Source organism: Enterovibrio calviensis DSM 14347, assembly GCF_000621165.1.
GTDB classification, from domain to species: domain Bacteria; phylum Pseudomonadota; class Gammaproteobacteria; order Enterobacterales; family Vibrionaceae; genus Enterovibrio; species Enterovibrio calviensis.
The window spans coordinates 402,673-460,343 of sequence record NZ_JHZA01000007.1 but is presented as its reverse complement, the minus strand read 5'-3'; the positions used below and the strand labels follow the sequence as shown (position 1 = coordinate 460,343).

The window sequence follows — 57,671 nt, the reverse complement described above, 5'->3', positions numbered from 1 at the left end:
AAAAACGACCTTTGCTACGCAGGTGGAAGTGTCGATCCAAGGTGTTAATAGCGGTGAAGATAAAAAAGCCTATGCATTGAACGCGGGTACAGCGCTGAGTAACGGCTGGATCGACATGCAAATACCGTTTCCTGCATTCAATGATTTGACGTGGATCGGGTTGCAGTTTTCGGGCAATGGCACGGTGCTAGTGGCAGATGTTTACCTTGAGCAGGCTGAAGGCAATGGAGGTGGCTACGAGGGAGACTATAAGATTACTTCTTATGGCGCTGGCAGCATTTCAGACACCTTTAACCCTGATGGATACGGCTGTGCTGAAGATCATGGCTTTTGGGTGTTTAACGCTGGCGTGGTTAAACCGGGTGTCGAGTCTTGTTCGAACATAGGTACACCAACACCGATTTACCCTCAGCTTGTCCCAGATCTTGCAGATCAACCCGTTCCGACTCACAAATGGTGGGGGTCGGTATCTTTTCTTGGTGAAATGCGCATTGGCGATCCCGACAGTGCTGCGTACATCACTCCCGATCCCGTTAGCGCGCGCATTTCAGAACGTGGATTCAGAATGCTTGGCATTCCCAGCGGGTTAAGAGGTGCTGTTGATAAGTTTGAATACACAGTTCCAGCGCCGTTTGATGAAGTTTTTGATGGCATTACCATTGCCAACTCTCAGTTCACTGACATGGAAGGCTATCTAAAAGATCACAGCGATGGCGCGATGACGGTGGAATGGCGAAGCGGAACAACGCCAATCATGGAAGCCACTTTTGTGCATGGCTCACCGTACGTTTATGTCAAAGCGTATCAAGGCGACATCGTGTTGAAAACGCTGAAATCAAATGGCGGTGAAAAAGGCACATTTTCAGATTCAAACAACATGCTTGGTGTGTGGACGAATGTAGCTGGCAATCGCACGAACTTTCTTATTGTGGGCGAGGGTGCAACCACTTTCACTGAGAAAACGAGCAATAGAATTACCGTTATCAACAGCGCAAAAGAAGTGACTATTGCATTGTTACCGGGCACTGCTGTGCCAAGTAATGCTGTTAGCAATGAGTTTGCCGCGTTGGCACGTCAAGTTGTACGTGACGTAGAAATTGATTACGAAGTTAACCGCGCCAATAACCAAGTAACAGTCACGCACACCTATTTGGATAATAATGGCAATGCGATTGAAACCCTCGCAGGTTTACATCCTTTGCACTGGAAAAACAGTTCTGTCGCGACAACCAGTTATAAAATGCGCAGTGCGCGTGGCGTGATCAAATTCAGTCAAACCAATGGATTTTCTTACACCATGCCATTTGTTGGCGTACTCCCTTATCTGCCGAGTACGGTTGGCGATTTTGATACCAATACATTGAAAAGCTTAGTCACAGAATACGTAAATAAAGGCTCGAATGGGTGGAACCCATATACCGACACGTATTGGTCAGGCAAAAGCTATGGCAAAGCCGCCGAGGTGATTGCGATTGCGCGAAGCATAGGCATGACCACGGAAGCGAATACCCTAACAAGCTGGCTAAAAGCGGAATTGGAAGATTGGTTCAGCGCTGACACCAATGGTAGCTTAGACACCGTTAGATATTTCGTTTACGACGAAACATGGACAACCTTGCTGGGCGTTGAAGAATCATTTGGTACGCACCAACAGCTCAATGATCACCACTTTCATTACGGTTACTTTGTACGTGCCGCCGCAGAAATCTGCCGTACCGACAAAGCCTGGTGTGGTGCTGATCAATATGGCCCAATGGTCGAGCTGTTAATCCGTGATTATGCGGCGAGCAAAGGCGATGACATGTTCCCGTATCTTCGCAACTTCGATCCTGCCAACGGTTTTTCGTGGGCTTCGGGTCACGCCAACTTCGCCTTGGGCAATAATAATGAATCCACCTCTGAAGCGGCGAACTCTTATGGCGCGATTGTTCTTTATGGCCTGATCACGGGCGACGATGATCTGGTAGAAAAAGGCATGTATTTGCATGCTTCATCAAGCGCTGCGTATTGGGAGTACTGGAACAACCTTGACGGCTACCTTAACAAAGGGGCTGATTTCGATAACTTCCCATCGGGTTACGACAAAATCACTACCTCGATCATCTGGGGCACGGGCGGTGTATTCTCTACATGGTTTAGTGGCGCTTACGCGCATATCCTTGGAATTCAGGGACTGCCACTCAACCCGCTGGTTTTTCATGTTGGCTTGCACGCCGAATACATGAAAGATTACGTCGAACTGGGTTTGGCTGAGTCACGCAATAGGAAGCCATCTGGCTTGGTCGATGGACAATGGCGCGACATTTGGTGGAACCTGTGGGCGATGACAGATGCTGACGCCGCCATTGCAGATTATGAAACCGTCGGTTCAAACTACATTACCGAAGAAGGTGAGTCTAAAGCGCACACTTATCATTGGATTCACACATGGAAGGCGTTAGGGCATTTGATGACAGGGACAGGATCATTAACTGCTGATTCACCGACCGCCGTGGCGTTCAAAAATGGCAATCAAATGACTTACGTGGCGTATAACTTCCAAAATACCAGCCAACAAGTGCAATTCAGCGATGGCACGTCACTGACGGTGCCTGCCAATAGCTTTGGTATTAACACATCTGGCTCTTCGGGGAACTGATGCAAATCTAGACGATGACGACGAGATGTTGGCGACTCATTCAGCGAGATTATTCTCGCTGAATATACATTGTCAGGAACCCCAAATGTTATGCTGATTCGCTAGAATAGACAGATTGTCCATAAGAATAGGTGTCACATACTGTTCGGTCATCACCCAGTGTCATCAGCACAAACAGTTTGTCTTCGAGCGAGTGGGCGTGTTCCATTCGAAATTTCATCAGTTGCGTGGCATGTAGGTTAAGCACCACAAAGTCGGCTTCTTTACCTGATTCGAAGTTACCAATCGTATGATCGAGCGACAGTGCTTTTGCCCCTCCAAGCGTCGCTTGATAGAGCGATTTTATGGGGTGAAGCTTTTTGCCCTGAAGCTGCATCACTTTGTATGCCTCGCTCATGGTCTGAAGCAAAGAAAAGCTGGTACCGGCACCAACGTCAGTGCCCATGCCCACTTTGATGCCTTTGGCTTCCATTTCAGATAGCGGAAATAGGCCAGAACCTAGGAATAGGTTCGAGGTAGGACAGAAAGCAATGGCAGAGTCGGTTTCCTGTAATCGACGACATTCGCTATCACAAAGGTGGATGCCGTGCGCAAAGACTGAACGGCTTGAAAGCAGGTTGTGCTGATCGTAGACATCCAAATAGTTCTTACTGTCAGGAAACAGCGCTTGTACCCATTCGATTTCTTTGTGATTTTCGGATAGGTGAGTGTGCATATATACGTCGGGATACTCTTCGAGTAGCTTGCCAGCTAAATGCAATTGTTCAGAGGTGCTGGTGGGTGCAAAACGCGGTGTGACGGCATAAAGTAATCTGCCTTTATTATGCCATTTCTCGATCAGTGCTTTGCTGTCCGCATAGCCCGATTCCGGTGTATCGGTGAGATCTTCAGGGGCATTTCTGTCCATCAGGACTTTACCCGCGATCATGCGAAGGTTGCGCTTTTCCGCTTCTTGAAAAAACTCATCGACCGAGGCTTTATGCACTGTGCCAAACACCAGTGCTGTCGTTGTGCCGTTGCGAGCAAGCTCATCTAAAAACTGAATCGCCACTTCTCGTGCATATTGCGTATCGGCAAAGCGTTTCTCTTCGGGAAAAGTGTAGTTGTTTAGCCAATCAAGAAGTTGCTCGCCATAGGCGGCAATCATACCTGTTTGAGGGTAGTGAATATGGGTGTCGATAAAGCCTGGTGTGATCAATTTGTTTTCAAGCTCGATAACCTCAACGCTGGCATCTAGCGTGGGCAGCACATCACGTGCGTGTCCAACGTTAACAATGTGGCCGTCTGCGACAACTAATATGCCGTCTTCGAAATATTGATAGGAGTCGTCTAAACCCACGTCCGTTGGGTTGGTAAGACTGTGCAGTATGGCAGCGCGAAAGGCTTTCGCCGGATGCGTTTTTGGGTCACTCATTCCTTTATGCCCTTATTTTTTCTTTATTATTCTTATCGTTATCTTTTTGATCTAGCGCTTTCTCTTTATCGAGTTTAGGCAGCGTAGACAGAGTAGAGTCTTTTTCAGTCGGATTCTGTGGAGAGTGATCTCGTTTGCTGGATATGATTTCGCCTTGATAACACGCAATCAGTTCTCCTGCGACAGAAACGGCGATTTCTGTGGGGTGCTTGCCCTTAACTTCAGTAATGCCGATGGGGCAGATCATGGTGTTGATCGCGTCGTCATCAAACCCGCGTTCCTTCAGGCGATAATCAAAACGCTTACGCTTAGAGAGCGAGCCAATCAAACCAAAATAGCGGCTATCGCCGCGTTTTAAAATGGCGCGGCAAAGATCGAAATCCAACTGGTGGTTATGCGTTAACACCAAGTACATACTGTTGGATGGCAGCGCGGCAACTTCACCCACTGGGTCGTCAGAGAGACGCATTTCGATATTTTCTGGCATCGTTGAAGGAAACTGCTCTTCCCGTTCATCTATCCAAATCACTTTGAAAGGCAAGGTGGCGAGTACATGGACAAGTGCTTTCGCCACATGGCCTGCACCAAACAACGCCAGTACATGACGTTGTTGTCCAATCGGCTCGAAGCTTAACGTCACAACGCCACCGCAACATTGCCCGAGCCGTGCGCCTAGATTGAATCGCTCGACCTTCATGTCGCTGTCACCTTGCGTCAGCATCTCCTTTGCGGCTTTCATTGCCACATGTTCAAGGTGTCCGCCACCGATCGTGGCAATAACGTCATTGTCGGTAACCAACATTTTGGTTCCCGCCCCGCGTGGCACTGAGCCTCGGTCTTCCAACACTGTGACCATGACACACGGTATGCCTCGGTTCTCGAAGTCTGCCAGTGCTTGGATCCAATTGTCTTTAAACATCATCAATCTCCATGATCCTAGGCTCTCTACCTACAGTGACAACGAGGCAGGAGACTTGCCATTCCGTGCTTTCTTGATGGCGTTGTACACCTGCTCGGGGGTTGCTGGGGCTGGAAGGTGAGGAATTTCCCCCTCATCAGCCACACTCGCCACAGCATCGCGAATAGCACTCCAAACGGAAATGGCCAGCATGAACGGAGGTTCTCCGACAGCTTTAGAATGGAACACGGTGTCTTCGGCGTTGGTGCGGTTTTCGACCAAGTGCGTATTAAAGATCTCAGGTGTGTCTGCGACAGCGGGGATCTTGTAGCTGGCAGGGCCAGAGGTCATCAATTGGCCTTTGTCGTTCCATACTAACTCTTCAGTGGTTAGCCAACCCATGCCTTGAATAAAGCCGCCTTCCACCTGACCAATATCGATGGCGGGATTTAGCGATGCGCCAACGTCGTGCAGAATGTCAGCGCGCAAGACTTTGTATTCCCCTGTGAGCGTGTCGATGATGACTTCCGAACACGACACGCCGAACGCGAAGTAATAGAAAGGGCGCCCGCGCGCGTTTTCATGATCGTAGAAGATCTTCGGTGTGCGATAGAAGCCAGAGGCAGCCAGCGATATCTGGTTGAACCAACACAGCTCGGTGAAATCGGCGAACGTCATGGCTTGTTTGTCACCCATCGAGACAATGCCGTTACTGAACACCACCTCTTCGGGGGCGACATCAAAGTGGGTAGACGCAAAACTCACCATGCGTTCTTTAATGGTTAACGCTGCATTCTGTGCTGCTTTGCCGTTTAGGTCTGTGCCTGACGACGCGGCGGTGGGTGAGGTGTTCGGCACCTTTTCAGTGTTGGTTGCCGTGACTTGAATCGTGCTGACATCCACATTGAAGGTTTCCGCGACGATTTGGGCGACTTTGGTGTTCAGTCCTTGCCCCATTTCTGTACCGCCGTGGTTAAGTGAAATGCTGCCGTCGGTATACACGGTGACGAGCGCGCCAGCCTGATTGAGGAACGTAGCAGTAAAGGAAATACCGAACTTCACCGGTGTTAACGAGATGCCTTTTTTCAAAATCGGGCTGTTAGCATTGAACTCGGCAATGGCTTCTCGTCTTGCTTGGTAATCACAAGACAGTTCGAGATCCGATGTCATTTCGTGGATGAAGTTATCTTCCACTTTTTGGTAGTAGTGAGTTTCATCTCGTCCGTCGCTAGTACCATGACCATTGCTAGTCTCATTTCCATTCATATTGTTATCGTTGTTAACGTAGTAGTTGGCCTTGCGGATTTCCAACGGATCTTTGTTGAGGTGATAGGCAATGCTGTCCATAACATGTTCGATGGTCATCATGCCTTGAGGCCCACCAAAACCGCGATATGCAGTATTAGAAGCGGTATTGGTTTTCACACAGTGTCCGGTGACCGTTGCATTGTTCAAGTAGTAGGCATTGTCTGAGTGGAACATGGCGCGGTCGACAATGGAGCGTGATAAATCCGGTGAATGACCAGCATTACCTGAAACGACAATATCTATGCCTTGAATGACCCCTTGATCGTCAAAACCCACTTTATATTGATTAAAGAAAGGATGGCGCTTGCCCGTCATCATCATGTCTTCACGACGAGGAAGGCGGAATTTTACTGGCTGACCAGTTTGTGCTGCGAAAACTGCTGCAATACACGCGGGGCCTGCCGCTTGTGTTTCTTTGCCGCCAAAACCGCCGCCCATACGTCGCATATCAATCAATACCTTGTGCATCGGCACGGCAAGCACGGCTGCAACAAGCTTTTGCACTTCGGTTGGATTCTGGGTAGAGCAATAGACAATGACACCACCATCTTCGGTGGGAACAACGCTTGATACCTGTGTTTCTAAATAGAAGTGTTCTTGGCCGCCGATGTGCAGAGAGCCTTCTAATACATGCGGTGCATTAGCGATGGCAGTCGTTGAATCGCCGCGCTTTTGGGTGTGGCTATCTGTAACGAACAATTCTTGCGCTAAGGCTTCTTCGACATTGAGGGCTGCCGGCAGCAATTCATATTCGACAATGGCAGCTTCGGCGCCTTTTCGCGCGTTTTCGAGACTGTCAGCAGCGACGGCAATCACTGGTTGTCCGACATAAACCACTTTGCCGTCTGCCAGCATTGGGTCGCCTGGAAGGATTGGACCAATATCCAATTCGCCGGGAACATCTTTTGACGTCATCACACTGCGAACGCCTGCGACGTGATAGCAAGGAGACACATCGAGCTTGGTGATGTTGGCGTGAGCATGCGGGCTCATCAGCGCATAAACGTGAAGCTGATTGGGGAATTCGCCTCTGTCGTCTATGTAGATGGCTTCACCAGAAACCTGTTTCTCTGCACTCTCGTGTTTGACGGATTTCCCAACACCAGTGGTTAATCCCGCTTTTGCCTGTGCCGTCATTTCTTCGAGCGTCATTGATGGGGTCGTTTTACGAGACATAGTGAATCACCCTCGTTTCAATCGTGTTGCCATCTTTGGCATAAGTGAGTTCGGTATATAAGCGATAGAGCAAATTAGCGGCAGTTTCCGCGCGGTATTCTTTGGTGGCTCGAACATCCGATATTGGCGAGAAGTCATTCGCCAGTGCATTCATCGCAACTTGAATGGTAGCGAGTGAGAGTGGTTTACCGATCAATGCTTGTTCACAGAGCGTGGCACGAGCAGGAGTGGCAGACATGCCCCCAAAGGCAATTCGTGCCTCAGTGACGGTGTCACTTTCTTGATCGAAGGTTAAGCGAAATGCGCCACAGACCGCGGAGATATCATCATCAAAGCGTTTTGAAATCTTATACGCTTTGAACGCCTTATCTGGCGTTGGTTTAGGGATGTGAATCGTCTGTATGAACTCAGAAGGCTGCAGTGCCGTTACTTTGTAATCGTGAAAGAAATCTTCAAGTGCAATATCGCGGGTTGTGTTACCAAGCCTTAGCGTCATGCTTGCACCAAGCGCAATGAGTAACGGCGGCCCATCACCAATGGGGGATGCGTTAGCTATGTTGCCACCCACAGTGCCTTGGTTGCGAATTTGCAGAGACGCAAAACGTTGTAGTAATGCGCCAAAATCTGGGTAGTGTGGTTCAAGCGCTCGGTAGACATCAGTGAATGGGACATTAGCGCCGATGTTGATATGCGTCTCGCTTTCATTCACCGTCTTGATGTCATCTACATGGCCCAAGTAAACCAAGGTGTTAATGTCGCGATGGAACTGAGTGACTTCCAGCGCCAAATCCGTTCCTCCCGCCAACATTTTTGCATCGGGATGCGCTAACAGGATATCTGCGAGTTCATTGCTATTGGTCGGTGTGAAGGCAGTTTTTCCGTCAGCGTGATGTTCAAGGTCGGGTAGACCAATAGCATTGAGCCTATCGATGGTCTCTTTTTCATACTCGAAAAACTGATCGCGAATCGGTGTTTCTTGGCTAAGAGAAAGCGCTGCGTTCACAATAGGTCGATAACCCGTGCAGCGACAAAGATTGCCAGCCAGTGCTTCGTAAGTATCTTCTTTATCTGCATTCGGACTGTTTTTGGTTAGTGCAAACATCGACATGATAAAACCTGGCGTGCAGTAACCACATTGGCTGCCATGAAAATCCACCATGGCTTTCTGCACAGGGTGCAAGCCCGCTTGCGAACGAAGATCTTCCACCGTGATCAGTTGTTTTCCATGCAAAGCAGAGACAAAGGTTAGGCAAGAATTAACACTTCGGTATTCAAGCTTTCCATTGACGACTTCACCCAATACGACGGTACAGGCTCCACAATCGCCTGAACCACATCCTTCCTTCGTTCCTGTCTTTCTCACGTGTTCGCGAAGATAGTTCAGTACGGTGAGATTCGGCGATAAGTGCTGTTCTTCACACAAGGTTTGATTTAAGAGAAAACGGATCACACTGCCTCCATGACGTTCTGTCTCCATTGATTACAAACTAGTCATTTCTGACCGTTCGGTCAACTTTGTATTAACGGTGTGTTTACATATCGGCAATATCTTTAAAGTTAATTAAATCAATATCTAAGAGAATTTTAGACTGGTTTTCAATAGAAATGGCAAACAAAGATTGTATACAATCTGTGAGTTAGATCGTCAGTTAATCTCGAAAATGATAGGTGAGGTAGCCTTCGATACACAATAGAGGAAGGTAAAAATCGCTTAGATAGGTCGTAAAATTGTAACGTTGGGAGAAGACAAAGGAATCGAATTAGGAAGGAAAAAGAAAAGAGAAATATACCCATTGCCCGCTATACCCAAGTAACCTGAAGATGCTCGATTTCAGAGGCCTTCAGAGTGTTCAGTTCAAGGCAAATTCTTGTAGGAATAGTCATTCTATTTCACAGGGATTTAACGATGAAATGGACGCTCTGAGGGCCTCCCTTCGGGCGAGTTTACTGACGCCATGCTCGGTGTTGTCCCTTTTTGTTGGAGCTCACTACATTGGCAAAGGGACGCCTTGATCATAACTTAAGTCAAGCTCGCTGAATCCTGCATCTTCAGGTTGTTTGGGTATATACCGCGAGGCAATGGGTAAACAGCTAGGCTTTCTTTTTTAGTACGTTCGAGAAAACAGCGTGCAAGTCTTGTGTACTGATTTCATCATGGAGGTTGAGTTTCGATTTGATGTGATCAAGGTGTACTTTCATTAAAGCGACTGCTTTGTTTTTGTCTCGGGCCTCAATGGCATCAAGCAGTTGTGTGTGTTCATCATAAGAGCAGTTGTGCTGTTTGCTTGATTCATACAGTGCAATGATCAGCGAGCATTGGGACACCAAACTGCGCTGGAAACTCATTAATGGCAGGTTATCTGCCATGGCTGCCAACTCAATGTGAAATTCGCCAGACAGTCGAATGCTGCGCCCAGTGTCGTTCAATGCGATGGCTTCATGTTCTTCGGCAACCATAGCGCGACATTTCGCGATTTGTTCGCTGGTGGCATTTTCTGCAGCAAGTTCAATGATCGCCAACTCCATGACTTCGCGTGCTTTGAGAATTTGCATGGCTTCTTCCACCGACGGAGAAGCAACAATTGAGCCACGGTTAGGTCGCGTACTCACCACCTGTTCGACGGAAAGGCGAAGCAAGGCGCGTCGAATAATGGTGCGGCTGACGCCAAAAATTTCGCCCAATGCTTCTTCACTGAGCTTGGTGCCGGGTGGAAGACGTTGCTCGAGAATGGCATCAAAAATATGGCCGTATACGACGTCATCTTGCGTCATCTTAGGGGATGTTGATTTACTCTTTTTTGAGGTCGCTTTGAGAAGCCCTGTCATACCGTTACCCCTTTCACGACTCGTCGTTTCCTGCGAGTCTGCTGTCAACTAACGTTCTAAAAGCGAACGTAAAAAACTGAAGAATATGATTGTTTGATTTTGTATAAGAATAGTCGAAGTGATTGTACAACATCGACGCAAATATTGTATTGGTGAGGTTTATCTTTGCGGGGCGGGTTTTATTCGTCGGTCTTGTACATGGGGTGATACCCAAGCAACTTGAATCCTGCATCGTCAGGTTGCTTGGGTATATAGGTATTGAAATGTTGAGGTGATAAGGCTACGAGTTTAACGAATGATCAGTATTGAAGTGGGCGGCAATAATGCCTGCGATAGCGACTTCTTCGTCTGTGTCAGAAATGTCCCCCGACACGCCGACAGCACCAAGAAGAGTGGATTGTTCGTCGCGGATAAGCACGCCACCTGCTACGGGTACAAGGTTCCCATGTGCGAGCGTGGACACTGACGAGATAAAACTGGGTCTTGCTTGTGCATCGTCCGCAATTTTCCGAGAGGAGCAACCCAGCGCTAAAGCGCCCCATGCTTTTCCAATCGCGATTTCAGGCCGCATCATGCTTGAGCCATCTTGCCGTTGAAGAGAAATCAACGCGCCTCCTTTGTCTAAAATGGCAACAGTGAGGGGCGCAGTGTTTCGGTTTTGCGCGGCAAGAAATACCTGATTGGTAATATCTAGCGCGTTAGTCATCGTCAGATTTTCCATTGAGCTCTCCTAGATGTGAACGGAGGCAGCACATTGATGCTGCCGCCAATACGTGTTATTCGAGTTCGGCGTAGCAGGGTATGGTCAGGAAGTCGGCAAATTGGCGGTCGGTTGATAGGGCGAAGAACAACGCTGATGCATGATCAAATTTCCGATTATGATCGTTGTCTATGGATGCTTTCATCTCGTCCACTTCTTGGTCTAGCCAGGTTCTGAACATCTCTTTGGTGAACGGACGGCCATCATCAAGCGACACCTGATGTTTTAACCATTGCCAAATATTCGCGCGGGATATTTCCGCCGTAGCCGCGTCTTCCATCAAGCCATATATAGGCACACACCCTATGCCACGTAACCAAGACTCCATATAAAGCACTGCTATACGAATGTTCTTTCTCACGCCGTGTTCGTCTTTGGATCCAACACTCGGTTGTAACAGTTGAGTGCTATCGAAAGTGCCATCTGGGATGAAATGTCGCTGGTGGGTCGCACCGTTGAGGTACTCATCAAACACACCACGAGCAAGTGGCACCAAATGTGGATGAGCAACCCATGTTCCATCATGACCATTCGTCGCTTCACGGCGTTTGTCATCTATCACTTTCTGAGTCACTTGCGCCATTTCGTCAGGATCTTTAGCGGGGATAAATGCGGACATGCCGCCGATGGCGAGTGCGCCACGTCGGTGACAGGTTTGGATCAATCGTTTGCTGTACGCTTCAAGAAAAGGCTGATCCATACCAATGGCATGACGGTCAGGCAGAATGCGGCCGGTATGATTTTTGAGGGTTTTGATGTAGCTGAAAATATAATCCCAGCGACCACAGTTCATGCCGACAATGTGCTTGCGCATGGCATGTAGGATTTCATCCATTTGGAAAACGGCAGGGAGTGTTTCTAACAAAACCGTAGCGCGAATATTGCCGGTCTCGACGCTGAAATAATCCTCGGTAAAATCGAAAACCGCGTCCCACCATGCCGCTTCTTCCATTGATTCAAGTTTAGGCAGATAAAAGTACACGCCTTGGCCGTTGGCTTTTCGCTGTTGGTAGTTGTGAAAGAAATACAGGCCGAAATCCATCAGGCAGGCTGGCATAGGTTTGCCATCAAACAGTATGTGCGCTTCTTCTAGGTGCAAACCACGTGGGCGATGGATCAGCGTGGCGGGGGAATGCCCGAGTTCATAGCGCTTACCACTCTTTTTGTCAGTAAACGCAATGGTGCCAAGGTTCGCATCGCGAAGATTAATTTGACCATTCACCATGTTTTCCCATGTTGGCGACGTCGCATCCTCAAAACAGCACATAAATACATTCGCGCCAGAGTTGAGTGCATTGATCACCAACTTTCGGTCTATTGGTCCAGTGATTTCAACACGCCGATCAAGTAAGTCATCAGGTATTGATGACACTTTCCAATTCGGATCGTCGCGAATCGATGCGGTATCGGTTCGAAATTCCGGCAGTGTCCCCTCATCAAATAATCTCTGTTTGGCCTTTCGTGTCTCAAGCAGTGTTTGAAGTTCACTTGAAAATGCAGCAGTCAGTGACGCTAAAAAAGTGAGAGCCTTGAGGGTTAGGATCGTTTTGGCTTCTTCGCTAAATATTGGCCCTGTGACTTCTAACCTTGATGCTGGCTGACGGTGATGTTTTTGATGACTTTCCGTATGGTCTTTTGTGTCATTCATGGTCGGTATCCTTGCTTTAATGTATACAATAAATCTATTTTTGGTGTCATTATTTTGTTTTTATAGTGAACAATAAAAGCACATTGTTAATGCAATGTGAATAAGGTTCATGTGTTTTGATGAAGATTACACAAGTGATCAGACCTCTATCAGCGCTGGTGGTATGCGTGAGTTTGTGCAAATCCATCCCTAAAAGCGGTTTCAAGTTTGTTAAAAAATCCTTGCGGTTAAATATTAATCGATCTAAGAATACAATTAAGATGTAAATTGTATACAAAGGAGGTTTGTATGGGAAAGATGAGAGCAATTGATGCCGCTATTGAAGTGTTAAAGCGCGAAGGGGTTGTTAAAGCGTTTGGTGTTCCGGGCGCAGCCATTAACCCTTTTTACTCGGCATTGCAGAAAGCAGGTGGCATCGATCATGTCTTAGCCCGCCATGTTGAGGGGGCCTCACACATGGCGGAAGGTTATACGCGAGCCAATACGGGCAACATTGGTGTGTGCATTGGTACTTCAGGCCCAGCGGGTACAGACATGATCACCGGTTTGTATTCAGCTCAAGCAGATTCAATTCCTATTCTTTGTATCACTGGGCAAGCGCCACGAGCACGGCTTCACAAGGAAGACTTTCAAGCGGTGGATATTGAATCCATTGCCCGCCCCGTCACTAAATGGTGCTCAACCGTGATGGAACCCGCGCAAGTGCCGAGGGCGATACAGCATGCCTTTCAAGTGATGCGTTCTGGTCGGCCCGGTCCTGTTCTTATTGATCTGCCTTTGGATGTTCAATTGGCTGAGATTGAATTCGATATCGACAGCTATGAACCACTGGAACCTTACAAGCCAGTAATGACGCGTCACCAAGCTGAAATGGCGTTGACCATGCTCAATAACGCCGACCGTCCGCTGATTGTCTCTGGCGGGGGGGTAATTAATGCAAACGCTTCAGACCAATTGCAGGCTTTTGCGGAGATTGTCGGTGTACCGGTTATCCCTACGTTAATGGGGTGGGGAAGCATTGCTGATGATCATGAGCTCATGGCTGGCATGGTTGGGCTGCAAACGTCTCATCGCTATGGCAATGCCTCCATGCTAGCGTCCGATCTGGTGTTTGGTATCGGTAATCGCTGGGCGAATCGCCACACGGGATCCGTTGATGTGTATACAGAAGGTCGAAAGTTTGTGCATATCGATATAGAGCCTACGCAAATAGGCCGCGTTTTTTGCCCTGATCTTGGTGTCGTTTCAGATGCTTATGAAGCCCTCAACGTGTTAATTGACGTGGCGAAAGCGTGGAAGGGCGAAGGAAAATTGCGTGATAACAGCGCATGGGTGAGCGAGTGTCAGCAACGTAAAGCCACTATGCTGCGTAAAACCCATTACAACGAACAGCCCGTTAAACCGATGCGCGTGTATGAAGAGATGAACCGCGTGTTCGATCGCGATACTTGTTACGTCAGCACCATTGGCTTGTCACAAATCGCAGCGGCGCAATTTCTTCATGTTTACAAGCCACGTCATTGGATCAACTGCGGGCAAGCAGGGCCACTAGGTTGGACAGTACCTGCCGCATTGGGTGTGCGAGCGGCAGATCCAAATCGTCAGATTGTCGCCATATCGGGTGACTATGACTTCCAATTCATGATTGAAGAACTTGCCGTCGGGGCGCAATTTAAGCTGCCGTATATCCACGTATTGGTGAACAACTCCTACCTTGGCTTAATTCGTCAGGCTCAGCGTCAATTCGATATTGATTACTGTGTGCAGTTGGCTTTCGAAAATCAAAATGCCCCAGAGTTGGCGGATTACGGTGTCGATCATGTTGCTGTGGTGGAAGGTTTAGGTTGTAAGGCGCTAAGGGTTAGAGAGCCCGATCAAATTGCGTCGGCTCTTGAACAAGCCAAAGTGCTAATGGAGAAACATCAGGTGCCCGTGGTGGTTGAAATCATCTTGGAGAAAGTGACCAACATTTCGATGGGTGTCGAGATCAATGCCGTGAATGAGTTTGAATCGATAGCCGAATCAATAGCCGATGCTCCTACTGCGTTGGCGGCACAAAACCACGATTAGCTGTTGGCTTTTAAAAAGCCTGACCATCAAACCTGTCAATAAAGATTAATTAAAACAGCCAGACTATAAGGAGATAACGATGCCAAAACTCGCTGCCAACTTATCGATGCTATTTACCGAATTGCCATTCATTGAGCGTTTCAACGCCGCCGCTAAAAATGGCTTTGAAGGGGTGGAATATCTGTTTCCGTATGCCTTTGACGTCCAAGAACTGAAAGCCGAATTGGACAGAAACCAGCTGAAACAAGTGTTATTTAATCTTCCCTCAGGGGATTGGGAAAGAGGCGACCGTGGCATTGCGGCTGATCCTTCTCGTGTCGAAGAGTTTCGTGCAGGCGTGCCGACGGCGATTGCCTATGCAAAGGCACTTGAGTGCGAGCAAGTGAATTGCTTAGCGGGAGTGGTGCCACAAGGTGTGAGTCAGGAACTTGCCGAGGACACGTTGATTGAAAACCTCAAATTTGCTAATCGAGAGTTGCAGAATGCCGGAATCAGGCTGGTGATCGAAGCCATCAATACCCGTGATATCCCCGGCTTTGCACTGACAAACACCAAGCAGGCGCTGCGTATCTGTGATGCGGTAGGTAGCGACAACATTTCGCTGCAATACGACATCTACCACATGCAAATCATGGAAGGGGATATTGCGCCAACCCTGACATCCACTCTCAACCGTATAGGTCACATTCAAATTGCTGACAACCCTGGGCGGCATGAACCGGGAACGGGTGAACTGAACTACCACTTCCTGTTTAGCCATATCGACGATATTGGTTATCAAGGTTGGGTGGGCTGTGAGTACAAACCCGCGACGACGACGGAAGAAGGTCTGACATGGCTATCTGAACATCACCAGAATAAGGAGTAAAACGATGACGACAATTGCATTTATAGGGACAGGTATCATGGGCAAACCCATGGCTGAAAATCTGCAAAAAGCAGGTTATCAACTTCATCTCTCTGAACGTCGCTCTCCCGCTCCAACATCGCTTACCGAAGCTGGAGCCAAAACCTTTGCGAGTCATCGTGAAGCGATAAAAGACGCGGGATTTGTCATCATCATGGTGCCTGATACGCCGCAGGTTGAAGAAGTACTGTTCGGCGCAGAAGGGATAGCTTCAAGCCTTGATGCATCTCAAACCGTGATCGACATGAGTTCTATTTCTCCCATTGAAACCAAGCGATTTGCCAGCCAAGTACACGAAACTGGCGCGGCGTATTTAGATGCGCCCGTTTCCGGCGGAGAAGTGGGAGCCATTAATGCCACGCTCACCATCATGGTGGGTGGTGCTGAAACCGACTTCGAGAAAGCACTGCCTTTGTTCGGCGCTATGGGTCAGAACATCAACTTGGTGGGCGATTGTGGTGCGGGGCAGGTGTGTAAAGTCGCGAATCAAATCATTGTCGCGCTAAACATTGAAGCAGTGTCCGAAGCGCTGGTGTTTGCCTCCAAAGCGGGCGCTGATCCTGCACGCATTCGCACGTCATTGTTGGGCGGATTTGCCAATTCAAAAGTGCTCGAAGTTCACGGAGAGCGCATGGTCAATGGCACGTTTGATCCAGGGTTTCGTATTCGTCTTCATCAGAAGGATTTGAATCTCGCGCTAACGGGGGCGCAAGCGCTTGGTGTGGCGCTGCCTAATACGCAATCCGCGCAAGACTTATTCAGCTTATGTGCAGAACAGGGAGGGGAGGATTGGGACCATTCCGCATTAGTGAAAGCCATTGAATCGCTTTCAAACCACAATATTCGCGGAGACTAATTCCAGAGTTTTTTTGCTCATGCGCATTTAGCGCTGCATTACTTAGATTTGTTTTATCGGTCCTTTGCTTTTTGCCCGCTCTTTCACGACGGGCTTTTTTTTGCCTGTTGCGCCAAGAATTTCATCCATGCAACTGGATGGTTTGCTGTTGTTTCATTAGAGTTATACCCAAGTAACCTGAATCCTGTATCTTCAGGTTGCTTGGGTATATGAATAAACGTCAAATGAAACCACGGACGGGCAATGTCACGCATCAGGACAAAAAACCAAGACAAAATCATCGAAGTGGCCAGCCAGCTCTTTGCAGAAAAAGGCTATGCAGCGACGACTACCGCCGAAATTGCCCAGCGTGCAGAAATCCCCAAGCCTAACCTCTATTATTATTTCAACACCAAAGACAACCTTTACCGCGCCGTATTGGAAAGCGTTACCCAGCCTTTGTTGGCAGCCTCTTACCCAATAGAACAAGTCAATGATCCACGAGAAGCGCTGACGCAATATATACGCAGCAAACTGAGGATTTCCCGAGACCACGCCGCCGCATCAAAAACCTTTGCCGCCGAAGTGATGGCTGGTGCTCCGCATCTACCGAAAGACATAGCAGAAGCCTTGATGGATCAATCCAAAATGATCCTGACAAAATTCGAATACTGGATCGGCAAAGGCTGGATGGAACCCGTTCCGCCAAAACACCTCATGTTCATGCTTTGGTCTTCCACTCAAACCTATGCCGACTTTAACTGGCAGATTTGCCAAGTGAGCGGTCAATATGAGCTGGATGATAACGACTTTGAACAAGCAGCTGAGTTTTTGGTGAATTTAGTGCTCAAAGGGTGCGGTGTAAAGCATGCCGATTGATGGGAAGTTGCCTGACGACTAATGATTGTTCGGGCAGTCACTGTTATCACACTCGACATAATCCGATGCTAAATGTCCAATCCATCACGAATGAAATGATTCAAGCGCAACATTTTGCGCTTCTATTGCCATTCAGTTATGTTGCTTGGGTATATCAATAACCTAAGAACGAAAAATGAGCAGTAGAATATTTGTTTTAAGACATGGTGAGACTGAGTTTAATGCAGAGAAGAAGTTACAGGGTCACTGTAACTCGCCACTCACTGAAAAAGGTACGGCGCAAGCTCAGAGTGTTGGGGCTGTACTAAAAGCGTATTTGCAAGGAAGCCATGTCAGCGTTTATTCAAGTTCCCTAGGGCGAGCACTGCAAACTGCGCACATTGTGTGTGAGGAGATCGGCTACCCAAGTTCTGAAATCATCGAAGAGCCAAGGCTCAAAGAGTTCTCTTTGGGGGATTGGGAACAAAGAAGCATCCCAAGCTTGGTGTCTGAGAATCCTTATCTGTTGGAAAAAAGCGATTGGTATTTAAGCGCACCAAATGCAGAAACCTATGATGATGTGAAAGCGAGACTGAATGCTTGGTTGTCTGAGCTGCCTGAAGGTGAAGATGTGGTTGTGGTTAGCCACGGCTTAACAGGAATCGTACTTCGTGGTGTGTTGTTGGGCTTAACTTACGAGGAAGTCTGGCAGCAAGACTTGCCGCAAGATGCGTTTTTCATTGTTGAAAAAGGCTCGGTGACACGCGTTAACTGTACTGTTGCACAGCCTATCGTTTAACGAACTCTCCTGATTGCTGCTCTTTCTGAGCGTCCAGAATCTTCTTTTCTCTCTTTCATCACAAAACGTGTTGAGAGAGAGATGTAACCTTCCAGTCGTTTGAATGCCATTCGCTAATGTGACAGATTCCTATCAAGGGTAATCCACCCTGACTCATCGCTATTACTCATGGAGGAGCATCATGAAATGCTTGGTTGTTGTGTCACATCCCGTCAAGGAAAGCTTGTGTCAGTATTTGAGTGCACAGACTGTCGAACACCTTGTTTCAAAAGGCTATGACGTCGAAGTCATTGATCTGTACGAGCGTGGCTTTGAACCGGCGTTGACGGCTGCAGAGCGAAACAGTTATTACGCAGAACAATACGATAAAAGTGGCGTCGAGGATGACATTTCACTGCTTCTTGAAGCAGAGTGTTTGGTGTTGATTTTCCCAACGTGGTGGTTTGGTTTGCCCGCGATGTTGAAAGGTTGGATTGATAGAGTATGGGCACCGGGTTACGCCTATGATCATGATAAAGATCTTGGTGCGCTTAAACCACGCCTCCACAATCTCAAAGAGGTCAAGGTGGTGACGACCTTGGGTTCACCTTGGTGGGTTGATACGTTTGTGATGTGGAAGCCAGTGAAAAGAGTGCTCAAAATTGGTTTACTCGGCGCGTGTGCGCCTAAGTGTAAACTTAAGTTTTTGTCATTGTATGAAAGCGAAAAGGTGACGAAGTCACAGGTTGAAACTTTTGTTGAGAAGATAAAAGCTAACTTCTGAGTCCATCACTCCAACCTCGTCTTGGTTCAATCAACCTCTGTTATTTTCGCAACGCAGCATCAATAAACCGAAGCCCACGAACCGTTTGTTCTCCGACCTTATCAACGTGTCCACCTTCAAAAATATGGCTAGTGACGGGAATATCTAACTCATTGAACGTCGACACCATTTTTCTGAAATTATCGATGATGGGCTCACGGACGGATTCGCCTTCGTCAGTGCCGATTTCGGTGTAGATGGGCAATGTTTCTTTTCGCTGGGTATTGAGGAGTGGCGCTTTGTCTCTTGCTGTGGCTGACAGGTTGAATTGCTCAAGCGCTAACATGGCTTCGTTTATGTCTCGCGTGATGTAAGTAGGCGGGTTATCGCTATCCGGTGCAATAACGCGAAGAACGGTGAGGTAGGCGTGAATGAACCATTCACATTCTTCACCTTTGGCAAATAAGTCGAATTGATGGCTAAAGAACCCAGCATGTTCTTGATAGCGATGATCTCTCATCATCATTCCACCTGGGCTTAATGCTGCGCATGCTTGATACAGATCGGGGCGCATCATGATTGCATTGAGTGCGCCAAATCCTCCCATGGAATGACCGCAAATGGCGCGTTTTCCTTTTTTCGCTCGGTATCGGCTTTCGGTTTCTTCGATCACATCTTGCGTTAAATAGTCAAAGAAATTGCCGGAAATGGGGGAATTGAGATACCAAGAACCCAGTATCGATGTTGTGCCATCGACGGCCACAATGATCATCTCTTCAATTTCTCCGCTACCCACCAACCGATTCATGATGTGTTCAATACCGGGATTGTTTGGGGCAGAAGCAAACCAACTTCTTTGATCGCTATCCATGCCATGAAGCATGTAAACGATGGGATATTCACGTTGTGGATTGTCCGCATATGTTTGCGGGAGATAGACGATGATATGGCGTGACACATCTTCATTGGCAACATTGCCTACCAGTGATGCGGCCTTAAATGAAAATCGTTCTACCACGCCTTGATACGTTTTTTCGCTGTTGTGCTTTAGGGGCAAATCACGGGTCATGGTTTCGCTCTTAATGAAATGGAATGTCTTCATTTGAGCACAGTGATTAAAAATTACGAGGGTGAGAGGGGGATTCATGCGACTCAGTTGGCAGCAAGTCTAATGATTGAGCTTTATATCATTTGTTCTAATCAATCGATGCCATGCGTATCATGGCACGTATGGCATCAACCGGAATTTTTTGCGATATTCCCTACGCACACGCTGTCGATTTGAGGCGCAGCGTATTCAAAAATAACCTTGGGTCGGCAATCTTGTTCAGCATGGAGAGTGTGGGCAAGCAATCGTCATCGATGTAGTCGATATAGTCCGCTGCCGAATCGAAGATCAGAATGTCCAACGCCAAGCGATCCAATCCATATAGGCCGCGATGGATCATGTCTGCTGAAAACACCAACAGATCGCCCGCCGCTAACGGAATTTTTACGCCACCAGAGATGGGGTCATTACTCACTTTGCCATTCACTTCTTGGCGAACATTGTACTCTTCTTCATTGTCCCATCGCTTGTGCGTACCAGGGATGACTTCCATGCCGAGCTCGTCAAAAAGAGGAACACGAAGGTGCAGCACTTGCGTGTCTTGGATGACTCTCATCTGGTCTTCAATGTCATAGTCGTACTGACAGTCGCGATGCCAGAAATCCTTCTGTTCCGGATTGACAGGATTAAAGAATAGCTGCGTGTTCATGAACGCCGGGTTTTCCGGTATTACCGCATCCACCACGTTCATGACTTTTTTCGAGCTAATGAAATCGAAAAGCAGGGTTCTCTCTTTAGGGGAAAGATATTCGGTACCGGTAATCAAAGACGAGTTAAATGCTTCTTCTCGATAGAATTTTCTGTTGTCGTCTTTCCATGATTCATGGAATTTCAACACGACTTCTCGAAGCGATGAAATTTGCGCTTCATCGAAATAGTTTCGGATAACAAAGTAACCTTGCTCGTCGTAATTGTTACTTAATTGTTGGCTGTTTTCTAACACTGACTACCTTTACACACTTGGTTCCGTGACTGGCCACGGCGTTCTTTGGCGCATGATGCCAGAGAGCCGTGGTTCTACCAAGTGAAATGCAACGCATAGCGCAGTGTTCTCAATGCCATGTTTGACGGATGAGAGGGGTTGTTAAGGTCACCTTAGCTTTTCGGTAGGTGATACCGTGTGCTTCGGCCACCAGCGTCCGATTTAACTAAACACTGCAATTCAACCAATGCGGCTAAATGCCTTGTGGCGGTTGGCTTACTCACTTTCGCTACCTTGTGATATTGGCTGGTATTGATCCCGTCTTCGAAATCTCCATCTAACATGCGGTTGAGCACTTTCACCTGTTCAGTTGTCAGTTTTGTTTGGTCTATTTGTCGCCAATAGTTGGACTTATAGACGGTTTGGTCGATGCCTTTTAGCGCGTCGGAAAACGTATCTTCAAGTGTATTGAAGAACCATTCTAGCCATGCTGTGACGTCCATACCGCCTTTTTGCGTGCGCTCTAATATGTCGTAATAGCTTTTACGGTTTTCCAAGATCCCAACGGACATGGCATAGAAGCGAACCGATTGTTTCTCGGCTTGGGCTAGCGCGAGATCGGTTAATAGCCGCGTAATGCGTCCGTTACCATCATCGAGTGGGTGTAACGTGACAAACCACAAATGGGTGATGGCTGCGCGAAGCAGGGGATCAAACGCAGCATCGAGCTTGGTTGCATTAAACCATGCGATAAACTGCGTGAGTTCGTCCTCTAGCACCGCTCGCGACGGGGCTTCAAAGTGAACGATGGGGCGGTCAATTCGACCAGAAACCACCTGCATGGGCGCTTCTCCCCTTAATCGACCGCCAGTGACGGGGTTAAGGAGCGTGTAGCCTTCCGGGAACAGTCGGTCATGCCAATGCAAGATGCGCGTAAGCGTGAGTGGTGTGTCGAGATTTTCAACGGCATCAAGCATGATCTCTGCCAAGCCATCGGTTTGTTCGGTGGTGGGAAAGGGTTTGTCTTCACTCAAGCCGAGGCGATTAGCCAGAGACGATCGCACGGAGAATGCATTCAGCGTTTCACCTTCAATCGCGCTAGAGTGAACGATATTGGCCAGCAATGTGTCGAGCATGGTTTGTGTTTCATCATGCGACTGGCTGCTCATCTTCCCAAGTAGGATGCCTTGATTGAGGCGCACACTGCGCAACAGTGGCTCGATAACCGCATTATCCCACGTAAAAGAAGGCCAATCTTGTTGTTGCCAGATCCACATTTGCTGTTCCTGTGATTAGATAAATAGCCTTAATCTAATCACAGTATGATTTGAATGGGGTGTTTTTTCAAATCATCTTATGATGCTTATACCCAAACAACCTGATGGCCTCTGAAATCGAGCATTTTCAGGTTGCTTGGGGATAGTTAGGTGAGTGGCTATGAATAAGCGTCAAGGTGCCGGCAAAAGTGTGTTGAGAGAGTGCCAATGCTCACTCAAGATCCTCGGTGCAGTGCTCAGTCCAAGGAAGCAACTGCAAACGTGCAAACGGAATAGGGTCGCCTGTTTCAATACTCACGCCGTATTGTCCCGTTTCTAATCGAAGAAAAGCACGAGCGATCTCATTCAACAGTGCATGATTGTGAGTGAGCAGCACTTCAGCCCTGTTTGCTTCGGCGCGATAAAACGAGGCTTCAACGGCATCCGCTAATGAGCAATCTTCTTTACGAGTGATTTCCTTTTCAAACCCTTCAGATTGAACCAACAGTTCGTCTCGTTTTTCCATAAGCAACTGATGAAGGATCAGCAAATCTTGCTCGGACAGATCTGAGTCAGGGTGTGCGGACAATGCTTGGTTTTCAGTGTGGTTGTTTGTCATGTTTTTCATTAGAGGTTTGCTGCTACTCAATCCTGAATCGTATCGGATTATGGTGTCTGCTGCCACTTTGCCTGTTCAAGGTTATCTAATGGTGTGGAGCTATCACTTAAATCGCAAGCTAACGTGTTTGTAGAGGAATTTCGTTGAGAGGAGGCGAGTAGTAACTATGAAAGCCACATTTTGTCGCTTTCATAGTTACGTACGGTTTATGAGTCTTTCTTTATATTAAGGAGAACGTTACTCGTATATACACTCACTGCTAGCGTCATAGAACTGAGGCAACGTCCCTCCATTTCCGTCGCAACGTGTTTCTCTAACGAGCACGCTGCAAATGAGTTCACCGGTGCTTTTTTTATCAAACACGGCATGCATGAGGAAGGACTCAAAACCCATTGGATCGGTGACGTTATTGCAATATGGGGGAGAAAAGTAATTAGCTTGCTCATTTTGATACACAACGAAAGATAAGTCGTTCGTTAGCGTTGTTCCAAACGTTGTACGGTTATCCTTGCTGATACCTTCTCCTTTTGTGAAAGTTTCCCACTTAATTTCTTTATCAACGTCAAGCGCAGCAGTCAGTTCAGGTCCGCCAACAATCCCTTTGTCGCAATCGATATAAAATGTGCGGTCATAAATTGTTGCGGAGACACGAGAGTACTCTCCACAAATACTTTCTGGAGCATCTTCATCATTGTCTTTGATGGTGAGCGTACCGGATTTCTCATCGCTTCCGTCTTCTAGCAACGACGCTTTCAAGATGGCAACTTCGTCATCTTCACGTCTTACATCATTGTTGGTATCAATACTCACATCAAAGAGAGTGACACCAGCTGGCACACTGACATCGGTACCGTCAACGGTAAGTGTTACTTGAGTTGATGAGCCATCACTGAACAGAATACTCACGTCTCTGGAATAATCATTATCAAGCGTTGTGTCATTTATCAAAGAGATATTGGCCGTCGCTGATAGTCGGGTCTGGTTACTTAGGAAAACACGTACATTAGCGGATTTTCCTTCGTCAACGCTCGGGTTGTTAACTCGACGAACACTGGTTTCCTGTGCACTTGCGAAAATGGTGGGTTCATAACAGGTGTGTGTTTCTTGCGTGTTAGTTGCCATCGCATCTATTTTTGCCGGGAAGAGGCCCACTTGCTCATGTTCACCCGTGTTAGGGTCAATTCGAACCAAATGTGTGCTGTTGACGTTTCCGCCGACGTTCTGGTTTTTAGCTGCCACTAGAATTTGACCGTTTTGATCGAGTGTCGCAGCAGTTATCAAATTTATCTTATGTAACGATTTTAGCGTCATAGAGCCATTGGTAGGGTTTACCACGAATGTGCGTGTATTGGTCACATAAAGTAATTCATTGTCTTTAAAGACAAAGTCTCCCCAAGAAGAAAAGCCAGAGAAACGAACGTTGTTGCTGATTTGTTGTTCATTGGAAATAGCGGCGGTATCAGGATCGATGTTGAAAATCTCTGATGAACTCGAAGCGATCAGCTGGCCACTAGATGGATCAAACGTCATTCTAAGTGTGTCAGGGACTGCTCCCACAACGGTATGTAGCTGGCTATCGTGGTCATAGTAAGCAAGTTGATTGGTCAATGAACCTGAAGCGTGAAGCGGGAGTTTTTTAAAATCATCGGATGACACATAACTTTCTGCATCCTCAACATAGTATTTGGAGGGGCGGATGACACTAACATAGTAGGTTCGATTAAGAGTGGGTTCATAGGCCATGGCAGAACTACTAAATGCTGCCCGAGAATTGATAATTGCGCGTTCTTTGGCATCGGCATAGCCAGTTAATCGATCTGTTTCTTTAATATCAAGAAAAAAACCGACGTCGCCCCGACCACCATTGATCGAGTAGACGTTTCCTAAACACTCTGCGTTTACTGTTGGTGTCATAAGCGTGGCGAATGATAACGCGAACGATGACAAGATGAGCCTTTTTGACATTGAAATATCCTTCTTCGCATGTTTTTTATTTATTGTTTTGGCCACTAGCAACAAGGAAGGTCGAAACTCGCACGTTGGAAGCAAAAATGAACGTTAAATTAGTTGCACATCACTAGGAGAAACACGACTGTCATGGTGTTGCGTACGGCCGCGAGGATTATCTATGAAAGCGCATTCTTGGGATGTCTTTTATATGAAACTCTGGGTATATGGATATATCATAATATTCTAACCTATTAATTTGATCCGGTTGTTCTGTGCTGCTTGATACGCCTATATGCCTCTAGTTTATTGCCCCCAATCTTCTTTAACTTAATATAAATAAGGCGTTGAGCATTATTGTCTTAGGTCTTTTTCCTGTTTCTTTGGAGGAGGGATGTATTCTGTTCTGAGAAGGATCACGATAGAAGGCTCCACGTTATGGGGAGAGAAGTGAGCGATTGGGTGTTCGACCCATAGGCTGATTTTCTCAACAACAAGAAAATAGACGTGGGATTACCTGCGGAAACAACCTATTTGTCGACTGTAACAATGTCAATTTAACGCTCGGCTTTTCCCGCCAGCCTTTTTGCGGCTGCCCGATGCTTTATCATCAATTCTTGGGTGTCTACATCAATGAGATTAGCGTCTTTTACTCGCCACTCCCCGTTAACCATGACTCTGTCTGCACGATGTGCGCCACATAAAACAAGCGCTGCTAATGGGTCGTGACTGCCAGAGAACTGGATTTCATCGAGCTTAAACATGGCGATGTCCGCCAGCATACCTTTAGCAAGGGTGCCGATGTCATTGCGTCCGATATTTTTTGCGGAACCCTGTGTTGCCCAACGAAAGGCGTCAAGATGGCTGACGTTGGCTGAACCGTACCGAAGCCGCTGAATGTACGTGGCCATTCGTAATTCATTGACGAGGTTTGAGCCGTCGTTAGATGCTGAGCCGTCCACGCCTAACCCCACAGATGCCCCTGCGGCTTCTAATTCTAGATTTCTGCAAATGCCAGACGCCAGCATCATGTTGGAGCTTGGGCAGTGGCAAATGCCGATGCCAGATTTCCCTAGGCGTTTGATTTCTTCGTCATTGAAATGGATGCCATGCGCCAGCCAAGTGCGATCATGCAACCAACCGACATCTTCGAGATAGTCAACGGGGCGAAGGCCGAACTTTTCCAAACAAAAGTCTTCTTCGTCGATGGTTTCACAAAGATGGGTGTGCAGCATGACATTGTGTTGTTTGGCCACGCGTGCGGTTTCTTTCATTAATTCTGTAGTGACTGAAAAGGGTGAGCAAGGGGCGAGGGCGATTTGTGTCATGCCACCGAATTCAGGCTGGTGGTATTTATTTATCAACCTCAGGCTGTCATCAATGATGGCTTGCTCAGTTTGAATGGTGTGTCGTGGCGGCAGTCCACCTTGATCTTCGCCTAAGCTCATTGATCCGCGGGTTAATACGGTGCGCAGCCCGAGTTCGCGGGTTGCTTCAACTTGAATGTCGATAGCATGTTCGAGACCAACGGGGATCAAGTAGTGATGATCAGACGCTGTGGTGCAGCCAGATAGCAAAAGCTCTGCACTCGCGAGTTGTGTACCTAATCGCATCATCTCTTCATCAAGACCTGCCCAAACGGGATATAAGGCTTTGAGCCAATGAAAGAGTTCCTTGTCCAAGGCGTCGGGATACGCTCGGGTCAAGGTTTGATAAAAATGGTGATGGGCGTTCACCAAGCCTGGCAGCACGACATGGTCTTTGGCATCGACAATGTGATCGATAGGCATGGAAGGCGTGGCATCTTTCGCTATCAATTCAGCAATCGTGTTGCCATGTACGACAAGGCCGCCTGATGCGTCTTCATCAGTGCCAGTCCATATTGCGAGGGGGGACTTTATCCATGTTGTCGCCATGTCTGTTGATCCTTTGATGTGAAAATTGACGTTCATCTTGAAGCCGATGGTAGGTGACGGTTTAAAGACGGAAACGCCCCGAGCAAACGGGGCGATAGGTTTTGCATCACGTATTAATTTGACGGTTTCGAGCTGTCATCATTTGGAAGATCATTGTGTTCAGCAGACGCGCTAGCCATCGCCGGCTCTGCGGTGTCTTCGCTCAATGGCTGAGTGTATTCACTGTTCATCTCTTCCTCTTCCGCTTCTTTTTCGGCAGTGACATCTTCTCTCGACTTAGGCAGAACAAGGTTCAGCATCACGGCGACAATCGTACCTGTAGTAATCCCCGAGTGGAGAAGCTGTGCGACATCGTGGTGTAAATGTTGAAGCAACGAAGGTTTGATGGTGACGGCTAAACCTGCCGCGAGCGATACACATATAACCAATGCGTTACGGCGTGTATCGGCCGCTTTAACCAGCATGCGGATACCTGCGTACGCAATCATGCCGAACATGATAAAGCCGACACCACCCAGTACTGGCTTCGGCACTGATACGGCTAATGCACCAAATTTAGGGAATAAACCCGCAAGGATCAGCAGCGCACCTGTTGTGCCCACAACAAACCGGCTTGCAACACCCGTAATGCCGACAATGCCAACGTTTTGGCTGAATGACGCCAGTGGCATAGCACCAAATAATGAACCTACGGCACTCCCGATACCATCACCTAACAGGCCGCGTTTTAGATCTTTACCAGAAATGGTGCGATGACAGTTACTGGCGAGTGCAAGGAAATCTCCTGTCGCCTCGGCAATAACGACGATGTAAGCAAGGCACATTCCGACGATGGCAGGCCAAGAGAAAGTCAGTCCGAATTTGAGCGGCTCTGGTGTGGCAAACCAACTGGACTTATGGAGTTGATCCAAGTTGACCATGCCCATACTTAGTGCGACAAGGTAACCACCTGCAAGGCCAATCACGATGGCGGATGCTGCGACGCCGCCTTTGGCATAGGTGGACACTAAAAGGACAACCAGTAACGAAATAGCAGCAAGAAACAGTTTGGGCAGCGTGGCGAATTGATCACTACCGGCTGGCGCATCGCCAATCCAGTTCATGGCAACAGGTAAGATCGTTAAACCAATGAGGGTAACGACGACACCGCTGACAACGGGAGGAAATAGTTTTCTAATCTGCTCCATGAAGAAAGCCGAAACGATTACCATACAGGCGCCGACAAGGGCAGCCCCCATGATGCCTGAGACTCCGTCAGCTTTACCTATCCCGATGGCTATCCCTAAAAAAGCGAAGCTTGATCCCATGACCACGGGCAATCGAATACCCACAGGGCCGATGCCAATGCATTGCACGATGGTAAACGCGCCAGACACGAATAGTGCAGCGTTGATCAGCGTAACGATATCACCCGCGGGCAATCCAATGGCACCACCGACGATGAGAGGAACCGCAATGATGCCGCCAATGGAAGCAAGCATATGTTGTAGCGCGAGCAGAAATGTTGAGCCTGCTGCTGGCCTGTCGTTTAACTCGTAGAGCAGTTTCATAACGTATTCCTCTTGCTGCTTGTGTTGATGCTAGCAGCGATGATGGTGAAATTTCCGTTATCCCTGATGATAGGGGGCTGATGTCAATTTGAACCAAATCAAATATCTAAAACTGAAAAGGGGGCTTAAATAGCCCCCTTTGTTTTGTTATCCCAGAAGAACGAGCTTGAACACAAAAAGAATGCTTAATGCGTACATCGCGATGGATATATCTGAGAATTTTCCGGTTCCCGCTTTGAGCACGGTGTAAGTGATAAAGCCGAGTGCGATGCCGTTGGAGATAGAAAATGTCAATGGCATCATGAGTGCGGTGACGGCCGCGGGAACAGAGTCAGTAAAATCATCCCAGTTGACATTTTTGATGCTGCTCATCATAAGAAAAGCGACATAAATTAGAGCACCAGCCGTTGCGTAAGCGGGGATCATGCCAGCTAAGGGCGCGAGGAAAATCGCGGCGAGGAACAATAAACTCACCACAATGGCAGATAAGCCTGTACGCGCACCCGCAGACACACCCGCCGCACTTTCTACATAACTGGTCACTGGCGGACAACCAAAGCAGGCACCAATAACACTGGACAGGCTATCGGCTTTTAATGCTTTTGGCAGGCCATCGATTTTGCCAGTTTTCTTGTTTACAAGGTTTGCGCGTTCGGCGACACCCATCAGTGTGCCGGCGGTATCAAACATGTTTACAAAGAGAAAGGCGAGGATGATGCTGATCATGCCCACGTTCAGTGCGCCTGCAATGTCCATCGCCATAAAGGTTGGGGCGATACTCGGTGGGGCGGAGAAAATGCCATTGTATTCAAACAGGTCGAGGCCAAGGCCAATCAAGGTGACACTGAAAATACCAATAAGCACAGCGCCAAAAACTTGTTTGACCGCCAGCACTGAAATGATAAAGAAACAGGCGGCGGCGAGTATGGCTTCTGGTTGAGTGAAATCCCCCAAAGTGACCAGCGTGGCGTTGCTGCCAACAACAATGCCTGCGCTTTTTAGACCGATAATGCCAAGAAACAGACCAACACCTGCGGTCATGGCGTAACGCAAGCTTGAGGGGATGCTTTCTATGATCCACTCCCTAACACGCGATACGCTCAAGCCCACAAAGATCACGCCGGAAATGAATACCGCGCCAAGTGCCACCTGCCAGCTATAGCCCATTTCACCGACCACAGTGAAGGCGAAAAACGCATTCAAACCCATACCCGGGGCGAGACCTACAGGCCAGTTGGCGAATAAGCCCATCATCATCGTACCAATGGCTGCACCGATACAGGTCGCGACGAACAGAGCGCCGGGATCCATCCCTGAAGCCGACATAATATTGGGGTTCACAAAAATGATGTATGCCATGGTGGCAAAGGTGGTGATCCCGCCAATCAGTTCGTTTTTGATCGATGTCCCATGCTCACTGAGCTTAAAGAAGCGCTCGAGAAAGCCACTCTTTCCTAATGTTTGTTCAACAGTGCTTTTCTTATCCATGATTTCCTTCCTGTTGTTTCCATCCAATTGCACTAGGCGTTACGGCGAGGTTTCTATGTCGCTGAAGTCCTATTCGAGTTTACGGTGTTGGCGACAGGCGAAACTGTCGCTTGTCACTGTGCTGTTTCCTTTGTTGCTGTGATCAGCTTCCGCGGTAAGTCGAGAAACTGTAGGGCGAAACCAACAAAGGAACATGAAAGTGAGCGCTTGGGTCGTCGATCCCAAATCTGATCACCACGTCATCAAGAAAAGGGATATCACTTAAGGCGACGCCCGTGCGGTGAAAGTAGTTTGCGGTATTGAATTGAAGTTGATATTTACCTTTCAGAAAGGCATCACCTTCAAGCAAGGGTTCATTGGTTCTTCCATCTTGGTTGGTTGTGGTCGTGATGACATGTTCCAATCCATGACTAGACACCCTAAACAGCGCGATTTCTATCTCAGAGCCTGGCTTTCCGTGGCTTGTATCGAGTACGTGTGTTGTCAACTTTCCCATATTGGTCGTGTCCCTCTATGAACCGTTTTTTCTTAATGCATTGCTTTGTCACCCGTGCGATGTATTCAATTTGATTGCCGATTTTAGGCAATCAGCGATGAATACTAACTGAGCTAGTGACCAACTCACTTAATGATGTGTGCACATCTATAAATCAAAATGTACACAATAGTTAAGTCTTGTAAAGGTCAAAAATTACGCAGTGTTAATTGTGAGAAATACAGAAGAAAGCGCTTGGAGCATAGAGTTAGGCGATAAAATGAGCAGTAAGCGGGAAAGAATTAAATTGTCACAAACATGATGGCGGCAACATTTTGTTAACTTGTTCTTGTAAATTGTATACAAAATGCAATACTAAAAATGTGCTTATGCCGAGAAAGGCGTAACCTTTGTTTTGCTGATATGGACGGAACACTGTTCCATTTGTTCTCGAACTTCTCGGTGACGAACGATAAACATCGAGTTCTCGACTATCTACTCTCTATGCATATGTCGTAATAATTGATGGGGAAGTCGGCGGTCGGTTTGTCATTGATTTTGATTTTGATTTTGGTTTTGCGTTGATATGTTGATAGGAATGGCGATGAGTAGTGACTACCCTCGAGATTTAAAAGGCTATGGCGCCCATCCACCTCACCCGCGATGGCCTGAAGAGGCGAGAATTGCGGTTTCATTCGTACTCAATTTTGAAGAAGGTGGTGAGCGATGCGTTCTGCATGGTGACAGAGAGTCAGAAGCGTTTCTCTCTGAAATTCCGTCAGCCCAGCCTTTGGCAGGTGTTCGACACATCAGCATGGAATCGATGTATGAGTATGGATCTCGAGCGGGTGTGTGGCGCGTACTGCGTTTGTTTAGACAACACGAAATACCACTGACCATTTTTGCTGTGGGTATGGCTGCAGAACGAAATCCCGAGGTGGTAAAGGCCATGGCTGATGAAGGACATGAAATTTGCAGCCACGGTTATCGTTGGATTGATTACCAATATGTACGTGAAGACGACGAGCGCGCTGACATGAAGAAAGCCATTAAGGCCATCAAGGACGTGGTGGGCGAGCGCCCTGTGGGCTGGTACACAGGAAGAACCAGTCCGAACACACGTAGACTGGTGGCTGAAGAAGGCGGTTTTCTGTATGACTCCGATGCCTATGACGATGATCTTCCTTATTGGCATGAAGATGGCACACCACCAGGCAAGCCTCAGCTTGTGATCCCTTATTCGCTAGACGCCAATGACATGCGTTTTTCAACGGTTCAAGGCTTTAATTCCGGCGAGCAGTTCTTCCAATACCTTAAAGACAGTTTTGATGTCTTGTATGAAGAGGGGCAGGACGCACCAAAGATGATGTCGATTGGTTTACATTGCCGGCTAATTGGACGGCCGGGAAGATTGGCAGCGTTAAAGCGCTTTATAGAATACGTGAAACAACATGACAATGTATGGATAACGCGTCGTGTTGATATTGCCGAGCACTGGCACAAACATCATCCGCACCCATCGATGACCAAGGAGTAGGTAGCGTAATGGCCATATTTTCAACATGCCGCCCGAGTGAGCAAACCCAAGAACAATTTATTGAGACGTTCGGTGGCATTTTCGAACATAGCCCATGGGTGGCTGCGCAGGCTTATGGTGGAGGGCTTGATGCTTCATGTGATGATCAAGATACGCTGCACGCTCGAATGGCAAACGTTTTGAACAATGCTGATACCGACTCAAAAATGCAGGTGATATTGGCGCATCCCGATCTGGCGGGACGCGCTGCTCAGGCTGGGGAATTAACAACAGAATCAACCAGCGAGCAGGCGAGCGCGGGCATTGACCAATGCACACCAGAAGAATTCACGCGTTTCACGGATTTTAACCAACGCTACAAAGAGAAGTTTTCGTTCCCTTTTATCATGGCGGTAAAAGGGGCAAATCGTCACGCAATCTTGGAAGCATTTGATCGTCGTTTGAACAACGATCTCACGACCGAATTCAACACAGCGATTGCGGAAATCAACAAAATCGCTCTGTTCAGGCTACGTGATTTGTAGCTCTCTGGTCGCCGTTTTCTTTTGATGAGATAGCGGCGTTTACAGCGTCTCGCAAATTGAAGCTCGCCAGAAATCTATTCTTGGTTTCTCGCCACAGTGAAAGGGAAAAAGACGCGACCTTTTGTATTCATGGACGTTTGTGTCAAAGCAATGTCTTGGATATATACGATAAAGGAAGCAATGAAATGGATAATCGTCCTGAATTCACCAAACTCGTCAATCTTGCTAGCCATCGGCTAGGGGCAAAGGCAATTTTTGCCACCGATGACTTTTTTGCCGACAAGCAACGCCTGCTGGATGATGCTCCCGCGCAATGGAAAGAAGATGTCTATGACGATAATGGGAAGTGGATGGATGGCTGGGAGTCGCGTCGCAAGCGCGAAGAAGGCCATGACTACTGTGTTGTTAGGCTTGGACTCGCAGGTAAGATTGTAGGGGTAGATATTGATACTTCTCACTTTACTGGGAATTACCCGCCTTCAGCCTCTTTAGAAGCATGCTACTCCCCAGAGGGTGACCCTGACTCTCATCAACAGTGGACTGAAGTTTTACCGTCACTGAGCCTCGATGGCGATAGCCATCATTTTGCTGATATTTCCTCGCCAAACGTTTTTACACATGTTCGTTTCCACATTTATCCCGATGGCGGCGTCGCGCGTTTACGTGTGCATGGTTATCCGGAGATCGATTGGGAGCGTGTGCATCCTGAAACTGAGTTAGATCTTGTTGCTGTTGAAAATGGCGGAAGAGCGCTGGCATGTAATGATCAACACTTTGGTCATATGAGTAACCTCATTATGCCAGGACGCGGCGTGAATATGGGTGATGGCTGGGAAACGGCGCGTCGGCGCGTACCCGGGAATGACTGGGTGATTTTGTCATTGGGTCACGCGGGTACTATCGATCGCATCGAGATTGATACTGCACACTTCAAGGGCAATTATCCGGACAGTGTTTCTCTTCAAGCGGCGACCGTGAGCGGTGGAACAGACGAACAAGTCGCTACACAAAGTTTGTTCTGGCGCGAACTGCTGCCAAGCCAGAAGTTATCGGCAGACAACATTCACCAATTTACCGATCAGCTTAATGCGCTGGGTGCGGTATCTCACGTCAGGGTGAATATTTTCCCTGACGGTGGCATCAGTCGAGTGCGACTTATTGGTCGAAAATCGGGTTGATAAGAATACTTGTTGCAGACCGTCATAGGGATGAATACGGAAATGGAAAAAGAGACAGCTTCTGAAATTGCCATCACATTAACGCCTGAGCCGTTAACAAAAGAAGCGTTTGCCCCTTTTGGTGATGTTATTGAAACTGGGGAGCGAGAGTTCTTCATGATTAACAATGGTTCAACACGCCGTTTCCATAAACTTGCCACCACGCAAGTGGACGAGGGCAGTCGTGTGATCATCAATATTTTCGAAGCGACGCCTCTCACTTTTCCGCTTTCCATACAGATGCTTGAACGTCACCCAAAAGGCTCTCAAGCTTTTATGCCTCTTCTGGGTAACGACTATCTTGTCGTTGTCGCCGCGATAGGGGAAAGACCTGATCCTTATAAGATTAAGGCGTTCTATGCCAAAGGTACGCAAGGCGTGAATTATCACTGTGGCGTATGGCATCACCCCGTATTGGCGTTGACAGCCAAGGATCAGTTCTTGGTGGTAGACCGCGAGGGTGAAGGTAATAACTGTGACGAGTTTTTCTTTTCAGAACAAACACGTGTGATATTGGCACCTGATTTGTAACGTGAATTGGCCAAAGTAACAGAAAAACTGCTTTGGTTAAGGTGAGTACCAATATCTGAAAAAGACAAAAGGGACAACGTCAGCGAATACATGCTCTCTAGGTGACACGATCACCGGTGATGAAATGTGAGGTGATTCGGTTGACCAGCGACGTTGTTCAGGAAGGAGGGAACTATGGATCCTTATATCACGGAATGGCTCAATCTAGCGGTGCGCTGGATGCACATGATCACTGGCGTGGCATGGATTGGCGCGTCGTTTTACTTCGTTTGGCTAGAAAATAACCTTAATAGACAAAATCCCAGAGACGGATTATCCGGAGAGCTTTGGGCGATTCATGGTGGCGGCATTTACCACCTTGAAAAATACAAACTTGCGCCAGAAAAAATGCCTGAAACCTTACATTGGTTTAAATGGGAAGCGTACTTCACGTGGATCACAGGCATGACACTACTCTTTATCGTGTTCTATGCGAACGCTGATATTTACTTGGTGAAACCCGGATCGGAGTTTGGCGCGAGTACCACTGTCATGATAGGTATTGCGTCGCTGGTGGCAGGTTGGTTCATTTACGATGTGTTATGTGATTCGCCGCTAGGCAAGAAACCAATGCTATTGGGTCTGGCACTGTTCGTTGGGTTGGTATTTGCGGCATGGGCGCTAAGTTTGGTGTTCAGTGGACGCGGGGCATACATTCACGTTGGCGCGATCATTGGTACCATCATGGTGGGTAATGTCTTCCGCGTGATCATGCCGGGGCAACGAGCCTTAGTGAAGGCTATCGAAGAAGGCCGGGAACCTGATCCTAGCTTGCCTGCTAAAGCACTGCTGCGCTCGCGACACAACAACTATCTGACACTCCCTGTGCTGTTCATTATGATCAGCAATCACTTCCCCAGCACCTATGGCCATGAATTTAATTGGGCCGTGCTAGCAGGTCTTTCGTTATTGAGCGTTTTGGTTAGGCATTATTTTAACACGCGTCATGGTAGTCAAAAATATGCGTGGACCTTACCGGCAGCCGCACTAGGAATGATTTGTTTGGCTTATGTGTCTGCGCCATCCAATTCATCGCCGGCGGTGGATTTGCACGCACACACTGAGAGTGTGTCTCAAAATACAGCGGCGTTGTCGCCTTCTATGCAGGTTTTTGTTGAGGTGAATACCATCATTCAGGCTCGCTGCACGACATGTCATTCTCAATCACCCACGCATCCTGCATTTGCTGTTGCGCCATCTGGCGTCATGCTCGATACGCCAGAACAGATACAACGTGAAGCGATGAGAATAGTTGCTCAGTCTGTCGATACAAACATCATGCCGCTCGGGAACTTAACCCAAATGACGCAAGAAGAACGTGATGTGTTAGGGCAATGGGCGAAGGCTGGCGCTGCCATTCAATAGTGTAAAAATTCATTTATACAAAACCTCAGAGTAATTGCCTAAATGGGTGAACTCTGGGGTTTTATCTTTTGTAAATCATGCGCTTTTAGTGATTATTCTTGATGAGCGTCTGATTGCACTTTTGAGGTGTCTCACGAAATCATATTTGAGACGAATGTTGGTGGAATTTATTTAACATTTGGCAAGATTTGGTAACGATTTTTGGTTATACTCGCAGCCGAAAAAACAGCCAATGGTTGTTGACCTTATTCAAATAACATTATTTTGCGCTAACCCCTTAAGGAGCATCTTGTGGAAACCATTCTTGTCGTCGCATTCGTCTTTGCTGCATTTTTGATCGTAAAGAAAGAACGCGCTTCACGTGCATAATTAGAAAGCCTGCTGTTAAACACACTTTTTGAGCCTATTTTATCAGCAGCTTTTTATCTGCTTGAAAAGCAGAAGTGATATTTCAAAGACATAAGCATGGTTTGACAGGTGCTAGTGTCTCCGAGATGCCACGAGCGAATACTGTAGAACACAGTCTCAGCTATACCGAATTGAAATAAAAAAGCAGAGCCATTTGGCTCTGCTTTTTTATTTGGGTATTGCCCGCACTTATTCGCTAACTAACACTTCGCTGTCTGTCTGACCTTCCAAGTAAGCACGCATAGTCGCTGTGGCTTCATCGTTCATACCAAATATGTCGTACAAACCAACCACCGATTGGCCATCTTCTAGGCTGCTAAAAATCATGCCTGTGGCAACAGGCTTTCCTGATTGCATTGCGACATGCAGTGAAACGTTGATGCCATCTGGTGTTGGAATATCGGTGAGTGATAGCTGTGATAGAAATTCGAGCAATGATGCACTTTCAGATTCTGGCCACTTCTGAGCCAACGTTCGCGCGTATCTCACCATCAGCGGGTGACAATCTACCGCATAGAATGTGTAACTATCATTCACGGGCGCGTTGGCGCGATGCTCAATGATGGATGGGTTTTTCTCAGACGCTTTGTAGAAATTTAAGCCTTGAATGCTTTCTGGTGTGGGGAACTGAGCGTTTTTGACGTGGCTCGCCATCCAAAATTGTTTTTTGTGAAAATGGGAAAGAATAGCAGCGTCACTCATGTTTGCTCCTGTGCCAGCTCGGCCTCTTGCAGTTGAGCCTCGATAATAGCTCTATAGCGCCAAATAACAATCCTCAAGAGAAAAAATGAGGAAACAAATTGGGGGTTTGGTCGTTTTTTGCGCGAGTATAACAGTAGGCATTCCAAGAATATTCAGTAAAATAGGAAGTTACGGCGTCCAATTTGGTTGAAATTAGGTTCCCCTTTTATGTCAGGACAGCGTCTTCAAACTCAGTTTTCTAAGGTCTATGCCCATTTCGGTGGCAAAGACAGTGATACAAACCTCCAAGATATGGCTGAAATTTTCAGTTGTACTCGCCGAAATGCCCGTATGGTTCTCAGCAAAATGGCAGAACATGGGTGGTTAAGCTGGGAGCCAGCTGTAGGCCGAGGCAAACAGAGCCAACTCATATTCCATCGCAGTGATTCTGATCTGCAAATGAAGCGCGTAAGAAAATGGGTAAAAGATGGAAAGCTCGATGCCGCCCTTGAGGATCTGGGGAACGACGCGTCTAAACTGGCGCAGTTGATTCAAGAGCAACTCGGTGTATCGACGCAAGAAGGGAAGCAAATCATTCGCCTTCCTTACTACCGCGCTTTTCCGTGTTTGAACCCGGCCAAACCACTACGACGCTCTGAACAGCATTTGATCACTCAGATATTCAATGGTTTAACGCGCTTCAATGAATCGACGGAACAAGTCGAAGCAGATCTCGCTCATCATTGGGAGGCACTATCTGATACGCATTGGCGTTTCTATCTCAGGCCAGCGGTGCGATTTCATGATGGGAATCTGTTACATACCGACGATGTCATTTGGTCTCTACAAGCCTTAAGCAACAATGTGTATTTTTCACATATTGATTCGATTAACGCCCCCGCTGACAACGTGATTGATTTTCATCTAAAACGCCCCGATCGACGCTTACCAGATACGTTAGCGGTACCGATGGCCTCCATTCAGTCAAAGAAAGCGGCTGAGTCGAAAACCAGTGAGTTGTTTCCCGTTGGTACTGGCCCATATCGCGTAGTGGAAAACAACAGCCATCAGTTAGTATTGAAAGCCAATGATCAGTATTTTGGCTTTCGAGCATTGACGGATGAAATCGAAATTTGGGTATTGGATAGCGCTGCTATGTGCTATTTACAGCCTACGGCCAAACTTGATCCCACGGCCCTCGATTCGAGACAAGGAATCCTGCAAAGCGGCACCAAAGAACGCTTAGCGTTAGATGAAGGGTGTAACTACCTGTTATTAAACCGCAACAATGGCATTGCTAAAGATCCACGTTGGGCGTCCTATCTCAGTGATCGCCTTTCTTCGTTGCGTTTACTGCCGCATTTGGCAGAAAGTGGGATTGGAGAATACCGCTTAACCAATGCTTATGGATTGCTGCCAGGCTGGATTCACACCAATGTTTCTCACTCGGATGTGTCTGCGCCTGAGCAAAAAGTAGTAAGGCTGGCACACCAATCGGATAACCCTCTATTTCCATTAATGGCAAAAGCGCTCAAATCGCTTCTCGCTACGGACGGAATAACCTTGGACATTGACGTTGTGCCATACGAAGACATCATGTCTCCCAAGCACGCCAAAAAAGTCGATATATGGTTATGCGGCATGAGTTTAGGCAATAAGCGCAGTGATGCAATTTTGCCTTGGCTATTGAATTTCTCTCACCTTTCGGCGGCAATGCCTTTGGCGGAGTTTAGTGAAATTACTGACAAAATGACGGCATGGCGATCTGGCGACGAGACGCATTTCGATGCGGAAGTGATCGGTAAAATGCTGGTGGAATCGGCGCAAATCATCCCTCTATTTCATATTTGGCTTGGCGTGGTAGATGGCCGCGAACTCGAAGACGTGTCGTCGAACAAAGTGGGGTGGTTCGATTTTAAATCTGTCTGGAAAAAGCCGGCGCTATAGGTTTTTTCAATACGCCAAAACCAAAACCGACGCCAGTATCAACACAGGATCTAGTAAGAATCGCTCTTATAGATCCAGTGTTGGCGCGGTAGTTAAATTGGGTCAGGTTGGGTGAGTTAGAACCATGCAAAAGCGGCGATGAGCAGTGCAGGCAAGGTGACAATGGTGAGGAAATTACCAAACAGCACCATCGAAGCCACTTTGTCGGGCCCTACCTGAAAACGTTCTGCAAACAAGAAGTTCATCACCGCCGGTGGCAGCATGGCAAACAAGAGCATCATACGAAGATGTTCTGGCGGGAGAGGAACGAAAAAGTAAATCACAGCAAAGCTGGCGGCGCCTGTCGCCAAACTCAGCGCCGTGCTCAACAAGCCCACACCCAATCCAGACCATTGAATGGCTGTTAACTGCACGCCTAACGAAATCAGCATCACGGGCACGGCAGCACTGCCAACCAGTACCATGCCATCATTCAGCGGCTTCCAAACGATTATTCCACTGAAGTTAAACATCAACGCGAGTAGGGCGGCAATCAAAATGGGCATTTTGAATATCTGGTGGAATCGATATTCACTGTTACTCAGAAGTGCCAGCCCAACCGTAATGTGAAGCATCATGGACACAACAAACAGCAGAATGGCGGGTGCTTCGGCACTGGCGCCAAACGCATAACCAAACAAAGGAATCGCGAGGTTACCGCTGTTGCGGAACATTTGCGGTGGCGCCCATGTTTTATAGGAAATATTGAGTATTTTACACGCGGGTATCATCAGTATGCCGGGAAGCAAAACAGCAATGACCGCCGCAATAAACAACGCGTTTTGTTCGCCACCCATTGGCATAACGGAGAGTGTTGTAAAGACTAAACAGGGCACCATTAAATCAATGTTGATTCGGTTGATATGGCGCATGTCGGGTTTAAAGCCTTTCCCTACAAAGAATCCCGCGATGACCACAGCAAAAACCGGAAACAGAATACTGACGACTTTTTCGAGCATCCATGCTCCTTAGTGATGAAAAGAAAAAATAACTAGGGCGTAGCTGACTGTGTTGAGAGCCGTGTTTGGTAGAGCTTCCACATCATCCAGACAAACAGCAATGTGCTAGTGCATGCCAGAGAAATCCAAACGCCCGTGGTGCCGACGAGTTTAGTCATGGCAAAAAGCATCACTGCCATGATGACCAGTTTACCGCCCGTCAACCAATTGGCAATTGTCGCTTGGTTGATGGACTGAAAATAAATCGCGCCAACAAGCAACAAGGCTTCGGTCGGTAAGCCCCAGAAGTACAAATACATACCTTCTTTGGTCACCTCAGCGAGCTCAGGGCTATCTCCCGCAAATGCGTAGATGACGGCTTCGGGAAATACATAAACGAGCAACAAACCCGTTATGGAGACAAGTAGCGCCGCGCCAAACGCGATATTGCGACTTTCAATCACCCTGTCCATTCTTTTCGCACCAAGATTAAAGCTTGTAATAGGCTGCATACCCAAAGCGATACCTTCAAACGCTAAGTAGAAGAATGCTTCTGTGTAACTGACTACCGCGTAGGCCGCCACATGAATCGTGCTGCCTAATGACAAGAACGCCATGTTGTGCAACGTAAGAACCACGGATAAATACAGGTACATAAGCAAACCCGGAACACCGAGCTGCATAATGTCAGTGAGGGTTTTACTCTTAATAACAATCGATTGCCACGTAATACGAAGACGAGTGGAGGGTTGGAAAAAGTGGAAAAGACAAAGTGACGCCGTCACTAGTTGGGACAGCATGGTCGCGATGGCAGCGCCTTTAAGCTCCCAAGGAATAAGAACAATGAATACCCAATCCAAGAAGATATTGAGTACGCCACCTAAAATCATGATTGCGGTGACGCGGTTTGGCTGCCCATCGTTTCTTAGCAAAATTGAAAATGCCATAGAGAGGAGGGCAAAGGTTCCCATGCCGAAATACCATTTCAGATAGGTCACAGCCATTTCGGCGACATGTCCTTGAGCACCTAAGGCGTGAACAATATCTTTTGAAAATATGACGCCAAAAATAGAAACGACAACACTGACTAGCAATGACAGTGAAAAGGCATTGCCCACCACTTGTTGTGCTGATTTAGGATTTCCGCTTCCAAGGTGAATCGACACCAACGATGCCGCACCCATGCCAATCATGTTGCCCAGCGCGTATAGGATCGAGCCAATTGGATAAGCGAGCATAATGGCTGCAAGGCCACCTTCTCCAACGAAATGACCGATGAACATGCCATCAACAGCAACATAGATGCCAGTCACCATCATGGCGGCGACAGTGGGAAGTGAATAACGAAGAAAGAGGTTTATGATCGGCGCATCACGCAAGAGGCTATCGTTGGCATTTACTTCGGCGGTCATGGCGTTTCCGGCGTGAAAGGTGAAATACTATTCATTGAGAATGCAGTAATACGGCAACGAGAGTGAAGTCTTTCAGCCTCTATAACGGATATGTGGCTGTTAACAGTAGGTATTTATATAGCGGCAACCCGTCTCGTTGGCGATGGAGCGGGTGATAGATACGATGTCGTCCACCTGCTATTTCACACACTACCTCAATATCACCCGCGAGAGAGTGCTCTGCGTCGACAAGTTTGACACCTTGTGCGGCAAAATCGGCTTGATGAATAGGTTGATGTCCCAGCCACCAACTGGGTACAGATTTACTCGCGACTGAACGATCGATCCAGTGGTCAGCGATAACAATGATTCGCCGTTCTTTGTCATTGGATCCTTCGAGATGGTCAAGTGTCCACTTCATGTCGTTAACGATAGCTTTACGACACGCAAGGTTTGCGCTGATGAGACGATGTGCAACGATATAGATTTGATGTTCAGGGGTGTCAATGAGAAACACCAACTGCTTGGTGGTGTTGGATTCTTCGACAGACCGACAGGTGGTTTCTATGTCTAGCTTATCGTAAGAGTGCATGATACGACGCGCCAATGCCTTACCGAGATGGCTTTCTTTCATCCCGCGATTATGAATCGTTGGATAATGGTGTTCACAGAAACTGAGACAGTCTAATTGAAAGTCTCGTAAGCTTTGTGAAATAAGTTCATCCAGCAAAAAAGCCTACTCCAAAAACAAGCTTCACGACAAAGGGTTACCTAAAGTATGGCAAAAAATAGAAATTTGCACTAATTCAGATGCCTAATTGTGGTGAAGCGTTCAAAAGTGAGGCTATCCTCGCTTGAGGGCAGGCCGAAATACGATTCTTTTAAGGGTTTTCCAGCGAACGGCGAGTAAAGAAATCGCCAACAAAAAATAGATGCTTGGCTCAATTAGCTCGGACTTTGATGACCAGTAAAAATGGATTGGCGCTAAGACAAGCGCCAAATAGACGTAATGGTGAAGCTTTTGCCATTTTGCCCCCATTTTACGTTGTATGCGAGATGTCGATGTGACTGTTAAGGCAAAGAGAATAACCCAACAAATCGCGCCGACGGTAAGGTAAGGACGGCTGAGAATTTCACTGCCTAACAGTGAAAAGCTGAAGGTCAAATCAAGTGCGAGATAGGTTAATAAATGTAGTGTTGCCCAAAAGAAGCTATATAGCCCGACAACACGACGACAGCGGATCAACAGCCCTTGTTTTGCATATCTCGCAATTGGGCTTATGAACATGGTAACCATCAGAGTATTGAGTGCGGCGATGCCCGTGTAATGTGTGATGCCATCAACGGGATCTGCACCAAATTTGTTGTTTAACACCAACCAAACCAGGTTGGCGAAAAACAACAGGCTGATGCCATGGATTAATGCTTTGACCCAAACAATGTGCTTTGCTGTCAATGGCTTCAATAGTTAGACCTCAAATCCAAACCTTTATATAAACTCGCGACTTCTTCTTGATAGCCGTTGAACATGGCTGTCGGTTGGCGACGAGAGCTGAAAATCGAACCTTCACCGATGAAGCGCTCTGAACCTTGGCTCCAACGCGGATGGTCAACTTGCGGATTCACGTTGGCATAGAAGCCGTATTCGTGACGGGCAAGTAGATTCCATGTGGTCGCAGGTTGGGATTCAAGCAAGTGGATTTTAACAATCGATTTGATGCTCTTGAACCCGTACTTCCAAGGCACAACCAAACGAACCGGTGCTCCATTTTGTGGGGCAAGGGTCTGGCCATACAAGCCGACGCTTAGGAGCGTGAGATCATTCATGGCTTCGTCGAGGCGTAAACCTTCAACATAGGGGTAATCAATACCGCCGCCTACAAATTGAGATGCTTGACCGGGCATTTGCTTAGGGTCGTATAGCGTCTCAAAGGCCACGTATTTCGCGCTTCCGAGAGGGTCTGCGGCTCTAATGAGATCACCCAACGAAAAACCAATCCAAGGAATGTTCATCGACCAAGCTTCAACACAGCGCATACGATAGAGACGCTCTTCTAGGGTGAAACGCTTGAGCAAGTCTTCATAGCTTAACGAGATTGGGTTGTTAACTAACCCCGTCACCTCCAGTTTCCAGGGATCAACCTTGAATGATTGACTGTTGTCGACAGGGTCATTTTTCCCGGTGCCAAACTCGTAGAAGTTGTTATAGGTAAGTACTTTGTTTTCAGGCGTGAGAGGGAGACCTGCTCCATAAGTACTAGGTTGACCAGTTAATGCTGACCGTTGAAAAAGAACGTCTGCTTTCTTTTCGTCATCACCACCAAAAATATCAAAGATGTTGGCTTGGCTCTGCGCTGCAAAGGGCAATGTTGCCGTCACAATGCCGAGCTTCTTCAATATGTCTCTACGAGAGTGGTAAACAGACTCTGGAGTCAGTTCATGCTCTTTTATTTCGGATTTCTTGGGTACTCGAATCAGCATTGTTGATCTCCATTAGTCAGCATTGGTCTGGTGCGTTAAGCAAACAATAAAACTATCTCTCGCTACAAAGACCTATATAGCGACAGTTTTCTTTCATAAGTTTACGTACTACGGGAAAAAAGGTGTAAAGGATGATGGCAGTTGTGACCAATGGCAAAAGGTGTGAGCGTTGGCGCTAATTTTAAGGCTGAAGCGATTGTTTTGTAACCAATAAGGCCTTTTACGGAATAGCCACTGATAATATGCTGAGAAGTGTTAATATCCCACTAGTGATATGAGTTTGGTTGCCTTTCGACGTTGAGTTGGGCACAAGAAATGGAAATTTAAAATGAAGCGTTATCTCATTGGGCTGGCACTGTTGTTGCCAGCGATGTCTGCGTCGTCGCAAGGTTTTTCTGCTGGGGTTTTTCTCGGAACGCCAATGTCTGGCGTGACAGTGTCACAAAGTGCGATGCGAGTTTCTTTGGGGATTGAAGAGAAAGGAGCAGCGATTGATGGCATGTGGGATCTTGGTCCTTGGTTAGCGCGGCCTGAATATCTGCCACTTTCTTTGTATGGCTTTGGTGGTTTTCAATGGGTTGATGATTCAACACATAAATGGGGACCAAGGGCGGGTGTTGGCGTAGCAACACCCATGGGACGAGGGAATATAGAACTTTACGGCGAAGCAGGAACCGTATGGTACTGGCAGGAAGATTCCGCGTTGAAACTTGAAGGCTCCCTTGGTCTGCGTATCTACTTCTAACTTGGATGTCTGTCCATCTTGCGGTTATTTGGTCATATAACGCCATTTTACCGTGTGTTTCAGTGTCGAGATAAAATCAACATTTGTTTGGCTTTTCGACGAGGCCAGTTGCAAGTGCAGTGGGGATGACGTGATATACCGAAACAACCTGAGATGCTCTCTCTGAGAGCCTCTGAAATCGAGCATATTCAGGTTACTTGGGTATATATATCTATTATTAAGTGATGAACACTGCTCCTTTCCTGCTATCTAGATAGAATAAGACTAAGAGATTTTTGTTTCATGAATTCGATGCTTCGACCGTTTTTGTATTTAAGTGCTTTCATTTTGCCGACGACACTTCAAGCAAACCAATATGATTGGCCTGAAGAAAACACGCGCCTAATTGGCGAGAATACAATTCATGTTGTTAAGCAGGGAGAGCATTTAGAGCTCATCGCCAAGCACTATAACGTCGGCTTTTTAGCCTTACTTTCCGCAAACCCTGGCATTGATCCTTACCTTCCTGACGCTGGCACCTTTGTGACTATTCCCCAACAGCTCATTTTGCCTGACGTTGATTACGAAGGCGTGGTGATTAACCTTGCGGAATTACGTTTGTACTATTTTGAACCTGAGATAGGGAAAGTGAACGTTTTTCCTATTGGTATTGGGCGAATAGGGCGAGACACGCCAATCATGAAAACCAAGATTAGCCAGAAGCGAGAAAATCCCACATGGACGCCGCCAGAAAGTATTCGCCAAGAATACTTAGAAACCAAAAACATTGTTTTGCCTGATATTGTTCCAGCAGGGCCTGAGAATCCTTTGGGTACGCATGCCTTAAGGTTGGCTTACGGAACAGGCACTTATTTGATTCATGGAACCAACAAGGACTTCGGTATTGGATTGCGTGTGAGCTCTGGCTGTATTCGGATGCGACCAGAAGATATCGTGTGGTTATTCGATGAAGTGGACGTGGGCGAAAAAGTTCGCGTGATCAATGAGCCTGTAAAAACCAGCTATGAGCCTGACGGTGCTGTGTACGTAGAAGCCCATAGGCCATTATCATTGGATGAAGAACAAGCGGGAACGCGAATGCTGACACTGCCTGATAGCAGAACGTCACTTTGGCTCAAGAGCAATCAAATGAATGAGAGTCGCTATAGAGCGGCACTTGCTGTGCAGTCAGGAATGCCGATAGAGCTGGGAAGCGAAGCGGCATCCGAAGATGCCGCTGAATTATAGAGAGACTTACAAGACGGCTTACTTAGTGTAAGACTGCGCCATGTTGTCAATACGCTCGTTCGCACGTGCTGCTTCGTCATAAGATAAAGCGGTTGCAGCTGCTACATCAGCAACATCACCTTGTAGAGAAGAAACTTGGTTTGAAAGAGAATCTACTTTAGATGACAGATCTGCAACACTTTGCTCAAGCGCTGAGTTGTTTGAACAACCAGCTAGAACTGCGCTGGATGCAATTGCTGCTAACGCTAGAAGACGAATTTTCATAGTTAAAACCTCATTGTTTTTGTTGGGTTGCCTTTTACTGCTTTTTACCTGTTGAATAACTGGTTGCAGTATAAACATAGACTGCGAATCACTATTTTGCCGCCAGATGGCATTTGATGTACGCCTCAATGTTGATACTGCCCAAAAATCTAAGTCACACGTCAGCATAAATACTTAGAATTTTAGCAATTTCTAATGACTATCGTGGCCGTGTTTCATTTTTGATTCAACCATTGCCCTCGTAATGGGAATAGATTGTGTGACCTCTGTACCATTTGAGAAGTGCAAAGTTAAAGGAAGGCGTTCGCCATCTTTTAATGGGGCAGAGAGATCGAACAGCATGATATGTAAGCCACCAGGCTCTAAGGTTGCTTTTCCGTGGCTGGGTACTTCAATGCTGTCAACTTGTCGCATTTTCATCATGCCTTCATCCATTACATGGTTATGAAGTTCGACGGTTCCAGCTGCGGGGCTTTCGGCACGGATCAAACTGACTGCTTCACTGCCTGTGTTACTAATGATCATAAACGCAGCGCTGTTGGGCGCTCTTGGCGGTGTTGCTCGCGCATAAGGGTCAGTCAGTTCAATGGCTGCATTGACTGATAATGAGAATACTCCAGCGAGTAATGAACATATCAGGGGGGCTGGTTTCATCGAAACTCCTTTTTCTAACATTCAGTTTTCGGTAAAAACTCACATTCGGCGCATGGGTTCAGCGTGGAACACATAGAGAACGCGGAAAAGATGGCTGTTATTAACGCTTAGCACTCGGGCCTAAACGTTCGATAGCATCAGACACCATGTTGGGGTTCAAAGTGTGTGGCACTTTTTCAATTAAGGTGCCATCTGGTTTCAAGAAATAGAAGTAGGAACTGTGGTCAACGGCGTATTCCATTGCCGAGTCTTCTAATTCTGTGATTTGGTAAAGCACGCCATATTTCTTAGCCAACGCGTCAATGGCTTCCACGCTACCGCTCGTGCCTTCAAGCATTGGGTGGAAATAGCCTGCATACTCTTTCGCCACGTCTGCGTCATCTCTCTTCGGGTCGAGGGTAACGAAAATGGGGCGTACGCCTGCTAATGTTTCTTCGGGTAATGACTTCAAAGCCGCCGAAAGAATAGCGAGCGACGTTGGGCAAACATCTGGACAATGTGCATAGCCAAAATAGAGAACGCGTAATCTTTCATCCGTGGTATCAAAAAGTTGGACTGTTTGGTCACCACTTTGTAATTTGCCCAACTCCACAACAATGTCGGGTGTTTGGTTTTGTTCGACCATATACCGAGCGCCCAATCCCGCCACCAATGCTAGCGCCAGTATGATGATTTTGGTTTTCATCGTTTCATCCTTATTTCTACAGGCAATATAGTGGCGTTATCTGGGCTACTTATTGTGCCTCGCCATGTCATTTCGTCGTCCATGCAAATGGGTAGCATCACGTCGCCAGTGAATTGATTGTTTATAGACCGCGTCAATTTGAGCTTATATATGCCCATGTTCATTTCCACACCTTCTAAGGCCAGCAGCAGATGCGGTGCGTTGCTGTCAGCAATAGTCACATCGAGTTGGGATGGCACTAAGGGTTTAACGCTATTGGTAGATAAGAGCGCGTTGGCAGATGGAAAATGACAGGTCATGGTGCCAAGCGTGCAATAGTCCTCTTCAATGAAGGTTTCGCTTGATGCTGAAAAGAGAAAGCGGTCAGCAAAAACATAACCGATAGCTAGAAAAACGATGACAAAAATAATATCGACGAAACGACGACCGATTGCAAAGCTGGTTTTCATGATGACTATTTTTGAGGAATGAACATTAAAAAGTGTATCACTTTCTCTGGTGACGCTATGTGAGTAAGGTCTTGAAACTAGTGATAAGAAAAGGGGCTGCCTAAGCAGCCCCTTGTTATTGATTGACACTCGTTCGCGTAAAGAGGAACGGTAAAGTGATGGAAATTAGTCTTCGAGTTTTTGTGAGACTTTTTCGAGGCCGAGAACCAGTCCAAAACCTACGACCATCATCACAAGTGCAATTGGCAACAATGACGGTTGACCGGTGGCGGTTTCAAACGCCATTGGCGATAGGGCTTTCTCAATAAGAGGCACTTGTTCACCCGAAGAGTTTGTACGGAAGCTGATGACTTCTTTCCAAGGCCATACCTTGCCTAGCGCACCAATCAATAAGCCCGTTAAAAAGGCGATGGTGAAACCACGGTAACAGCGCAGCAGCCAAGACAGCACATGAGAGAAGCTTAACAGGCCGACTAAACAGCCAAGAGCAAACAGAGCAAGAATCGGGATTTGGAGGCTCTTCACTGCATCTAGCACTGGGCCATACATACCAAGAAGCAACAGAATGAAGCTGCCAGAGATCCCTGGCAGAATCATGGCACAGATAGCAATGGAACCTGCGATGAATACCGTCAGCATGTTGAATTCCATAGAGACCGGATTGGCCACTGTGATGCTGTAGGCAAAGACGGCACCGACGATCGCAAAGAGGATTTCTTTGACTGACCAGCGTTCGACTTGCTTAATCATGTGTATCGCTGAGGCGACGATCAGGCCAAAGAAGAACGACCAGATCACGATAGGGTGTTCAGTTAGCGCATAAGAAACAGCTTTTGCCAGCGTGAGAATTGCAGTGAGAATGCCTGCCAACAATGAAGAAAGAAACGTACCGTTGACGTGTTTCCATACCGCGGAAAAGCCTTCTTTTCGCCATAGTGAAAATAGGGAAGGGTTAACGCGACGAATACTCTCTAACAGGGTGTCATAGATGCCGGTAATGAAAGCGATTGTACCGCCTGAAACGCCGGGAACAACGTCTGCCGCTCCCATCGCCATTCCTTTGAAAAAGGTTAAAATATTCTGTTTCATGAACTGCTTCTGTTGATACGGGTGAAAAAATTATGCCCAATTATAGCGACTTGAATACAAAGGGCTATGAATTACTTTCCTGTGATTTTTAGGGTGTTAATGGTTGAGCACCCAGCCATATGCTGCTGCGAGTTTTTTCTTCCCATCGCCTTCGATGGGGTCGCCGTGAACCGGAAGGATATGGTCAAAAGGCCACGTGAGTATTTCTTGAAGAGAACGCCGTAGCAGCTTGGGATCGGTGACACGATACCTCTCATAGAAAGGAACACGGGCATGGATGTGACACCCTGTTGATTTGCCCACCAGTTTCCGTATTAGACATCCTTTGTTCAAAAGCATAATGCTTTCTCCAATGACAAGCGTTCGGCTTATTGGGTCACAGAAAACGACATCTTCACGCTGATCATTGCCACGTAAAACAGTTTGATAGAGTTGGTTTCGCCACACAGGGGAAGACTTTGACGTTAGTTCGCCATCAAACCCAATGTCAGAACGTTTCGTGGCAAGACCAGGAGCAGAATAGAAATACGCTTCTGAATATGTCAGCCACCAGTCTGACAATGATTGATGCATTGTGTGGTTGGCTGTCGTGACGCAACGTACTTTGCCAAGCGCATTGATTTGGCTTTTGAGTTGTTCTGTTAACTCACAGGGGTTATGCACCAACAATTCGCCATCAGCCAGACGTATGACCGCCATTCGTTGCCCGATATCGACGCCGAAACAACGGAAATTATCGTCATGATACCAAAGGTGATTGGCTTTCCATTCGATCATTAAATTCATCCTTGAATTGTACATTTGCCCTTAGCTACACGCTGAGTAACTTCCTTCTATCGCGTATTCATAACTTGAACCGGAAGATTTCCCTCAAGCTCCTTCAGTTTGTTAGTCGGTTGTTAGGGGGCTCTTAGGGTATAGGTATCAAAGATGTACTCGTGGGAACAGCAAATAATTTACGTGCTGAGAAGCAATATCCTTTGTTTATCGTGATAAACAACCAGTGATTGTTCGAAAAATCAGAACAACTTGTTCCTCGTAGCCTAGTTTTTTTACGCTCCACCCAGCACTAGAATAACGCTAATTAAGGAGAAAGTTATGAATATCAGAACAGTACTGCGCGTTATTCGATCTCATGCATCAAAAGATGGAGACGGCGTTAAAATCAGTCGTGTACATGGATTTAACGATTCGAAATTCAGCCCTTTCTTGATGATCGATGAATTGAAAAGCGACAATCCGGATGATTACGTTGGTGGTTTTCCACCGCATCCTCACCGTGGTATTGAAACACTGACCTATATGTTGAAAGGGCATTTTCAGCATAAAGACCATATGGGGAATGTCGGCGAGCTGAGTAGTGGTGGCGCTCAATGGATGTCTGCAGGAAAAGGCGTGATTCATAGCGAAATGCCTATCATGAATGATGGTGAGCTGCACGGATTCCAAATTTGGATTAACTTGCCTGCGGCAAAGAAAATGAATCCAGCGCAATATCATGATTTTCAAGCGCCCGAAATCAATGAATACGGGACAGAGAACAACCTTCTACGCGTGATTTCTGGAAGCGCGACTGAAGACACTGCGGAAGTTGTTGGACCTCTACAATCGACAGGCGTTGAAACATTTATTGCGGATTGGCGTGCAAGTGCGGGTGAAACGCGCAAACTAGCGGTGCCATCAGACTATCAAATGAACATGTATGTCTATAAAGGAACGATTGATATTGCAAACCAGTTAGTTAATCAAGGACACATGGTTCAGCTTTCGGCAGGGGACTTACTAGAGCTTACTGCTTCAGAAGATGCCGGGGCGCTGATTCTGTCGGGTCTACCTATTGATGAACCTGTGGTGCACTACGGACCGTTTGTGATGAACTCAATGGATGAAATTAACCAAGCTGTTCGCGACTACCAGAATGGCGTATTAACCGATTGAGTAAAGAACGCTGGGTATAAAGGGCACGGGTGTTGCCCTTTTGTTCCTTTTCATCATTGAATGATCATCGATGTGCACCTTCGTGTTTATGATCGGATTATTCATCTGACTTCACGAACTCTCATTTCAATGTGAATAAAACGTTGAATATTCGCTGCCCTTTTGTACTATTTTCACTATTCGAGGAAAAAGGTAGGTACACGGTTTGCTGCCAGTCATTGCACACGCGATTGAAACAGTTCTGTTGGTCACAGGATTAGTGATGCTGGTGCGGTGTGCTTTCCAATATGCTTTTCGAACCCATAAATGGCATCGGTTGAATGTCGTTCTCTTCAATATCCAAAGTCTCTCAACAGAAGAAATGAAATGGTGGTATGCCGCCATGATCAGTTTGCTGCTTGGTGGAGCGATGAAATTCTTCTCATTTATTGCGTTTAGTTACCCTCAAATCCCCTAATTTAGTTACCCTCAATTCCCATAATAAAGAGGCAATAGCCTTGTGCTGGCTGGCCTTGATGGTAGTCCTTGCTGGGGTTAATAAAGTGAGTTGCAACAAAACTGTGATATGTGTTCTCTAGACTCAGAGTTTGATACACTCTTGTTTTGTGAAACGCATAAAGGAAATCATGCCTAACTTCACGTCCATAACGCTTGCTATCGCGCACATCAATGATACCCACTCCCATTTCGAACCGACGCCTATGTCATTGGCAATTCCTGGTCTCGATGAACGCATCTATGCAAATGTCGGCGGATTTGCGCGTATTTCTTCCGTGGTTAAATCTTTCAAAGAAGAAACGACGTCAACAACAGATGGTTTCTTGTTTCTACATGCGGGGGATTGCTTTCAAGGCACCTTGTATTACAGCCTTTTTAAAGGCGAAGCCAATGCCACAATGCTCAATTTACTTCGGCCTGATGCCATGGCGTTAGGCAACCACGAGCTCGATCTTGGCAACGCATCCGTGTCGCGCCTTCTTGACCAAATCAATTTCCCACTACTTGCAGGAAATTGGGATGTCAGCAATGAGTGCGATCAAAAACCGTGCCCTGTGAAGGGCAAGCGTCAACTGCTTCCATACGACCCCGTTAACAAGATCGCGAGTGTGATGCTCAAGCAGTTTGGCGATCAGAATGTCGCGATATTTAGTGTTGCTCTCGACAAGATGGCTGACATCGCGATGCCTGATGCTGATACGCCGTTCATGAATGCCAAGCAAACGATTGTGGATACCGTTGCGCACATCAAACAGCACCTTGGCACTAATCACATCATTCTGCTTAGCCACCTTGGTTACGATCAGGACTTAAAAATGGCAGAAGAGGTTGATGGGCTTTCTGTCATCGTTGGTGGTCACAGCCACGTATTGCAAGGGGACTTTAGTAACCTCGGCTTAGGTGACATGGGGTCATATGGGCGATTAATTCAGGACACGCTGGTGGTACAAGCGGGCTGTCATTCTTTTGCGCTGGGTAAGTTACGCGTTACGCTAGATGCGCAAGGTAGAGTGTCTGATTACAGTGGCGGTAACTATCTGATGCTGGGACGCAGCTTGGCCATGGACGCTTCATGGGATCAACGTTTACCCGCAGAAGCATTTACCCTAGCGAAAGAGTACTTGGCGCAACAACCTAATGTCCTCCATTGCCGTGGTGATGAAGAGATAAAAACAGTCCTAAATGAGCGATATAAGCCAGCCGTTGAGAAATTAAAGAGTGACGTTGTCACTCGATTACCAGCTCGTTTGCGTCATATTCGTGTTCCCGATGAGAAAGGGGGAAGCGAAATCGCACCGCTAGTATGTGAAGGCTTCTTGTATGCGGCTCGCGAGCGCGGTCACCAAGTGGACTTTGCCATTCATAATGCAGGTGGTGTGCGTGTCAGTTTAGAGCAAGGCAAGTTGACTGCTGCAGAAGTGGCGGGTCGTCTGTTGCCTTTTGCTATCGATCTGATGTTGTATAAGCCGACAGGGCTTCAGGTGATGCAAGCCCTCGAAGGGGCGATCGATAACGCAACGAACAACTGTATTGAAGGTACGGGTGATGGAAGCTTTCCATATACTGCGGGTCTAAATTACCGCTACGAATGTGACAAGCCAAAAGGTGAACGCATTACGGTTCTTGAGTACCTTAATCAAGATGGCGAATGGCTAGCCATAGAGCCCGATAGCGTTTATACCGTTGTTTCATCGGCTTATACTTCGCAAGGTAAAGAGGGCTACGACTCGTTGAAACATCTCGCAGAGCCTCCGTTCTCTATTGACGTCACCTTGTCAGAGAGCTTTATCGAGTATGCCAGAGCGCAAGAATCCCTTGCCGTGATGCCGACCACTTGCGCGAATTATGTCCCTTGTCCTGTTTGTTCCTCAGATTAGCATTCCAACTAATCGGTTGATTTAGCGGCGATTCGTGCCGCTATCTTCAATTACCTTCCTGTTTTTTGAGTTCTAAATCACAAATGTGCCTAAAAATTGCATTGTTTGGGAAACATGGCGAGTTTTTGCCGTCTATGAAATGAAGGCGTTAAAACGCTATGCGAAGGACTCAATACTTATACGCACAATTCATTTAAGTAATTAACTGAGTTGTCGATATAAGAATTAAGGCAGAGATACGACAAGAAGGAATAACGTCATGATAGAGAAACGTGATTGGTTAGACTTTGGATTGATCGCTTTTTGGGTAAGTGCTTGGCTATCGTTAGTCTATTTTGTTCCGGTAGTGAGCGGCTGAATTGCCGCTTTCACCCAAAATGCCAGATATTACAGATATTACAGATTGGTTGGGCCCACCAAACAATACATGGCATCTCGGAATCTTGCTAGTTTAGGATCATGAAGCATTACTGTGAACGTGTTAATTCACGGTTGTGCCTAATTAGCGTTAAGGTATTCGTTTGAGTAAAAACTTGACAACAATAGGTTGCAAGTAGATGGGCAGTTGTAACGCACCGATGAGGGGTAAGTACAAGGGACCCAAAAAAACGCCTGCTACCGAGTAAGTTAGTAACACGTTTCTATTCCCCGACGTAATCGCAGCCACATAGGCTTGCTCTTTCCCCTTGCGCCAGTAAAAAAGTAATCCAATCACGAAGAACAATACGCAAATGCCCACTGCCAAAAACAGCATATTGATGGCGAAGTCCCTGTTATTGTCCCAAAGCAGGCGAAATTGACCGGATAAACCAAATGGGAAACTGAAGACCAAAATAATCGTAAACTGCGCAAGTTTACTGTGAATACGGGAGAGGTGACTCTTTGCGACATTCTTGTGGATGAAGTAAGCCATTGCCATTGGGCCGAATATGAATATGACCATTCGTAAGCAGTAGCTTTGTAAATCGAGCGAGAAGTCGTCACCACTGAATACCGCAAGGTTAAGATATAAAATGATTGGCATCATTAAGGTGCTAGCAATAGTAAAAGCCATCGCGGTTAAAGGTTCAAACCCCATTGAACGCACAATTGCTGGGGTGGCAAATAAGCTACCTGTCGCGCACACAGCCGTCACAGCCAAAAGCAGTTCTGTACTCGCTCCAAATGCTAAAGCGACACATGAAACGATGAACGTGGTCACTCCGCCATGAACTAATGAATACCCCCAAGCAGAACGATTAAACAGCGCTTTTACCAACATACGTTGATCGATGCCCATCAGTGTAAAAAGCATCAAGGCAAACAATACATAAGGCAAATAGGGAAGTGCAGCTGCTGATTGCGTGGGAAATACAAAACCGACGAAGGCTGCAAGTAAAAGTAGAAGTGATGAGTGTTTAGATATGAAGGAGAGCAAAATCGCCTCAAGCGCAGTTGTTAAAGCAAGATGTTACCAGAATGAAAATGCAATGATAAATAAAATTAGTTAATGCGTAGCGCTAAGGTTTCAATGCTTAACACTTTGCGCATCGTCTATGAACAGCGTGTTGGGGGACCTCGAAATTAGCAGTCACATTAGAAAATCTAATCTTAATGAGTAATTAATGTCATTTCATAAACGCTTAGTTTATGACTACTATTTGTTTCGAAAAGACAATCACATAGTGAGGCAACAATGACGCAGTTTGTAGATTTTGGCCCGTCCATGACTTCTGTTGAAAAAGTGCAAAAAAACTATGCGGTTACTTTCAAAGGATTGATTGCCCATGCGAAGGACGTACTGCGCAAGCACGATGTAAACAAAGCGATTCGTTCAACCAACGACTTGCCAGAACACATTAAGCGCGATATCGGGCTAATCCGTTAATTTTTACACTGCAATTTGTAAGACATCCGATACGATTTATAAAACGCTGGTGACGAACCGGCGTTTTTTGTTTTTAGCCGCTGTGGCAACCTCTCTTTTTGAGAAATGCCGTTTGCTTAACACCCTTCAATAATACCTGCCTATTTGCCCATACTGTGCCCTTAAATCAATATACCCAAACAACCAGAAGATCTAGGATTCAGCGAAATTGACTCGCGCGATGATCAAGGCGTCCCTTTGCTGAGGTAGTGAGCCTGATCAAAAAGGGACAACACCGAACAAAGTGTCAGTAAACTCGCTTTAAGGAAGGTATTCTTCAGGTTGTTTGGTATAGACAAGATCACTGCACTTCGTCAGTATGTTTACCATACCGTAAACATTGAGAGGGACATTAAGTGGGATTGTTTAGCTGGCTGTTTGGCGACAGTGAAAAACCAAGTAAGCAAATTGAACCAACGGAATACAAAGGATATTCAATCTATCCAGAACCAAAGTCTGAGGGTGGTCAATTCAGAATTTGCGGTCGTATTTGTAAAGAGTTCGATGGCGAGATCAAAACACACAATTTCATTCGCTCAGATCTGCTTCCAAGCGAAGCCGGAGCTACCGACCTGATGATTAAAAAGTCTCAACTATTTATCGATCAGATGGGCGAAAGAATGTTTAGCTAGATGATTGAGATCAACGCAAATTGCTTCACTTCAGGTAAAAAAGTACACCAAGTGTTGGTATTCAGACTGAAAGTTTGTTTGATCATAAAGTTTTGCAGCGAAATTAACATCTAATCAGTACTTTAACATTAGCGCTATTGCGGAGGTATGACCTCTGTCCACAAATAAATGACGTTATTTTATTACTAAAAGTCATTAAGATTTATTTTGTTTTACGCTTGTTACTGATTATTTTTGTATTTTTACTACAAATCGCTTGATTAAGCCTTTTCAGTTCGATACAAACAAATCACTTCCATTGCCAATAGTCAGGGACTTACTATGCAAATTGGTGTTCCAAAAGAAATACTTGCGCACGAGACGCGAGTGGCTGCTACCCCTAAAACGGTTGAGCAGTTGATCAAAATGGGCTTCGAGGTTGTTGTAGAAAATAATGCTGGTTTACTAGCAAGTTTTGACAACGCTGCTTTCGAGCAGGCTGGAGCAACAGTGACTGATGCCGATACCGTTTGGCAGTCAGACATCATCTTCAAAGTTAACGCGCCTGTGAAAAATGCAGATGACAGTGTTGACGAAATAGCGCGCATCAAAGAAGGGGCCACCCTTGTGAGCTTTATCTGGCCAGCCCAGAATGAAGAACTGATGCAGCAACTCACCTCAAAGAAAATCAACGTTCTTGCTATGGATGCCGTGCCACGTATCTCACGTGCACAAGCGCTAGATGCGTTGAGTTCAATGGCTAACATCGCCGGTTACCGTGCTGTTGTAGAAGCCGCCCATGAGTTTGGTCGTTTCTTTACGGGTCAAATCACCGCCGCAGGTAAGGTTCCACCGGCAAAAGTATTCGTTGCTGGCGCTGGCGTCGCGGGTCTTGCCGCCATTGGTGCGGCAGGCAGTCTTGGCGCTATCGTCCGTGCTTTTGATGTTCGCCCTGAAGTGAAAGAACAAGTAGAAAGTATGGGCGCGCAGTTCCTCGAAGTTGCTTTCGAAGAACAAGCGGGCAGTGGCGATGGTTATGCGAAGGAAATGTCAGACGACTTCAATCGCAAGGCCGCAGAGCTATATGCAGAACAAGCAAAAGATGTAGACATCATTATTACAACGGCGCTTATTCCTGGCCGCCCAGCACCGAAATTGATCACGAAAGAAATGGTGGATTCAATGAGTGCGGGTAGCGTGATTGTCGATCTCGCTGCAGCTAACGGTGGTAACTGTGAATATACCGAAGCAGACAAAGTCGTTGTAACGGATAATGGCGTGAAAATCGTTGGTTACACAGACATGGTCAGCCGCCTACCTACCCAATCTTCCCAACTTTACGGCACGAACCTTGTCAACCTGATGAAGCTTCTGTGTAAAGAGAAAGACGGTAACATCGACATCGATTTCGAAGACGTTGTACTTCGCGGTGTAACAGTCGTTAAGGAAGGCGAAATCACTTGGCCTGCTCCTCCAATTCAAGTGTCTGCTCAGCCTCAAGCGAAAGTTGAAGCAGCGCCAGCTGCAAAAGCCGTGAAAGAAGAACAGCCGACATCTCCAGTGAAAAAACTGGTTGGTTTGGTTGCTGCGTTGGGTGCGTTTGGTTGGGTTGCTTCCGTTGCGCCACCAGCATTTTTGTCGCATTTCACCGTATTCGTATTGGCATGTGTTGTTGGTTACTACGTCGTTTGGAATGTCACCCATGCGCTGCATACACCGTTGATGTCTGTCACCAACGCGATCTCGGGCATTATTGTTGTGGGCGCGTTGCTGCAAATCGGTCAAGGCAATGGTGTTGTTTCTTTCCTCGCATTTATTGCGGTTCTCATTGCAAGCATCAACATTTTTGGCGGATTTACCGTCACCAAGCGCATGCTTGAAATGTTCCGTAAAGATTAAGAGGAGTAACAAGGAATGTCTGCAGGACTAGCACAAGCGGCATATATTGTTGCGGCACTATTTTTTATCTTGAGTTTGGCGGGATTGTCCAAACAAGAGTCAGCGAGAGCCGGTAACTATTACGGTATCGCGGGTATGACGATTGCATTGATAGCAACTATCTTTGGCCCATACTCACAAGGCATAACTTGGATTATCATTGCGATGATCATTGGTGGTGCCATTGGTATTTACTACGCCAAGAAAGTTGAAATGACTGAAATGCCAGAACTCGTTGCTGTACTTCACAGCTTCGTAGGTATGGCGGCGGTTCTTGTTGGTTTCAACAGTTTTCTAGCTCCGCCAGAATACAGCGGCGAATTCGCGCACACTGAGCACGTTATCCATATGGTGGAAGTGTTCTTGGGTGTCTTCATCGGTGCGGTAACCTTTACAGGTTCGATTGTTGCCTTTGGTAAACTACGCGGCATTATTTCGTCTTCAGCGTTAAACCTTCCACACAAGCACAAGCTGAATTTGGCTGCGATTGTGGTTTCAACACTGTTGATGCTTTACTTCGTGAAGGCGGATG

The 57,671-nt window shown here is 46.9% G+C and carries 51 protein-coding genes (2 of these 51 only partly in view); 22 read left to right on the top strand and 29 right to left on the bottom strand.

What is annotated here, in order from left to right:
• The coding region annotated (locus tag Q365_RS25535) for a glycosyl hydrolase (RefSeq protein WP_081796179.1) crosses the window boundary (this coding region is incomplete at its 5' end): on the top strand, positions 1-2,638 show 2,638 of its 3,324 nt. Its footprint begins 686 nt before the window's first position.
• 88 nt (positions 2,639-2,726) lie between these two features.
• Here Q365_RS25535 and guaD read toward each other — a convergent pair.
• From guaD to aceB, 7 genes are all read right to left on the bottom strand, one after another.
• Positions 2,727-4,052 (bottom strand): guanine deaminase, encoded by a 1,326-nt coding sequence (gene guaD / locus Q365_RS0106965; RefSeq protein WP_028022670.1) that lies wholly within the window; start codon positions 4,050-4,052, stop codon positions 2,727-2,729.
• Positions 4,053-4,056: 4 nt separating this feature from the next.
• The gene (xdhC, locus tag Q365_RS0106960; protein WP_028022669.1) at positions 4,057-4,971 is read right to left on the bottom strand and encodes a xanthine dehydrogenase accessory protein XdhC; all 915 of its coding nucleotides are present in this window, start codon (positions 4,969-4,971) and stop codon (positions 4,057-4,059) included.
• A 30-nt stretch (positions 4,972-5,001) separates the two neighbouring features.
• The gene (xdhB, locus tag Q365_RS0106955) at positions 5,002-7,434 is read right to left on the bottom strand and encodes a xanthine dehydrogenase molybdopterin binding subunit (protein WP_028022668.1); all 2,433 of its coding nucleotides are present in this window, start codon (positions 7,432-7,434) and stop codon (positions 5,002-5,004) included.
• A complete protein-coding gene (gene xdhA / locus Q365_RS0106950) occupies positions 7,424-8,884 on the bottom strand; it encodes a xanthine dehydrogenase small subunit (protein ID WP_035024598.1) in 1,461 nt (486 codons plus the stop codon). The genes xdhB and xdhA overlap by 11 nt, the downstream gene beginning before the upstream one ends.
• A gap of 641 nt (positions 8,885-9,525) precedes the next feature.
• A complete protein-coding gene (locus Q365_RS0106945; protein WP_028022666.1) occupies positions 9,526-10,260 on the bottom strand; it encodes a GntR family transcriptional regulator in 735 nt (244 codons plus the stop codon).
• A gap of 280 nt (positions 10,261-10,540) precedes the next feature.
• Positions 10,541-10,981, bottom strand: a complete 441-nt coding sequence (locus tag Q365_RS0106940) for a GlcG/HbpS family heme-binding protein (protein ID WP_028022665.1) — start codon at positions 10,979-10,981, stop codon at positions 10,541-10,543.
• A 55-nt stretch (positions 10,982-11,036) separates the two neighbouring features.
• Positions 11,037-12,668, bottom strand: coding sequence for a malate synthase A (gene aceB / locus Q365_RS0106935; RefSeq protein ID WP_028022664.1), 1,632 nt, complete (start codon positions 12,666-12,668; stop codon positions 11,037-11,039).
• Between the two features lie 288 nt (positions 12,669-12,956).
• Here aceB and gcl point away from each other — a divergent pair, with 288 nt between their 5' ends.
• The 6 genes from gcl (at position 12,957) to Q365_RS0106905 (ending at position 18,900) form a co-directional block, all read left to right on the top strand.
• Positions 12,957-14,738, top strand: a complete 1,782-nt coding sequence (gcl, locus tag Q365_RS0106930) for a glyoxylate carboligase (protein ID WP_028022663.1) — start codon at positions 12,957-12,959, stop codon at positions 14,736-14,738.
• Positions 14,739-14,817: 79 nt separating this feature from the next.
• Positions 14,818-15,606 carry a hydroxypyruvate isomerase gene (gene hyi / locus Q365_RS0106925; protein WP_028022662.1) on the top strand — a complete coding sequence of 263 codons (789 nt, stop codon included), beginning with the start codon at positions 14,818-14,820 and terminating at the stop codon, positions 15,604-15,606.
• Positions 15,607-15,610: 4 nt separating this feature from the next.
• Positions 15,611-16,501 (top strand): 2-hydroxy-3-oxopropionate reductase, encoded by an 891-nt coding sequence (locus tag Q365_RS0106920; RefSeq protein WP_028022661.1) that lies wholly within the window; start codon positions 15,611-15,613, stop codon positions 16,499-16,501.
• A gap of 243 nt (positions 16,502-16,744) precedes the next feature.
• The gene (locus tag Q365_RS0106915) at positions 16,745-17,359 is read left to right on the top strand and encodes a TetR/AcrR family transcriptional regulator (protein ID WP_028022660.1); all 615 of its coding nucleotides are present in this window, start codon (positions 16,745-16,747) and stop codon (positions 17,357-17,359) included.
• 175 nt (positions 17,360-17,534) lie between these two features.
• The gene (locus Q365_RS0106910; protein WP_028022659.1) at positions 17,535-18,137 is read left to right on the top strand and encodes a histidine phosphatase family protein; all 603 of its coding nucleotides are present in this window, start codon (positions 17,535-17,537) and stop codon (positions 18,135-18,137) included.
• Between the two features lie 181 nt (positions 18,138-18,318).
• Positions 18,319-18,900 carry an NAD(P)H-dependent oxidoreductase gene (locus Q365_RS0106905; protein WP_028022658.1) on the top strand — a complete coding sequence of 194 codons (582 nt, stop codon included), beginning with the start codon at positions 18,319-18,321 and terminating at the stop codon, positions 18,898-18,900.
• 40 nt (positions 18,901-18,940) lie between these two features.
• On the opposite strand, the gene Q365_RS0106900 is transcribed toward Q365_RS0106905, so the two are convergent.
• The 9 genes from Q365_RS0106900 to uraH form a co-directional block, all read right to left on the bottom strand.
• On the bottom strand, positions 18,941-19,981 hold the full coding sequence (locus Q365_RS0106900) for an alpha/beta hydrolase (protein ID WP_245621511.1): 1,041 nt from the start codon (positions 19,979-19,981) through the stop codon (positions 18,941-18,943).
• A 160-nt stretch (positions 19,982-20,141) separates the two neighbouring features.
• A complete protein-coding gene (locus tag Q365_RS0106895; RefSeq protein WP_028022656.1) occupies positions 20,142-20,930 on the bottom strand; it encodes a phytanoyl-CoA dioxygenase family protein in 789 nt (262 codons plus the stop codon).
• A 152-nt stretch (positions 20,931-21,082) separates the two neighbouring features.
• Positions 21,083-22,186, bottom strand: a complete 1,104-nt coding sequence (locus Q365_RS0106890) for a Fic family protein (protein WP_028022655.1) — start codon at positions 22,184-22,186, stop codon at positions 21,083-21,085.
• Positions 22,187-22,397: 211 nt separating this feature from the next.
• Positions 22,398-22,793: a TraR/DksA family transcriptional regulator gene (locus Q365_RS0106885; RefSeq protein ID WP_028022654.1), complete on the bottom strand. Its 396-nt coding sequence runs from the start codon at positions 22,791-22,793 to the stop codon at positions 22,398-22,400.
• Between the two features lie 228 nt (positions 22,794-23,021).
• Positions 23,022-24,749, bottom strand: coding sequence for a hypothetical protein (locus tag Q365_RS25530; protein WP_051563763.1), 1,728 nt, complete (start codon positions 24,747-24,749; stop codon positions 23,022-23,024).
• A 539-nt stretch (positions 24,750-25,288) separates the two neighbouring features.
• On the bottom strand, positions 25,289-26,647 hold the full coding sequence (locus tag Q365_RS0106875) for an 8-oxoguanine deaminase (protein ID WP_028022653.1): 1,359 nt from the start codon (positions 26,645-26,647) through the stop codon (positions 25,289-25,291).
• Between the two features lie 113 nt (positions 26,648-26,760).
• Positions 26,761-28,197, bottom strand: coding sequence for a nucleobase:cation symporter-2 family protein (locus tag Q365_RS0106870; RefSeq protein WP_028022652.1), 1,437 nt, complete (start codon positions 28,195-28,197; stop codon positions 26,761-26,763).
• A gap of 147 nt (positions 28,198-28,344) precedes the next feature.
• The gene (locus Q365_RS0106865; RefSeq protein WP_028022651.1) at positions 28,345-29,685 is read right to left on the bottom strand and encodes an NCS2 family permease; all 1,341 of its coding nucleotides are present in this window, start codon (positions 29,683-29,685) and stop codon (positions 28,345-28,347) included.
• A 142-nt stretch (positions 29,686-29,827) separates the two neighbouring features.
• Positions 29,828-30,181, bottom strand: a complete 354-nt coding sequence (gene uraH / locus Q365_RS0106860; protein WP_028022650.1) for a hydroxyisourate hydrolase — start codon at positions 30,179-30,181, stop codon at positions 29,828-29,830.
• Between the two features lie 583 nt (positions 30,182-30,764).
• Between uraH and puuE the strand changes: the two genes are divergently transcribed.
• From puuE to Q365_RS0106835, 5 genes are all read left to right on the top strand, one after another.
• Positions 30,765-31,697: an allantoinase PuuE gene (gene puuE / locus Q365_RS0106855; RefSeq protein WP_028022649.1), complete on the top strand. Its 933-nt coding sequence runs from the start codon at positions 30,765-30,767 to the stop codon at positions 31,695-31,697.
• A gap of 8 nt (positions 31,698-31,705) precedes the next feature.
• Positions 31,706-32,221 (top strand): 2-oxo-4-hydroxy-4-carboxy-5-ureidoimidazoline decarboxylase, encoded by a 516-nt coding sequence (uraD, locus tag Q365_RS0106850; protein WP_028022648.1) that lies wholly within the window; start codon positions 31,706-31,708, stop codon positions 32,219-32,221.
• Between the two features lie 185 nt (positions 32,222-32,406).
• A complete protein-coding gene (gene alc / locus Q365_RS0106845; protein WP_028022647.1) occupies positions 32,407-33,399 on the top strand; it encodes an allantoicase in 993 nt (330 codons plus the stop codon).
• 42 nt (positions 33,400-33,441) lie between these two features.
• The gene (locus Q365_RS0106840) at positions 33,442-33,969 is read left to right on the top strand and encodes an ureidoglycolate lyase (RefSeq protein ID WP_035024595.1); all 528 of its coding nucleotides are present in this window, start codon (positions 33,442-33,444) and stop codon (positions 33,967-33,969) included.
• A 174-nt stretch (positions 33,970-34,143) separates the two neighbouring features.
• A complete protein-coding gene (locus tag Q365_RS0106835) occupies positions 34,144-35,373 on the top strand; it encodes a urate hydroxylase PuuD (RefSeq protein WP_028022645.1) in 1,230 nt (409 codons plus the stop codon).
• 597 nt (positions 35,374-35,970) lie between these two features.
• On the opposite strand, the gene Q365_RS0106830 is transcribed toward Q365_RS0106835, so the two are convergent.
• Positions 35,971-36,483 carry a hypothetical protein gene (locus Q365_RS0106830; RefSeq protein ID WP_028022644.1) on the bottom strand — a complete coding sequence of 171 codons (513 nt, stop codon included), beginning with the start codon at positions 36,481-36,483 and terminating at the stop codon, positions 35,971-35,973.
• Between the two features lie 207 nt (positions 36,484-36,690).
• Here Q365_RS0106830 and Q365_RS0106825 point away from each other — a divergent pair, with 207 nt between their 5' ends.
• The gene (locus Q365_RS0106825) at positions 36,691-38,409 is read left to right on the top strand and encodes an SgrR family transcriptional regulator (protein ID WP_028022643.1); all 1,719 of its coding nucleotides are present in this window, start codon (positions 36,691-36,693) and stop codon (positions 38,407-38,409) included.
• A gap of 116 nt (positions 38,410-38,525) precedes the next feature.
• On the opposite strand, the gene Q365_RS0106820 is transcribed toward Q365_RS0106825, so the two are convergent.
• The 5 genes from Q365_RS0106820 to msrP all read right to left on the bottom strand — a co-directional run bounded on the left by Q365_RS0106820 (position 38,526) and on the right by msrP (position 43,258).
• Entirely contained in the window at positions 38,526-39,407 is an 882-nt protein-coding gene (locus Q365_RS0106820) for an AEC family transporter (protein WP_028022642.1), read from the bottom strand.
• A gap of 32 nt (positions 39,408-39,439) precedes the next feature.
• Entirely contained in the window at positions 39,440-40,798 is a 1,359-nt protein-coding gene (locus Q365_RS0106815) for an MATE family efflux transporter (RefSeq protein WP_028022641.1), read from the bottom strand.
• A gap of 79 nt (positions 40,799-40,877) precedes the next feature.
• Positions 40,878-41,507: a hypothetical protein gene (locus Q365_RS0106810; protein WP_028022640.1), complete on the bottom strand. Its 630-nt coding sequence runs from the start codon at positions 41,505-41,507 to the stop codon at positions 40,878-40,880.
• Positions 41,508-41,621: 114 nt separating this feature from the next.
• A complete protein-coding gene (gene msrQ, locus Q365_RS0106805; protein WP_028022639.1) occupies positions 41,622-42,242 on the bottom strand; it encodes a protein-methionine-sulfoxide reductase heme-binding subunit MsrQ in 621 nt (206 codons plus the stop codon).
• On the bottom strand, positions 42,239-43,258 hold the full coding sequence (msrP, locus tag Q365_RS0106800; RefSeq protein ID WP_028022638.1) for a protein-methionine-sulfoxide reductase catalytic subunit MsrP: 1,020 nt from the start codon (positions 43,256-43,258) through the stop codon (positions 42,239-42,241). Before msrP ends, msrQ begins: the two co-directional genes overlap by 4 nt.
• A gap of 328 nt (positions 43,259-43,586) precedes the next feature.
• Between msrP and Q365_RS0106795 the strand changes: the two genes are divergently transcribed.
• Both Q365_RS0106795 and Q365_RS0106790 read left to right on the top strand, forming a co-directional pair.
• Positions 43,587-44,003, top strand: coding sequence for a hypothetical protein (locus tag Q365_RS0106795; protein ID WP_028022637.1), 417 nt, complete (start codon positions 43,587-43,589; stop codon positions 44,001-44,003).
• A gap of 291 nt (positions 44,004-44,294) precedes the next feature.
• Positions 44,295-45,230: a L,D-transpeptidase family protein gene (locus Q365_RS0106790; RefSeq protein WP_028022636.1), complete on the top strand. Its 936-nt coding sequence runs from the start codon at positions 44,295-44,297 to the stop codon at positions 45,228-45,230.
• Positions 45,231-45,248: 18 nt separating this feature from the next.
• On the opposite strand, the gene Q365_RS0106785 is transcribed toward Q365_RS0106790, so the two are convergent.
• From Q365_RS0106785 to Q365_RS0106760, 6 genes are all read right to left on the bottom strand, one after another.
• The gene (locus Q365_RS0106785) at positions 45,249-45,494 is read right to left on the bottom strand and encodes an LPP leucine zipper domain-containing protein (RefSeq protein ID WP_028022635.1); all 246 of its coding nucleotides are present in this window, start codon (positions 45,492-45,494) and stop codon (positions 45,249-45,251) included.
• A gap of 192 nt (positions 45,495-45,686) precedes the next feature.
• Entirely contained in the window at positions 45,687-46,148 is a 462-nt protein-coding gene (locus Q365_RS0106780) for a copper chaperone PCu(A)C (RefSeq protein ID WP_028022634.1), read from the bottom strand.
• 100 nt (positions 46,149-46,248) lie between these two features.
• Entirely contained in the window at positions 46,249-46,833 is a 585-nt protein-coding gene (locus tag Q365_RS0106775) for an SCO family protein (RefSeq protein ID WP_028022633.1), read from the bottom strand.
• Positions 46,830-47,282: a hypothetical protein gene (locus tag Q365_RS0106770; RefSeq protein ID WP_028022632.1), complete on the bottom strand. Its 453-nt coding sequence runs from the start codon at positions 47,280-47,282 to the stop codon at positions 46,830-46,832. Before Q365_RS0106770 ends, Q365_RS0106775 begins: the two co-directional genes overlap by 4 nt.
• Positions 47,283-47,447: 165 nt before the next feature.
• A complete protein-coding gene (locus Q365_RS0106765) occupies positions 47,448-48,371 on the bottom strand; it encodes a DUF368 domain-containing protein (RefSeq protein WP_028022631.1) in 924 nt (307 codons plus the stop codon).
• 96 nt (positions 48,372-48,467) lie between these two features.
• Positions 48,468-49,148 carry an MBL fold metallo-hydrolase gene (locus tag Q365_RS0106760; protein WP_028022630.1) on the bottom strand — a complete coding sequence of 227 codons (681 nt, stop codon included), beginning with the start codon at positions 49,146-49,148 and terminating at the stop codon, positions 48,468-48,470.
• 321 nt (positions 49,149-49,469) lie between these two features.
• Here Q365_RS0106760 and Q365_RS0106755 point away from each other — a divergent pair, with 321 nt between their 5' ends.
• The 3 genes from Q365_RS0106755 (at position 49,470) to Q365_RS0106745 (ending at position 52,684) form a co-directional block, all read left to right on the top strand.
• Positions 49,470-50,309, top strand: a complete 840-nt coding sequence (locus Q365_RS0106755; RefSeq protein ID WP_028022629.1) for a pirin family protein — start codon at positions 49,470-49,472, stop codon at positions 50,307-50,309.
• A gap of 205 nt (positions 50,310-50,514) precedes the next feature.
• Positions 50,515-50,766: a hypothetical protein gene (locus tag Q365_RS0106750; protein ID WP_028022628.1), complete on the top strand. Its 252-nt coding sequence runs from the start codon at positions 50,515-50,517 to the stop codon at positions 50,764-50,766.
• A gap of 169 nt (positions 50,767-50,935) precedes the next feature.
• The gene (locus tag Q365_RS0106745) at positions 50,936-52,684 is read left to right on the top strand and encodes a bifunctional metallophosphatase/5'-nucleotidase (protein ID WP_028022627.1); all 1,749 of its coding nucleotides are present in this window, start codon (positions 50,936-50,938) and stop codon (positions 52,682-52,684) included.
• Positions 52,685-53,192: 508 nt separating this feature from the next.
• Here the strand turns inward: Q365_RS0106745 and Q365_RS0106735 are convergent.
• Positions 53,193-54,101: a hypothetical protein gene (locus Q365_RS0106735; protein WP_028022626.1), complete on the bottom strand. Its 909-nt coding sequence runs from the start codon at positions 54,099-54,101 to the stop codon at positions 53,193-53,195.
• Between the two features lie 258 nt (positions 54,102-54,359).
• Here Q365_RS0106735 and Q365_RS0106730 point away from each other — a divergent pair, with 258 nt between their 5' ends.
• From Q365_RS0106730 to pntB, 4 genes are all read left to right on the top strand, one after another.
• Positions 54,360-54,551, top strand: coding sequence for a hypothetical protein (locus Q365_RS0106730; RefSeq protein WP_028022625.1), 192 nt, complete (start codon positions 54,360-54,362; stop codon positions 54,549-54,551).
• Between the two features lie 395 nt (positions 54,552-54,946).
• Entirely contained in the window at positions 54,947-55,222 is a 276-nt protein-coding gene (locus Q365_RS0106725; protein ID WP_028022624.1) for an HlyU family transcriptional regulator, read from the top strand.
• Positions 55,223-55,543: 321 nt separating this feature from the next.
• Positions 55,544-57,100: a Re/Si-specific NAD(P)(+) transhydrogenase subunit alpha gene (pntA, locus tag Q365_RS0106715; protein ID WP_028022623.1), complete on the top strand. Its 1,557-nt coding sequence runs from the start codon at positions 55,544-55,546 to the stop codon at positions 57,098-57,100.
• Positions 57,101-57,115: 15 nt separating this feature from the next.
• Positions 57,116-57,671, top strand: the start of a protein-coding gene (pntB, locus tag Q365_RS0106710; RefSeq protein ID WP_028022622.1) for a Re/Si-specific NAD(P)(+) transhydrogenase subunit beta. The gene runs 830 nt beyond the window's last position; 556 of the gene's 1,386 nt are visible here — the first part of the coding sequence; the start codon lies at positions 57,116-57,118; its stop codon lies beyond the right edge, outside the window.

Excerpts from the sequence above, each read along its gene's own strand:
- Q365_RS0106730 (WP_028022625.1), top strand. The coding sequence starts at position 54,360 with ATGACGCAGTTTGTAGATTTTGGCCCGTCCATGACTTCTGTTGAAAAA.
- Q365_RS0106775 (WP_028022633.1), bottom strand. The coding sequence starts at position 46,833 with ATGAAAACCAAAATCATCATACTGGCGCTAGCATTGGTGGCGGGATTG.
- Q365_RS0106945 (WP_028022666.1), bottom strand. The coding sequence starts at position 10,260 with ATGACAGGGCTTCTCAAAGCGACCTCAAAAAAGAGTAAATCAACATCC.
- Q365_RS0106830 (WP_028022644.1), bottom strand. The coding sequence starts at position 36,483 with ATGAGTGACGCTGCTATTCTTTCCCATTTTCACAAAAAACAATTTTGG.
- Q365_RS0106825 (WP_028022643.1), top strand. The coding sequence starts at position 36,691 with ATGTCAGGACAGCGTCTTCAAACTCAGTTTTCTAAGGTCTATGCCCAT.
- xdhC (WP_028022669.1), bottom strand. The coding sequence starts at position 4,971 with ATGTTTAAAGACAATTGGATCCAAGCACTGGCAGACTTCGAGAACCGA.
- Q365_RS0106745 (WP_028022627.1), top strand. The coding sequence starts at position 50,936 with ATGCCTAACTTCACGTCCATAACGCTTGCTATCGCGCACATCAATGAT.
- Q365_RS0106835 (WP_028022645.1), top strand. The coding sequence starts at position 34,144 with ATGGATCCTTATATCACGGAATGGCTCAATCTAGCGGTGCGCTGGATG.
- Q365_RS0106890 (WP_028022655.1), bottom strand. The coding sequence starts at position 22,186 with ATGTGGATCTGGCAACAACAAGATTGGCCTTCTTTTACGTGGGATAAT.
- Q365_RS0106815 (WP_028022641.1), bottom strand. The coding sequence starts at position 40,798 with ATGACCGCCGAAGTAAATGCCAACGATAGCCTCTTGCGTGATGCGCCG.
- hyi (WP_028022662.1), top strand. The coding sequence starts at position 14,818 with ATGCCAAAACTCGCTGCCAACTTATCGATGCTATTTACCGAATTGCCA.
- Q365_RS0106780 (WP_028022634.1), bottom strand. The coding sequence starts at position 46,148 with ATGAAACCAGCCCCCCTGATATGTTCATTACTCGCTGGAGTATTCTCA.
- Q365_RS0106760 (WP_028022630.1), bottom strand. The coding sequence starts at position 49,148 with ATGATCGAATGGAAAGCCAATCACCTTTGGTATCATGACGATAATTTC.
- Q365_RS0106885 (WP_028022654.1), bottom strand. The coding sequence starts at position 22,793 with ATGAAAAACATGACAAACAACCACACTGAAAACCAAGCATTGTCCGCA.
- Q365_RS0106875 (WP_028022653.1), bottom strand. The coding sequence starts at position 26,647 with ATGGCGACAACATGGATAAAGTCCCCCCTCGCAATATGGACTGGCACT.
- Q365_RS0106920 (WP_028022661.1), top strand. The coding sequence starts at position 15,611 with ATGACGACAATTGCATTTATAGGGACAGGTATCATGGGCAAACCCATG.
- Q365_RS0106790 (WP_028022636.1), top strand. The coding sequence starts at position 44,295 with ATGCTTCGACCGTTTTTGTATTTAAGTGCTTTCATTTTGCCGACGACA.
- Q365_RS0106840 (WP_035024595.1), top strand. The coding sequence starts at position 33,442 with ATGGAAAAAGAGACAGCTTCTGAAATTGCCATCACATTAACGCCTGAG.
- msrP (WP_028022638.1), bottom strand. The coding sequence starts at position 43,258 with ATGCTGATTCGAGTACCCAAGAAATCCGAAATAAAAGAGCATGAACTG.
- Q365_RS0106905 (WP_028022658.1), top strand. The coding sequence starts at position 18,319 with ATGAAATGCTTGGTTGTTGTGTCACATCCCGTCAAGGAAAGCTTGTGT.
- Q365_RS0106870 (WP_028022652.1), bottom strand. The coding sequence starts at position 28,197 with ATGAAACTGCTCTACGAGTTAAACGACAGGCCAGCAGCAGGCTCAACA.
- xdhB (WP_028022668.1), bottom strand. The coding sequence starts at position 7,434 with ATGTCTCGTAAAACGACCCCATCAATGACGCTCGAAGAAATGACGGCA.
- Q365_RS0106795 (WP_028022637.1), top strand. The coding sequence starts at position 43,587 with ATGAAGCGTTATCTCATTGGGCTGGCACTGTTGTTGCCAGCGATGTCT.
- Q365_RS0106940 (WP_028022665.1), bottom strand. The coding sequence starts at position 10,981 with ATGGAAAATCTGACGATGACTAACGCGCTAGATATTACCAATCAGGTA.
- Q365_RS0106755 (WP_028022629.1), top strand. The coding sequence starts at position 49,470 with ATGAATATCAGAACAGTACTGCGCGTTATTCGATCTCATGCATCAAAA.
- Q365_RS0106910 (WP_028022659.1), top strand. The coding sequence starts at position 17,535 with ATGAGCAGTAGAATATTTGTTTTAAGACATGGTGAGACTGAGTTTAAT.
- Q365_RS0106820 (WP_028022642.1), bottom strand. The coding sequence starts at position 39,407 with ATGCTCGAAAAAGTCGTCAGTATTCTGTTTCCGGTTTTTGCTGTGGTC.
- Q365_RS0106900 (WP_245621511.1), bottom strand. The coding sequence starts at position 19,981 with ATGAAGACATTCCATTTCATTAAGAGCGAAACCATGACCCGTGATTTG.
- puuE (WP_028022649.1), top strand. The coding sequence starts at position 30,765 with ATGAGTAGTGACTACCCTCGAGATTTAAAAGGCTATGGCGCCCATCCA.
- Q365_RS0106915 (WP_028022660.1), top strand. The coding sequence starts at position 16,745 with ATGTCACGCATCAGGACAAAAAACCAAGACAAAATCATCGAAGTGGCC.
- guaD (WP_028022670.1), bottom strand. The coding sequence starts at position 4,052 with ATGAGTGACCCAAAAACGCATCCGGCGAAAGCCTTTCGCGCTGCCATA.
- Q365_RS25530 (WP_051563763.1), bottom strand. The coding sequence starts at position 24,749 with ATGTCAAAAAGGCTCATCTTGTCATCGTTCGCGTTATCATTCGCCACG.
- aceB (WP_028022664.1), bottom strand. The coding sequence starts at position 12,668 with ATGAATGACACAAAAGACCATACGGAAAGTCATCAAAAACATCACCGT.
- uraH (WP_028022650.1), bottom strand. The coding sequence starts at position 30,181 with ATGGGAAAGTTGACAACACACGTACTCGATACAAGCCACGGAAAGCCA.
- Q365_RS0106770 (WP_028022632.1), bottom strand. The coding sequence starts at position 47,282 with ATGAAAACCAGCTTTGCAATCGGTCGTCGTTTCGTCGATATTATTTTT.
- Q365_RS0106785 (WP_028022635.1), bottom strand. The coding sequence starts at position 45,494 with ATGAAAATTCGTCTTCTAGCGTTAGCAGCAATTGCATCCAGCGCAGTT.
- pntA (WP_028022623.1), top strand. The coding sequence starts at position 55,544 with ATGCAAATTGGTGTTCCAAAAGAAATACTTGCGCACGAGACGCGAGTG.
- Q365_RS0106765 (WP_028022631.1), bottom strand. The coding sequence starts at position 48,371 with ATGAAACAGAATATTTTAACCTTTTTCAAAGGAATGGCGATGGGAGCG.
- alc (WP_028022647.1), top strand. The coding sequence starts at position 32,407 with ATGGATAATCGTCCTGAATTCACCAAACTCGTCAATCTTGCTAGCCAT.
- uraD (WP_028022648.1), top strand. The coding sequence starts at position 31,706 with ATGGCCATATTTTCAACATGCCGCCCGAGTGAGCAAACCCAAGAACAA.
- Q365_RS0106865 (WP_028022651.1), bottom strand. The coding sequence starts at position 29,685 with ATGGATAAGAAAAGCACTGTTGAACAAACATTAGGAAAGAGTGGCTTT.
- gcl (WP_028022663.1), top strand. The coding sequence starts at position 12,957 with ATGGGAAAGATGAGAGCAATTGATGCCGCTATTGAAGTGTTAAAGCGC.